The organism is Streptomyces sp. NBC_00483 (assembly GCF_036013745.1).
Classification (GTDB): domain Bacteria; phylum Actinomycetota; class Actinomycetes; order Streptomycetales; family Streptomycetaceae; genus Streptomyces.
The window spans coordinates 3,589,621-3,647,291 of record NZ_CP107880.1; the positions used below are offsets into that span (position 1 = coordinate 3,589,621).

Consider the following 57,671-nt stretch of genomic DNA (forward strand, 5'->3'; position numbering starts at 1 on the left):
AATCCAACGGGGAACCCACAGGGGTTCGAGCCCGTGTTCTGCACCATCGTGCCGCCCCACATCCTCGACAAGGCAGCTCAGGCCGAGGACTCCGCGATCGCCGCCAAGGCCCGCCGCTCCCTCGAGCGCGACGGCTTCGAGCGCACGCGGCGCCGGCTGACGACCGTCATCGGCGCGCCCTCCGTCGCCCCGCCCGCGGGCCTCGAGGGCCAGAAGCCGCACCGCACCATCTACGACGCCCGGCACCACACGGAGCTGCCGGGGCGGAAGGTGCGCGGCGAGGGGGACAAGCCGGGCAAGGACGCGACCGTCAACCGTGCGTACGCGGGGCTCGGCGCGACGTTCGAGCTGTTCCTGGAGAAGTTCTCCCGGCACTCGATCGACGGCAACGGTCTGCCGTTGAACGCGACGGTGCACTACTCCGAGGAGTACAACAACGCGTTCTGGAACGGCGAGCAGATGGTGTTCGGCGACGGTGACGGCGAGATCTTCCTCGACTTCACCATCCCCGTCGACGTCATCGGCCACGAGCTGACCCACGGCGTCACGCAGTACACGGCGAACCTGACGTACTTCGGTCAGCCGGGCGCGCTCAACGAGTCGATGTCCGACGTCTTCGGCTCCCTCATCAAGCAGTACACGCTGGGCCAGTCCGCCTCCGAGGCCGACTGGCTGATCGGCGCCGGCCTGCTGGCTCCGCGCGTCACGGGCGTCGCCCTGCGCTCCATGAAGGCCCCGGGGACCGCCTACGACGACGATGTCCTCGGCAAGGACCCGCAGCCCGCCGACATGGACCACTTCGTGAAGACGGGCCGTGACAACGGCGGCGTGCACATCAACTCCGGCATCCCCAACCACGCGTTCTACATCCTGGCCGAGGCGCTCGGCGGGAACGCGTGGGAGCGGGCGGGCCAGATCTGGTACGACACCCTCACCGGCGGCGAGCTCGCGCAGGACTGCCTCTTCGTCGACTTCGCCAAGGCGACGGTGAAGGCCGCGAAGTCCCGTTACAACGAGGGCGAGGAGTACCAGTCGGTGCTCAAGGCCTGGGAGCAGGTCGGCGTTCCTACCCAGTAGGCGCCAGTAGGAGTAGACAGGGACCCATGCGTATTCACGTCTCACGCACGGGCGGATTCGCCGGCATCGACCGGCACGCCGAGGTGGACACGGCGGGCCGGTCCGATGCCCACGAGTGGCACGCCCTGGCCGAGAAGGCGGTGTCCTCCGGCCGGGCCACGCCCCCCATCGGCGTACCCGACGGCTTCAGCTACACGATCACGGTCGACGACACGACCGTGTACTGCGCCGACCCCCACCTCTCGGAGGAACAACGCAGGCTGATCTCACGGGTGTTGAAGGAGGGCGCTTGAGTTCGGCCGATTAAAGCCCCTGCGGCGATTGAGCAGCGGGGTCCGGGGCAGAGCCCCGAGTCCGCAACCCCGGTCCGGCTAAAGGACACCCGCGTCCCGGGCCGCCCACACCGACGGAAACACCGGCCGATACCCCAGCTCGTGCCGGAGGCGATCCGTGGACATCACCGAGTGCCACGGATCCGGCGCCACCTTCTCGTACGCCTCCGCCGGCACCGGAACTCCACCGATCCCCAGAATGTCGACCGTCGTCACCGGCGCGTCATCCGCGATGTTGTACACCCCGTCCGCCCCGGCCGCGTACAACAACCTCCGCAGCCCCTGCGTCACATCCACGTGATGCCCCATGTGCAGCCTCTGCATCGCCGGCCAGGCAACCGCCCACTCCAGCACATTGTCGAGATGCGGATCCCCGTCCCCGTACACGAAGGGCAGCCGCGCGATCCGCAGGTCGTCGAGCCCGTCGAGGCCCCGCAGCGCCCGCTCCGCCTCCCACTTGGACTCGGGATACGCACCCCACTGGATCCCGCCCGGCACCGTCTCGTCCGACTCCACGAGCGGCCGCCCCCGACCGGCCCCGTACACGAGCCCCGTGCTGACCTGCACGAACCTCCGCACACCCGAGGCCACCGCGGCCCGGCCCAGCTCGATCGCCGCGTCCCGGTTGACCGCCCGCGCCTCCTCGTCCGGCACCCCGCGGAACGCCGCGGCGACGTTGACCACGGAGTCCACCCCGGTCGTCGCCTTGCCCAGCACGCCGGCGTCGCGCAGATCGCCGACCACCACGTCCGCGCCCAGCTCGGCGAACCGCTCCCCGCGAGCCTCGTCCCGTACGAGGACCCGCACCCGGTCCCCCTTCGGCGCGCCCGCCAGCAGTCGGGGCACGAAGCGCCGCCCGACCTGTCCCGTCGCACCCGTCACCAGTGTCAGCATGGCCGCCTCCTCGATAGCGATGTCGTAGCCATGCCTTGAAGCCTCGGAGATCCGGGCGCCCGGCGGGAGAGACGCGTTCATCCAGGGACCGACACTCCCTGGATACGAGCTGGATACGGCGGCCGACCCGCGCGATCCTGAATACGTGAACCGCCCCGAACTCGCCGACTTCCTGCGCCGCTCCCGCACCCGCCTGTCCCCGCCCGACGTAGGGCTGACAGCGGGTCCGCGCCGCCGCACCCCGGGCCTGCGCCGCGAGGAGGTGGCGCAGCTCGCCGGGATGTCCACGGACTACTACACGCGGCTCGAACAGCGCCGGGGCTCGCACCCGTCGCGGCAGATGCTCACCGCCCTGGCCCGCGCGCTGCGCCTGTCCGACGTCGAGCGGGACCATCTGTTCCATCTGGCGGGCGAGGAGCCGCCGCGGCCCGGGGTCTCGTCGGAGCACGTCAGTCCGGGCCTGCTGCTGATCCTGGACCGGCTGTACGACCTGCCGGCGTCGGTGATGAGCGACTGGGGCACGGTGCTCGCGCAGAACCCGATGTCGGTGGCGCTCACCGGGGAGCACGTCGGGGAGAACATGGTGCGCCGCTGGTTCGTGGAGCCGGACTGCCGGGCCCTGTTCCCGCCGGAGGCGCACGAGCCGCACGCCCGCGCCCATGTGGCGGGTCTGCGCGCGGTCACCGCGGCCCGCCCCGACGATCCGGGTCCCGCCGCGCTCGTGACCGAGCTGCGCGCCGGTTCGAGGGAGTTCGAGTCGATGTGGCGCAGGCACGACGTCGTGGTGAACCGGCCGTCACCGAAGCGCTTCGTGCACCCCGTGGTCGGCGTCCTCGACCTCGACTGCGAGGTGCTGACCGGCAACGGCCACGGCCAGCAGCTCGTCGTGCACTCGGCGCGGCCGGGCACGGAGACGTACGAACGCCTGGAACTGCTGCGGGTGATCGGCCTCCAGGACCTGACGCCGAGCGACCCGGCGTAACCGGGCCACTGGCAGGTTCAGAATCCGAGCTTGCGCAGCTGCCGCGGGTCCCGCTGCCAGTCCTTGGCTACCTTGACGTGCAGGTCCAGGTAGACCGGCGTACCGAGGAGCGCCTCGATCTGCTTGCGGGACTTGATGCCGACGTCCTTGAGGCGCTTGCCCTTCGGGCCGATGATGATGCCCTTCTGGCTGGGCCGCTCGATGTAGACGAACGCGTGGATGTCGAGGAGCGGCTTGTCCTTGGGCCGGTCCTCGCGCGGCAGCATCTCCTCCACCACGACGGCGATGGAGTGCGGCAGCTCGTCCCGTACGCCCTCCAGCGCGGCCTCGCGGATCAGCTCCGCGACCATGACCTGCTCGGGCTCGTCCGTGAGGTCGCCCTCGGGGTAGAGCATCGGCCCTTCGGGCAGCATCGGGATCAGCAGGTCGGCGAGCAGGTCCACCTGCGACTCGCCGACGGCCGACACCGGCACGATCTCCGCCCACTCGATGCCCAGCTCCCGGCCCAGCTGGTCGATGGCGATGAGCTGCTCGGCGAGGGTCTTGCTGTCGACGAGGTCCGTCTTGGTGACGATGGCGACCTTCGGCGTCTTCTTGATCGACGCGAGTTCCTTGGCGATGAACTTGTCACCGGGGCCGAGCTTCTGGTCGGCGGGCAGGCAGAAGCCGATCACGTCGACCTCGGCCCACGTGGTGCGCACCACGTCGTTGAGCCGCTCGCCCAGCAACGTACGCGGCTTGTGCAGGCCGGGGGTGTCCACCAGGATCAGCTGCGCGTCCTCGCGGTGCACGATGCCGCGCACGGTGTGCCGCGTGGTCTGCGGCTGGTCGGCGGTGATCGCCACCTTCTTGCCGACCAGAGCGTTCGTGAGGGTGGACTTGCCCGCGTTGGGGCGGCCGACGAAGCAGGCGAAGCCGGCGCGGTGCGCGGGCTCCGAGGAATTCGACGACTGGGACGGCTGGGTACGAGCGCTCATGGCGCCCATTGTCCCCGATGGCGGGGGTGCCGCAGCACAGTGAGGCCCCGGTAACCACCCGGCAACAAGAAACACGGCGGAAACCCGTACGTGCGGTTCCGGAAACGCGGACCCATGACGCTGATCGGCATGCCTGCCTCGACCGTGCCCCTCGCCGCCCCCGCACTCGATACCGGCGACACCGCCTGGCTGCTCGCCGCCACCGCCCTCGTGCTGCTCATGACGCCGGGACTCGCGCTCTTCTACGGCGGCATGGTCCGCACGAAGAGCGTCCTGAACATGCTGATGATGAGCTTTGTGTCGATCGCGCTCGTGACGGTGGTGTGGCTGGTCGCGGGCTACTCGCTCGCCTTCGGCGACGACGCCTTCGCGGGCCTGATCGGCGGCCTGGAGCACGCGGGCATGGTCGGCATCGGACCGTCCGACGTCACCGGCACGGTCCCGACCTTCCTCTTCACGACCTTCCAGCTGACCTTCGCGATCCTCACCACGGCGCTGATCAGCGGGGCGGTCGCGGACCGTACGAAATTCGGGGCGTGGCTGGTCTTCGTACCCGTCTGGGCACTGCTCGTATACGTTCCCGTGGCGCACTGGGTGTGGGGCCCCGGAGGCTGGATCGCGAACCACCTCGGAGCCCTCGATTTCGCGGGCGGACTCGTCGTGGAGATCGCCTCGGGCGCGTCGGGCCTGGCCCTCTGTCTCGTCCTCGGCCCGCGCATCGGCTTCAAGAAGGACGCGATGCGCCCGCACAACCTGCCGATGGTGGTCATGGGCGCGGGCCTGCTGTGGTTCGGCTGGCTGGGCTTCAACGGCGGCTCGGCGCTCGGCGCGAACGGCATCGCCGCGGCCTCCCTCTTCAACACCCTGATCGCGGGCTGCACGGGGCTGCTGGGCTGGCTGTTCGTGGAGCAGCGGCGGGACGGGCACCCGACGACGTTCGGCGCGGCCTCGGGCGCGGTCGCCGGTCTGGTCGCGATCACCCCGGCCTGCGGGGTCGTCGGCGTGCCGGGCGCGGCTGTCGTCGGGCTCGTGGCCGGTGTCGTCTGCTCGTACGCGGTCGCCTGGAAGCTGCGCTTCCACTACGACGACTCCCTCGACGTCGTCGGCGTGCACTTCATCGGCGGTGTGGTGGGCACGCTCCTCATCGGCCTGTTCGCGACATCCGCGATGACGGGCTCGGCGGCGAAGGTGGGTCTGCTGTACGGCGGCGGGTTCGGCCAGCTCGGCAAGCAACTGCTCGCGGTGCTGGTGGTCGCGGCCTACACCTTCCTCGTCACGTACGGGATCGGGAAGGCCATCGACAAGCTGATGGGCTTCCGGGCCGGGGCCGACGAGGAGATGACCGGACTCGACCAGACGGCGCACGCGGAGAGTGCGTACGATCACGGCGTCCTGAGCGCCTCTCCCGTTGCCCGAAAGGTCGCGCCATGAAGTTGATCACCGCGGTCGTGAAGCCCTTCCGCCTCGACGAGGTCAAGACCGCGCTCCAGGAGCTGGGCATCATGGGCCTGACCGTGACCGAGGCGAGCGGCTACGGCCGTCAGCGCGGGCACACGGAGGTGTACCGGGGTGCCGAGTACCAGGTCGACCTGGTCCCGAAGGTACGGGTCGAGGTCGTCGTCGAGGACGCGGACCTCGAACCCGCGATGGACGCGATCGTGCGGGCCGCACGGACCGGGAAGATCGGCGACGGCAAGGTCTGGGCGGTCCCGGTCGAAACGGTCGTCCGCGTCCGCACCGGCGAGCACGGCCCGGACGCGATCTGACGTCCTTTGCCCGACCGGCACATTCAAGCGCGGGCCCGGAAACCTAGCCCCTGCGGCGATTGAGCAGCGGGGTCCGGGGCAGAGCCCCGATCTTTCCAGCCCCTGCGGCGATTGAGCAGCGGGGCCCGGGGCAGAGCCCCGAGACCGCAACGCCGGTACGGCTTAAAGGCCCGCCTTCGCGCCGCAGACCGGCCACGCCCCCGGCCCCTGTTCGGCCAGAACCTTGTTGGCGACAGCCATCTGCTCCGACGGCGTCGCCTGATGCGCAGAGGCGGCGTACTGCGTACCCCCATACGCGGCCCACGTGGACGACGTGAACTGCAGCCCACCCGAGAACCCGTTCCCCGTGTTCGCGGCCCAGTTCCCACTGGCCTCGCACCGGGCAACGGACTGCCACTGGGACGCCGACGCCCCGGTGGCCGCCGAAGCGCTGCCGGTGCCCGCGAGCACCATCACCCCACTGGCCCCGGCCAGAACGGCGGCCGTGCCAAGACGACGAGTACGGGACATACGGGCGGCGGAGGGACGACGAAGCACGGCGGAGAACACGAAGCAGAACCTTTGTTTGGGGACGTGGTAGGCCGCCCGGTGCGGCGGCCGGTCGGTCGGCTGCCGCAGCGGGCGACCACTCCACCGTGAGCCACGCCGAGCCCCCGACCCATGGGCCGCCCGACCCACCGCGCCACCCTTCGGTCCCGCCCCGGGGTCCCGTCCCGCCGGGACCTGCGCCCCGGGTCATTGGTCCCGCCGCCCGCTCCCCGGGCCCCCGCGCCCGCACGCACGACGCCCGCCGCACCGGGCCGTCGGGCCCGGGTGAGCGGCGGGCGTGAGGGTGCTCACAAAGCCGTTGCGCGCAAGGGAGTTCAGCCCGCCCGCAGCGCCTCCTTCACCGCACCGTCGCCCCCGGCGAGGAACACCGGCGTACCGGCCCCGCCCAGGTCACGTACGGCCGCGAGGTCCTCGGCCGGAAGCTCGTCGGACGCGGAGACGACGGCCGCCGCCTCCAGGGACTGCGCTCCGGACGCCACCGCCATGGCGACGGCCGTCTGCAGCGCGCTCAGCTTCAGGGAGTCGAGGGCGACGGTGCCCGCGACGTAGGTGCGCCCCGTCTCGTCACGCACGGCCGCGCCCTCGGGCACACCGTTGCGGGCCCGCGTGGAGCGGGCCAGGGTGACGATCTTGCGGTCCTCGGGGCCGAGGTCGGTGCTCTCAGTCATGAGGTGAGCATAAGGAAGTGGGTCGGGTTCACCCTGCGACGGGGTACATCGCCCCACGCCGCCCCTCCGGCGACGCCAGCCACTCCAGCTTCGCCGCGGTGTCCGCCTCGGCCATCGGAGTGTGCAGCACGACGGTGAGGTCCGGCCGCGCGGGGATCTTCATGGCGGTCGACTCCATGACCAGCAGCCCGGCCACGGGATGCGTGAGCTCCTTGCGGACCTGCCCCTGCGGCTTGATGTCGCGGCGCTCCCACAGCTCCACGAACTCCGGGCTCACCTCCTTGAGTTCGGCGACGACCTCCTGGAAGCCCTCGTCGTCGGGGCACTCGGAGCAGGCGGCACGGAACTGGGCGACGACCGTCGCCGCGTTCTGCTCCCAGCTCTCGCTGCGGGCGCGGTAGAGGGAGTCGGTGAAGAAGTCGATGACGCAGTTCTGCCGGTTCTCCGGGCGCATCGCCAGGACGATCGCCGCCGCGTCGTTGTACATCACGCAGTTGTAGTACGCGTCCATGATGTGCGCCGGGAACGGCATCCAGGCGTCGATGAGCCGCTGCAGCCCGTCGCACATCTGCTGGTCGCCCGGATCCACCTCGTACGCGGGCGGGTTGAGCCCCGCGAGCACATACAGGTGGCGCCGCTCCGCACTCGTCAGCTTCAGGACGCGGGCCACGGCGTCGAGCACCTGCGGCGACACCGAGATGTCCCGGCCCTGCTCCAGCCACTGGTACCAGGAGGCGCCGACCCCGGCGAGCACGGCGACTTCTTCGCGGCGCAGGCCTGGCGTACGGCGCCGGGCACCGCCGTCGGGCAGGCCCGCCTCGGTGGGCGAGACCCGCGCCCGCCGGCTCATCAGGAACTCCCGCAACTCGCTGAGCCGGTGCTTCTTGAGCGCTGCGCTCTCGGCCACGTACGACTCCCCCGGTTGTCTGGTGGTGCGACCACCAGCATAAGTTCCCACTCTCCACGGTTATTCCGGTCGTAGAAAGCTCTTGGCCATGGCGATCGACACCGCAACCTCCACCGAGACCTCCACGGCTCCCCTGTCCCAACGACCCGCCGCGCCCCGCCTGTCGGGCCGCGACAAGCTCGTCCTCTTCGTCCTGTGCGCCGCCCAGTTCATGGTGGCGCTCGACTTCTCCGTGCTGAACGTGGCGCTGCCGGTGCTCGGTCCCGACCTCGGTATGAGCACGTCCGCGCTGCAGTGGGCGGTGACCGCCTTCGCCCTGCCGTCCGGTGGCTTCCTGCTCCTCTTCGGCCGGATCGGCGACCTGTACGGGCGGCGCCGGATCTTCCTGTCAGGGCTCGCCCTGTTCGGCGCGGCCTCGCTGCTCGCGACGTTCGCCTGGGACCCGGCGTCCTTCCTCGCGGGCCGCGCGCTGCAGGGCATGGGCGCGGCGGCGATCGTGCCGACCGGGATGTCGCTGCTGACCACGACGTTCCCTGAGGGCCCGCAGCGCGACAAGGCGCTCGGCATCTCCGGCACGCTGATGTCCCTCGGTTTCACCGTCGGCATGGTGGCCGGCGGAGTCCTCACCGACGCGCTCGGCTGGCGCTCCACGATGGGCCTGCTGACCCTGTTCGCCGTGCTCGTGCTGCCGCTCGCACCCGGACTGCTGCCCGAGTCCCGCACCCCGGACCGCCCGCGCCTGGACATCCCCGGCGCCGTCACGGTCACGGGCGGCCTGCTCGCCCTGATCTACGCGCTGTCCACGGCGGCGGAGGTCGGCTTCGGCCGCGCCGACGTCCTCATCACGCTCGTCGCGGGCCTCGCCCTGCTGACCGCGTTCGTCTCCATCGAGTCCCGCAGCGCCCAGCCGCTGGTGTCGCTGCCGATGCTGCGCCGCCGCACCATCGCATGGGGCAATCTGGGCGGCCTGGTCACCTTCTCGATGATGTCGACGATCGTCTTCGTGCTGACCCTCTACCTCCAGGAGGTCCTGCACCTGTCGGCCTTCGAGACCGGCCTCGTCTTCGGCGTCCAGGGCGTCCTGTCGGTGGTCGCGGGGGCGTACACGCCGAAGGTCGTCGGCCGCTTCGGCGCCCGCCGCACCCTCATCGGCTCGCTCGCCGGACAGGGCGTGCTCATCGCCTCGCTCCTGGGGATCGGCACCGACGGCGCCTCGGTCTGGCTCGCGACCGCCGGAGTCTCGCTGGCCAGCGCCTTCCACCTGGGCGCGATCATCTCGTACGGCCTCACGGTCACCTCGGGCGTGCCGAACGAGGAGCAGGGCCTGGCCACGGGCCTGGTCACCTCGACCCAGCAGATCGGCATCACCGTCGGCATCCCGCTGCTCGGCGTCCTCGCGACGACGTCCACGGACCTGCTGACCGGTGCGCACACGGTGATCACGCTCGCCGCGGCGATCACCCTGGTGGCGGCGGCGCTGGTGGCGCTGGGCCTGCGGCCGAGGAAGGCCTAGGGCCCTCCTGGCGGGTGCTAGGCCCGGTCGAGCCGGAGCCGCTCCGCCTTCGGCAGGCCCGCCACCACCAGGTCGTACGAGTCCTCGATGAGCTCCCGGACCAGCCGGTCCGGGAGCTCGTCGGGGCTTTCGACGGTCACCGTGTTCCAGTGCCGCTTGTTCATGTGCCAGCCGGGCACGATGAGGCCCTCGTACTCACCGCGGAGCCGCACCGCGTCCTCGGGGGCGCACTTGAGGTTCACGGTCAGCGGGCTCGCGTCGAGGAACGACAGGGCGAACATCTTGCCCAGCACCTTGAACACGGAGATCTCCGGACTGAACGGGAAGTCCTCCACCGCCGCGTTGAACGACAGGCAGAACGCGCGCAGCTCCTTCGGGGTCATCCGGCGCCCTCCTCCTGGCCGCCGACCGGCTCCGAGAGCACGGTCACGATCTTGTTCCGGCGGCCCGCCGCGGCCTCCGCGGTCAGCCGCAGCGCCCGCCCGTCGGGCAGGGTGACCAGGGACGAGGCCCCGGCGATCGGGACCCGGCCGAGGGCCTTGGCCAGCAGCCCGCCCACCGTCTCCACGTCCTCGTCGTCGAACTCCTCGATGCCGTACAGCTCGCCGAGGTCGCCGATGTCGAGGCGGGACGTCACCCGGAACCGCTCGTCGCCGAGCTCCTCCACGGAGGACACCTCGCGGTCGTACTCGTCGGTGATCTCGCCGACGATCTCCTCGAGGATGTCCTCGATCGTGACGATGCCGGCCGTGCCGCCGTACTCGTCGATCACGACGGCGACGTGCGTGCGCAGCTGCTGCATCTCGCGCAGCAGATCGCCCGCGTTCTTGGTGTCGGGCACGAAGGTCGCGGGCCGCATGGCGGTCGACACCAGCTCGGCCTCGGCGTCCCGGTTGATGTGCGTCTTGCGCGAAAGGTCCTTCAGGTACACGACACCCACGACGTCGTCCTCGCTCTCGCCGACCACGGGGATCCGCGAGAACCCGGACCGCAGGGCGAGGGTGAGGGCCTGCCGGATGGTCTTGTACCGCTCGATGACGACGAGGTCGGTGCGCGGCACCATGACCTCCCGCACGAGGGTGTCGCCCAGCTCGAAGACGGAGTGCACCATGCGGCGCTCCTCGTCCTCGATGAGGGACTCCTTCTCGGCGAGGTCGACCAGGGCCCGCAGCTCGGCCTCGGAGGCGAAGGGGCCGCGCCGGAAGCCCTTGCCGGGGGTGAGCGCGTTACCGATGAGGATCAGCAGCGGCGGGATCGGACCCATGATCCGAGCCAGCGGCAGCAGCACGTACGCGGCCGCGGTCGCGGTGTTCAGCGGGTGCTGGCGGCCGATGGTGCGCGGCGAGACGCCCACGGCCACGTACGACACCAGCACCATCACGCCGATGGCGACGAGCAGCGCCTGCCACGTCTCCTGGAACTCCTCCAGGCACGCGTACGTGACGAGCGAGGCGGCCGCCATCTCGCAGGCGACGCGCACCAGGAGCGCCACGTTCAGATAGCGCGTCGGGTCGGCGGCCACCTGGGAGAGCTTGGCGCTGCCGCGCCGCCCGGACCGAACGGCCTCCTCGGCACGGAAGCTCGACACCCGCGCGAGGCCGGCCTCGGCGCAGGCGGCGAGCCAGGCGATCACGACCAGCGCGACGGCCCCGGCGATCAGCGAAAAGCTCATGACACGGTCGGCGCCGGCGACGGCCCCGTCAGTCCCTTCTCCGCACGCCAGCCGTCCACGATGCCCGCCTGGAGACCGAACATCTCGGCCTTCTCGTCGGCCTCTTCGTGGTCGTACCCGAGCAGGTGCAGCACCCCGTGCACGGTGAGGAGCTGGAGCTCCTCGTTCATGGAGTGCTGCGTGGGCGCGTCCTCACCCTGCTGCTTGGCGACCTCCGGGCACAGCACGATGTCGCCGAGCAGGCCCTGCGGGGCCTCGTCCTCGTCCTTCATCGGCGGCCGCAGCTCGTCCATCGGGAACGACATGACATCCGTCGGCCCCGGCAGGTCCATCCACTGCACGTGCAGCTGCTCCATGGCGTCGCCGTCGACGACGATCACCGAGAGCTCCGACAGCGGGTGGATCCGCATCCGGGCGAGTGCGTAGCGGGCGATGTCGAGGATCGCCTGCTCGTCGACCTCGGTTCCGGACTCGTTGTTGACGTCGATCGACATGGCGCTGTTGGACTACTTTCCTTGGTTCCCTCTGGGACGGCCCTTGTGAGTGCCGTTCTCCGTACCGTGCTCGGTGTCGTACTTCTCGTACGCGTCGACGATACGGCCGACGAGCTTGTGCCTCACCACGTCCTGGGACGTGAGCCGGGAGAAGTTCACGTCCTCGACGTCCGTCAGGATGTCCTGCACCTGCTTGAGCCCGCTCTTCGTGCCGCCCGGCAGGTCGACCTGCGTCACGTCACCCGTGATCACGATCTTCGAGTCGAAACCGAGCCGGGTCAGGAACATCTTCATCTGCTCGGGCGTCGTGTTCTGCGCCTCGTCGAGGATGATGAAGGCCGAGTTGATGGTGCGGCCGCGCATGTAGGCCAGCGGCGCCACCTCGATCGTCCCCGCCGCCATCAGACGCGGGATCGAGTCCGGGTCGAGCATGTCGTGCAGCGCGTCGTACAGGGGGCGCAGGTACGGGTCGATCTTCTCGTACAGCGTTCCCGGAAGGAATCCGAGCCGCTCGCCCGCCTCCACCGCAGGACGGGTCAGGATGATCCGGTCGACCTGCTTGGCCTGCAGGGCCTGGACGGCCTTGGCCATCGCCAGGTACGTCTTGCCGGTGCCCGCCGGGCCGATGCCGAAGACGATCGTGTTCTTGTCGATCGCGTCGACGTACCGCTTCTGGTTCAGCGTCTTCGGCCGGATCGTGCGGCCCCGCGACGACAGGATGTTCTGCGTGAGCACCTCGGCGGGCGTCTCCTGCCCGTTGCTCCCGCCGGCCTTCAGCATGGCGATGGAACGCTCCACGGCGTCCTCGGTCATCGGTGCCCCTGTCCTCAGTACCAGCATCATCTCGTCGAACAGGCGCTGGATGAGGGCGACTTCCCCCGACTCCCCGGTCGCGCTGATCTCATTGCCCCGGACGTGGATGTCGGCCTCCGGGAAGGCCTTCTCGATCACTCGCAGCAGCGCGTCCCCCGACCCGAGCACCTCGACCATGGGGTGCTTCGGCGGAACGGTGAACTGTGCGCGGGCGCTGGATGGTGTCTGCGTCATGAGCCGGGCCTGTGGCCCTTGCGTCCTCCCCGTACGGGACTTTCTGCGGTGTTGTCCTGCACCGCCAAGGGTACGGCGCGGGTACGACAACGCCGAGCGGGTTTCGGATACGGCCGGGAGCCCGTCGGGCCCCCGGCCGTATTACGTCAGTCCTCCAGGCGGGCGTAGCGGCGGGTGCCGCGCGGGCGGAAGCCGACGCGCTCGTACACGCGGCGTGAGTCGTGCCCGCCGTACTCCAGCCACACCGACGCGGCGCCGCGCTCGTGCAGCAGCACGCGGGCCAGTTCGGCGGTGACGGCGCCGGCGATGCCCCGGCCCCGGTGGGTGGGGCGGGTGCCGACGCCGGCCAGTTCGGCGGTGCCCGCGGCGGGGGCGCTGCACAGGGCGCCACCGGCGACGGTGCCGTCGTCGGCCCGCACGAAGCGGACGGCGCCGCCGTTCTCCTCGGTGCGCCGCAGCCGCGCGGCCCCTTCGGGCGACGAGGCGAACTCCCCGCTGAACGCCTCGGCGAGCGTCGCGTCGAGCGCGAGGTAGTCGCCGTCGTCGGCCGGGGCCTCGACGGTGGGGTGCGCGGGTACGACGAGCGTCTGCGCCGTGCACACCAGGTACGTGTGCTCGGCCTCGGCCGTGAACCCGGCGGCGTCGAGCGCGGCCGCGGCCTCCGGAGCGGCGCCCGGCGCGAACTCCAGGCGCGGGGTGAGGCCCCGCTCCCGGAACGCGGCGATGAGCGCGCGCACATCGGCGGCGGTGGGCTCGGCACCCGGCACCGGCGTCGCGTAATTGACGTACGGGCTGGTGGTGGCCGGATCGAACCCGAGCACGAACCCGGCCGTCTCGACCGGCTCCGGACGGCGGCGCAGGTGGGCGACGGTGAAGCTCTGGACGTCGATGTCCATGGTGATGGTGGTGTCCTCACGTGAAAGAAGCGCACAGCTGACAGGTGACGTGTGTGCGTGGGGCCGCCGTGAGGAGCGAGTCCGCGAACCGGGGTACGGCGCGAACTCAGTACGGACGACGGCCGCTGCGGGTCGCCGAGATCATGGGCTTCAGTCCCTGAGGTCCGAGAAGTGGTGGGCCGCCGGACGGCAGCGGCAGCCAATCTCGCACGCCTGCCACCGCCCCGACAAGACATTTACGCCCGGGTCCTTCCAGGCGTTACGCCGACCGTCCGAAGCCGATGGTCGGGACCGCTCGGCGCAAGGGCCACGACCGGGACGTGTCCGGGAGGAGGGGGGACATGAAGGCGTAGCGGTCCAGGGCGCAGCGGCTCTGGTGGTCGTTGGAGCGGACCTCCTTCCACCAGGCCGCGATCTCCGACCAGCCCGGCGCCGACAGGGAGCCGCCGAACTCCTGGACCGAGAGGGCCGCGGTGAGGCCGGCGAAGGCGAGGCGGTCGGCGAGCGGCCAGCCCGCGAGGGTGCCGGTGACGAAGCCGGCGACGAAGACGTCCCCGGCCCCGGTCGGGTCGAGGGCCTCGACCTCGATGGCCGGGACGGACGCCGTCTCGCCGGTGCGTCCGTCCACCGCGTACGCGCCCTCCGCGCCGAGCGTCACCACGGCCACCGGCACATGCTCGGTCAGCGCGTGCGCCGCTTCCCGCGGACAGGACGTGCAGGTGTAGCGCATCGCCTCCTGCGCGTTCGGCAGGAACGCCTCGCAGTGCCGCAGGCCGGGCAGCGCCGCCAGGTCCCAGCGGCCGGTCTCGTCCCAGCCCACGTCGGCGAAGATCTGCGTACCGGAGCGCGCGGCCGTCGCGACCCACGGCTCCTCGGCGCCGGGGACGAGCGAGGCGACGGCGGCCCTGGCGTGCGGCGGACAGTCCGGCGCAAAAGGAAAGGCGGCCCGGAGGGCCTCGGTTGAGGGCGGTGGTGGGAGACGGGAGGGATCGACGGGCGGCGGCTCGTGCCCGTGGCTCACCATCGTGCGTTCGCCCTCGTACGCCATGGACACGGTGACGGGCGAGTGCCAGCCCGGCACGGTGCGCGCGTAGCTGAGGTCGATGCCCTCGCCGCGTTCGAGGGCGTCCCAGCAGTACTCGCCGTAGTGGTCGTCGCCGAAGGCCGCGGCGAGCGAGGTGCGCAGGCCGAGCCGCGCGAGCGCCGTCGCCATGTTCGCGATCCCGCCGGGGCTCGACCCCATGCCGCGCGCCCACGACTCCGTCCCCCGCACGGGCGCGCTGTCGAGGCCGGTGAAGATGATGTCGAGGAAGACCGTGCCGGTGAGATAGACGTCGTAGGGCGGGTCGGCCGTCGTGCGCAGCGCCGCGAGGGGGTCCGTTCTGGGTCGGTTGGAGGTCACGTCGCGCTCCCTGCATCGGTACGGATTCGGACAGTGTGCACGACCGGTTCGCGTACCACGGGGGACGACATCAACCTGTCACGAAGCGGCCGGATTACGATCGGCGCATGGCAGAGAGCAGGGCCGGGCAGCGGCAGGACACCGGGCCGCAGCGCGGCGTGCGCGAGGTGAAGTCGGCTGCCCGCACCGTCGATCTGCTCGACGTGCTCGCCTCCCGCGGCGACCGGCCCGCCCGCCTCCAGGAGCTCGCCGACGAACTCGCGGTGCCGCGCAGCTCCATGTACGCGCTGCTGCAGACGCTCATCGAGCGCGGCTGGGTGCGCACGGACGTGACGGGCTCGCTGTACGGCATCGGCATCCGCGCCCTGCTGACCGGCACCAGCTACCTGGACACCGATCCGTACGTGCGCTCCGTGCGCCCGTTCCTCGACGAGGCGTCGGAGGCGCTCGGCGAGACGATCCACCTGGGGCGCCTCGACGGCTTCGACGTCGCGTATCTGGCGACCCGCGAGTCGCACGAGTATCTGCGCACGATCAGCCGCGTGGGCCGCCGACTGCCCGCGCACATCGGCGCGCTGGGCAAGGCGCTGCTCGCCGAGCGCCCGGACGACGAGCTGCCGCCGGGCCCGTACGAGCAGTCCACCAGGCGCACGCACGCCACCCGCGAGGCGCTCGCCGCCGATCTCGCCGCGATCCGCGAGCGCGGCCACTCGGTCGACCGCGAGGAGGGCGTCGACGGCATCGTCGGCTTCGGCTTCGCGCTGCGCTATGCGGACCCGGCGCACGACGCCATCAGCTGCTCGGTGCCGGTGGCCCGGCTGACGCCGGAGCACGAGGAGCGGATCGTGGCGGTCATGCGCGAGACCCGCGCGAAGATCGAGGCGACGGCCCACCGGGGGACCTCCGGCGTCCCCGACTGGCGCTGAGCGGCACCACCGCACCGCACAAATCGCCTCTTCTGCCCGGCCGAACCACCCCCAAACCAAATGTGTCACGCGTCACACGGCCCCGGCTTTCGTGCACCCCCCATGGACTTGATACAAATTGGCCGCGCCCCCGTCCCCGGTTCGGTCCCGTTCGCAAAGACGTCGCGCTCCCAACTCCCCTGCCTTAGCACCCCCTTGCCCAAAACAGCGTCCAAGGCAAGAGGCCCGTCCTCAGGAACGCCCGTGTCCCGCCGCCCCGCCCGGCCCGCGCTCATCGCCCTCTTCACGGCCGGCTATCTCGCCGCCTATCTCCTGCCCACCATCGTCGGCAGAGTCGCCGACAGCCTGCGGCTCTCCCCCACCCAGGCCGGTCTCATCGGCAGTGCGCTGCTGCTGAGTTCGGCCGCCGCGGGCCTCACGCTCGCGGCCCGCGTCGAACGGGTCGGCGCCCGCCGCGCCGCCCGGACCGGACTGCTCCTCGCCGTCGTCGGATACGGCACCGCCGCCCTCGCCACCACCACACCGATACTCGTCGCGGGTGCGATGGTCGGCGGCTTCGGCTCGGGTACGGCGACGGCCGTCGCGGCCACCGGGATCGCCGCGCAGAAGGACCCGCACCGCGCCTCCACACTCGGCCTGCTGAGCGTCTCCGCGCTCGCGTGCGCCCTCTACCTGACCATTCCGCGGATCAGCGAGGGCAGCTTCCTGCCGTTCGCGGCGCTCGCCGCCACCGCGCTCGCCGTGTGGCCCGCCACCCGCGGCCTCGCGGACCCTGCCACCCCGGACAACTGCGCGGCCCCTGCCCCCAACTCACCGCTCCCCCACGCCCGTTCGGGCCTGCTGCTCGCGGTGACCCTGGTGTGCTGGTCGATGGCGCAGAACGCGCTCTGGGGTGTCAGCAGCCGCATCGGCACCGAACAGGCGGGCCTGTCCGAGGTCGCGGTCGGCTCGGTCTTCGCGGTGGCGCTCGGCGTCGGGCTGCTCGGCGTGATCGGCGCGGGCGCGGTCGGCGTCCGCCTGGGCCGCGCGCTGCCCATCGGCGCGGGCACGGCGGCGATCGCCTGCTGCGTCCTGCTCAGCGCCCGCGCGGACGGCCTCGCGTCCTTCGCCTCGGGCGAGATCGCCTGGAACACCCTCTACCCGGTGGTCCTGTCGTACGTCCTCGGCCTCGCCGCCTCGCTCGACCCGCGCGGCCGCTGGGCGGTCCTCATCGGCTCGGCGTCCTCGCTCGGCACGGCCCTCGGCCCGCTGGCCGGCAGCCTCCTGGCCCAGTCGGTGGGCTTCCCCGTGATGGGCGCGGCGCTCGCCGTCGCGCTGCTGCTGCTCGCGGTGCCGCTGACCGCGGTGACCCTGCACACCGGTGGCCGCCCGCTGTTCGCGGGAGCGGCAAGGCGCCACAGCGGTGCCCCGGTCGGCGCGATCGTGCCGCCGTCGGGTGTGCTGGAGCAGCCGGTGGTCGAGCTGTTCGACATCGAGGTGCCCACGGTCGAGGCGCCCGCGTTCACGACGTTCACCGCGGTGGGCCCCGACGGCGTGGAGCCGGAGCCCCAGCCGTCGGTGCAGGACCTCCGGCCGTCGGTTCAGCCGGAGATGTCGTCCAGCTCGTACGCCTCGACCTCGGCGATGTAACGCGCCCGACGCGCCTCGTCCTCCGCGCTGCCGTCGAGGAACGACGCCACGAACGAGTTGCGGGCCAGTTCCCGCACTCGGTCGTGGTCGAGGGCGAGCGCCTCGTGGACGGCGTGGAAGGTGTCGCCGACGTAGCCGCCGAAGTAGGACGGGTCGTCGGAGTTGACCGTGCACAGCAGGCCCGCGTCCATCATCTTGGCCAGCGGGTGGTCCTCCAGCATGTCGATGGTGCGCAGCCGCACGTTCGACAGCGGGCACAGCGTGAGCGGGATCCGGTCCCGTACGAGGCGGTTCACCAGTTCCGGGTCCTCCAGGGACCGCAGCCCGTGGTCGACGCGCTCGACGCCGAGGATGTCCAGGGCCTCCCACACGTACGACGGGTCGCCCTCCTCGCCCGCGTGCGCGACCTTGCGCAGGCCGAGTTCGCCCGCGGCCTCGTACACGTCACGGAACTTGGACGCGGGGTTGCCGACCTCCGCGGAGTCGAGCCCGACGCCGACGATGCGGTCCAGGTACGGCTTCGCGGCCTCCAGGGTCTCCATCGCCGACTCGGCGGACTGGTCGCGCAGGAAGCAGAGGATCAGCTTGGTGGAGATCCCGTGCCGCTCCTCGCTGCGCGCGAGCGCCCGGTGCAGCCCCTCGACGACGGTGCCCATCTCCACGCCCCGCGCCGCGTGCGCCTGCGGGTCGAAGAAGATCTCGGCGTGCCGCACGCCCTGCTCGGCGGCGCGCGCGAGATAGGCGTCTGCGAGCGCCTCGAAGTCGCCCTCGGTGACAAGGACGGCCATCAGCGAGTAGTAGAGATCGAGGAAGGACTGCAGGTCGGCGAAGAGATACGCCTTCCGCAGCTCCTCGGTGTCGGCGTACGGCAGCGCGATGCCGTTGCGGGCGGCGAGTTCGAAGGCCAGCTCGGGTTCGAGGGTGCCTTCGATGTGCAGGTGAAGCTCTGCTTTGGGGATGCGTGCGAGTGGTGCGAGGGACATCCGACCATCGTACGCAGGGCCGGATGCCTTGGCTCAGCGACGCTTCGGTACGGGGACGCGGTCCAGGTCGCGGGCGACCGTCAGCTCCCCGTCGAACCCGGTGGCGCGGGCCTGCCGCGCGAACTCCACCGGGTCGGTGTAGCGCTGGCTGAAGTGGGTGAGGACGAGGTGCCGCACACCGGCGTCCCGGGCGACGCGGGCGGCCTGCCCCGCAGTCAAGTGCCCGTGATCGCCGGCGAGTTGATGATCCTCGTCGAGAAAGGTCGACTCGATGACGAGCAGATCGCAGCCCTCGGCGAGCGCCTCCACGCCCTCGCACAGCCGGGTGTCCATCACGAACGCGACGCGCTGCCCGCGCCGCACCTCGCTCACCTCGTCGAGCGTGACGCCCCGCAGGACGCCCTCCTTCTGCAACCGCCCGACGTCGGGCCCCTTGATGCCGTGCGCGGCGAGCCGCTCGGGCAGCATGCGGCGCCCGTCGGGCTCGACGAGGCGGTAGCCGTACGCCTCGACGGGATGCGAAAGGCGACGGGCTTCGAGGCGGTACGCGGGGGTGTCCGCGAGCACCGCGCCCTCCCCGGCCACCGGCTCCTCCGCGATGTCGACGGTCTCCCGGTACGCGGTGGAGTACCGCAGCCGGTCGAAGAACCGCTGCCCGGACGCCGGGTAGTGCGCGGTCACCGGGTGCGGCACCCGGTCGAGGTTGATCCGCTGGATGACGCCCGCGAGGCCGAGGGAGTGGTCGCCGTGGAAGTGCGTGACACAGATCCGATTGAGGTCGTGCGCGGCCACGCCGGCGCGCAGCATCTGCCGCTGGGTGCCCTCGCCGGGATCGAAGAGGATGCCCTCGCTGTCCCAGCGAAGCAGGTAGCCGTTGTGGTTGCGCTGCCGGGTCGGCACCTGGCTGGCGGTGCCGAGCACGACGAATTCCCTTACGGACATGGGGCGTTGGACCCTGCCGCCGCTATCCGGGGGGCCACTGCAGGCCGCGGCCGCCGAGGACGTGGGCGTGCGCGTGGAAGACGGTCTGGCCCGCGCCGCTGCCGGTGTTGAACACGATCCGGTAGCTGTCCAGCTTCTCTTCCTTGGCGACCTCGCCGGCCTCGCGCAGCACGTCCGCGGCGATGGCCGGTTCGGCGGCGGCGAGGGAGGCGGCGTCGGTGTAGTGAAGCCGCGGGATGACCAGGACGTGGGTGGGCGCCTGGGGGTTGATGTCCCGGAACGCGACGGTGGACTCCGTCTCGCGGACCAGTGTGGCGGGGACGTCCCCCGCGACAATCTTGCAGAACAGGCAGTCGTCCATGTGGGTCCCCTCAGCGGTGGTCGTCGGTATGGCCGCATCGTATCGATCAGTCCCACGGGGTGGCGCCCACGGGGCTCCGCCCCGGACCCCGCTGCTCAATCGCCGCAGGGGCTTAAATTGCCCACCCCCGCCGCCTGGGGCGCATCGGGTGGCTGCCGCCCCCGCCTTGGGCAATCTGCCGCCTTGGGCGGCAGGGTGGGCAAGGCGGCCCCCGGTGCCGCGCAACGAGAACCAGGGGCCCCGCCGCTACTCCCCCGAAACCCGCGGCAGCGTGGGCGCGGCCTTCGCCGGGTTCTCGACCAGCGCGGCCAGCGCGATGCGGATCGCCTCGTCCAACTGCGGGTCACGCCCCGCCGCCGCGTCCTGCGGGGCCATCACCACCTCCACGTCAGGGTCCACCCCGTGGTTCTCCAGACCCCACCCGTAACCCTCCATCCACGTCGCATACTTCGGCTGCGTGACCAACGTCCCGTCCACCAACCGGTACCGGCTGTCGATGCCGATGACGCCGCCCCAGGTACGTACACCCACGACGGGCCCGATACCGAGCGCCTTGATCGCCGCGTTGACGATGTCACCGTCCGAGCCGGAGAACTCGTTGGCCACCGCCACGACAGGACCGCGCGGCGCGTCCATCGGATACGTGAAGGGGCGACTGCCCCGCGGCACGTCCCAGCCCACGACGCGCCGCGCCAACTTCTCCACGACGAGCTGCGACGTGTGCCCGCCCCGGTTCTCCCGGACGTCCACGACAAGCCCCTCCCGCGCCACCTCCACGCTCAGGTCCCGGTGGATCTGGGCCCAGCCCGGCGCCTGCATGTCCGGGACGTGGAGGTAGCCGAGCCGCCCACCCGACTGCTCGTGGACGTACGCCCGGCGATCGGCCACCCACGCGTGGTACCGCAGCGGTTCCTCGTCGTCGAGCGGCACGACGATCACGTGCCGCGGATCGCCGCCACCGGCCGGCGAGACCGTCAGCTCGACCGGCTTGTCGGCGGTGCCGACCAGCAGCGGCGCGGGCCCGGTCACCGGATCGACCGGCCGCCCGCCCACCGCCACGATCGCGTCCCCGGCGCGCACCGCGACACCGGGCGCGGTGAGCGGGGAACGGGCGCGCGGGTCGGACGTCTCGGAGGGCAGCACCCGGTCGACGACCCAACTGCCGTCCTCATGACGGGAGATGTCGGCGCCGAGCAGCCCCTGTCGGCGCGCGGAGGTCCACCGCCCGCCCCTCGGGATCACATACGCGTGCGAGGTCCCGAGCTCACCCTGCACCTCCCACAGCAGGTCGACCAGGTCGTCGTGCGTGGCGAGCCGGTCGAGCACCGGCCGGTACCGCTCCAACACCCCGTCCCAGTCCACCCCGTTCATGTCGGCGCGCCAGAAGTTGTCCCGCATGAGGCGCCCGGCCTCGTCGTACATCTGCCGCCACTCGGCCGCCGGGTCGACGATCTGGCTGACCCGGGACAGGTCGACGGTGATGTTCGTGTCGCTGTCGTCGTCGTGCGCGGGCCGCCGGTCGCTGGGGACCACCTTCAGGACCTCGCCGGTCCACAGCAGCACCCGCTTGCCGTCGCCCGTGACCTCGAAGTGGTCGGCGTCGGCGCCGATCTCCTCGATGCGCTGCTGGGCCAGGTCGTAGCGCTCCAGGCGGTTCTTGGGCTCCGGCGCGTCGAGACCGGCCCGGGAGTCGCCGAGCACGCCGCGCACCGGGTGCCGCAGCCACAGCACGCCGTCCTTGGCAGTCCGCAGCCTGGAGTAGCGCGCGGCCTCCACCGGGAACGGCACGATGCGGTCGAGCAGGCCCTCCAGGTCGACCCGGGTCGCGGGCGCGCCCTCGCTGTCGGGCGTCTCGTCCTTGTCGGGAGTGTCGAAGGCCCGGCCGTGCCGCTGCGGCCCGAACGGGGACGGGGTCGTCGCGGCCAGCGTGATCAGGTGCGGCCGCGAGCCGCTGACGAACGCGAGGTCGAAGGCGTGCTCGTCGTAGACCGGGTCGAAGGAGCGCGCCGACAGGAACGCCAGGTGCTTGCCGTCGAGCGTGAACGCGGGCGCGTAGTCCCGGAAGCGCAGCGGGGTCGCCTCGCTGACGGACAGGTCGGTGGCGTTGGCGAGCTTGAGCTGGCGCAGGTCGTGCGGGCCGGGGTGCGACCAGGCGAGCCACGCCGAGTCCGGGGAGAACGCGAGCCCCGTGGCGTTCCCGTCCTCGCTGCGGTCCACCTCCCGTACGTCGCCGCTGTCCCGCTCGACGAGCAGTACCCGGCCGTCGTGCGAGGCGACGGCGACCCGGCCGCCGTCCGGCGCCACCGTCAGGGCGAGCACCCGGCCGAGCCGGCCCGCGCCGAGCCTGCGCGGCGTGGCGCCCGGCGCGGCCCCGGTGGCGGGCGCGAACTCCAGGGCGTCGTCGCCCTCGGCGTCCGTCACCCACACGACGTGTTCCTCGCCGTCCACGCGGAAGGTGTGCGGGAGCCGGGCGCGTACGCCCGGTTCGGCGGCGAGCGCGCGGGCGGGGCCCGCACGGTGGGTCACCCAGTGCACGGCGCCGCGTACGTTCACGGCGCTGCCGCGACCGGTGTGGTCGGGGGACGCGGCGCCGAACCAGTTCGCGGCGTCGACGGGCCGCGGCTGCAGATCGACGCGCTGGCCGCCGAGGCGGATGTCGAGCCGGCGCGCCTCCACGCCCTCGTCGAGCCCCTCGACGGCCCACAGTTCACCGGCGCTCGCGTAGACGACCCGCTCGCCGTCGGTGGCGGCGTGCCGCGCGTAGAAGCCGTCAAGGCCGCTGTGCCGCCGCAGTTCGGTCCCGTCGGAGAGGGAGGAGTAGAGCGCGCCGACGCCCTCGTGGTCGGAGAGGAACGCGACCCGGTCCCCCACCCACATGGGGCACTCGATGTTCCCGTCGAGCTCGGCGTGCAGCCGTACGAAGTCCCCTGCCCCGCCCTCGCCCGCGGCAGCCCGGTCGATCCACAACTTGCCCGCCGTGCCGCCCCGGTACCGCTTCCACCACGCGGCCTCCCGCCCCATCGGCGCGGACAGCAGCAGCACCTGGGTCCCGGGCCCGAACGCGACGCCGCCCACGGGCCCGTACGGCAGGGTCTCGGCGGGTCCGCCGTCCAGCGGCACGGCCCGCGCCCAGCTGCGGCGCAGCGAGGCCTGGCCGTGCGTGGTGGTGGCGAGGACCCGCCCGTCGGGCGTCCAGCCGCGCACGCTGGTCGTCCAACTCCCCCAGTGCGTCAGGCGCTTGGCGGGCCCGCCGGCCACCGGGGCGATGTGCACCTCCGGCGCTCCGTCGCGGCGCGAGGTCCAGGCGACCGTCTCGCCGTCCGGGGAGAGCCGGGGGTTGCCGACGGGCATGTTGTCGGCGCTGACCCGCCAGGCGCGGCCGCCGTCGAGGGGCGCGGCCCACACGTCGTCCTCGGCGGTGAAGACCACCAACTCGCCGTGCAGGTGCGGGAACCGGAGGTACGCAGGAGTCGTCACCCGGCCCAGCCTAAATTTGGCCGCCGCCCACGTCAGCCCGTCTGATCACTTGCCCTGGAAAGTCGGCGGGGGCGCCGTCACGGTGACGGTCTCGGTGATCGTGCCCGTGGCGCCCGGTTGCGGCTCCTGCGGCTTCGGGTCCTCCGAGGGCGCCGGCTGCTGCGAATCCTGCGGTGGCGAAGTACTGTCGCTCGCCGCGCAGTTGCCGAGCACACCGACGCTGAACCACACCTTGTTGTCGATACGCCCGATGATCTTTCCGCGCACGCACTTGCCGGAGACGACCCCGTACACCCACCCCTCCACGGTGATGTCCTTGCCGTCCTTGGTCTTTCCCCGGCACTCGACCTTCACCTCGCCCGACGTGGCGCTACCGGACGGAGAGCTGCTGCTGAACGTGCCGTTGCAGCTGAGCCAGGCGACATTGGCGTTCTGCCGGTTCAGCTCGTCGGTGGCCGTCTGATCGGTGGTGATCGCGACCGTGGACACATTGAGGTCGCCCTCGATCGGCTGGCACGCGACGCCCGTGGCGACGACGGCAGCAACGAGGACAAGCCCGCTGAACCCTCTCGATCCCCGCATGCACGGCAGAATGCCAGTGGACGTACAGCCTCGGTAGTGCGGTTGCAGCCACTGTTGCAGTCACTGTGGACACACCCGTCGGACGGGTACCTGTGACGGGTGCCTACCCCCACCGTCCCGTACGTCCCAGCAGCAACGCCACCGCCGCCGTTCCGGCCGTCGACGTGCGCAGGACGCTCCGCCCGAGCCGCATCGGCCGCGCCCCGGCCTCCTCGAAAACCGTCAACTCCTCGGGCGACACGCCGCCTTCGGGGCCGACGACGAGCACGATCTCGCCGCTGTCCGGGAGTTCGGCCGAAGCCAGCGCCCCGCTCGGGGTGTCCCGGTCCTCGTGCAGCACCGCCGCGAAGTCCGCCCCGGCGAGCAGCGCGGCGACTTCCTTCGTCGTCGCGGCCTCCCCGACGTCCGGAAACCGCACCCGCCGCGACTGCTTCCCGGCCTCCCGCGCGGTGGCCCGCCACTTGCCGAGCGCCTTGAGCCCGCGGTCGCCGCGCCACTGCGTGATGCACCGGGAGGCGGCCCACGGCACGATCGCGTCGACGCCGGTCTCGGTCATGGTCTCCACGGCGAGCTCGCCCCGGTCGCCCTTGGGCAGCGCCTGTACGACGGTGATCCGCGGCCGCTCCTCGGTCTCCACGTGCACGGGGCCCGCGTCGACGAGCAGCCGGTCCTTGCCCTCACTGCCGGTGACGACGGCCTCGCACCACGAGCCGAGCCCGTCGGTGAGCGTCACCGTCTCCCCGGCCCGCAGCCGCTTCACGGAGACGGCGTGGCGCCCCTCGGGCCCGTCGAGCACATACGCGCGGTCGCCGGGGACGGCCCCCTCGACGACGAATACCGGAGCGGTCATCAGGCGGCGCCCCGCTGCGTCAACGCGGCCCTGGCGGCGTCGAGTTCGGCCGCGAGGACCTCCACGAGCTGCCCGGCAGGGAGCTCCCGCGCGAGCCGGTGCCCCTGGCCCGCCCACAGCGCCATGCCCTGCGGGTCACCGGCCTTGGCGGCGGCCTTGCGCAGCGGCGACGTCATGTGGTGGACCTGCGGGTACGCGGCGGGGGCGTACGGGCCGTGCTCACGCATGAACCGGTTGACGAGCCCGCGCGCGGGCCGCCCGGAGAAGGCACGGGTCAGTTCGGTCCGGGTGAACAGCGGGTTGGTCATGGCCTGCTTGTGCGGCTCCGGTGCCCCGGACTCCGGGGTGACCAGGAACGCGGTGCCGAGCTGCGCGAGGTCGGCGCCGGCCGCGAGCACCGCGGCGATCTGCGCGCCGCGCATGATCCCGCCGGCGGCGATGATCGGCAGCTGCACGGCCTCGCGCACCTGCACGATCAGCGAGAGCAGGCCGAACCCGCTCCCGTCGGCCTCGGGGTTGTCCCGGTGCGTGCCCTGATGCCCGCCGGCCTCGACCCCCTGTACGCACACCAGGTCGGCGCCGGCCTCCTGCGCGGCCTGCGCCTCCTCCACCGACGTGACGGTGACCCCGACCTTCGTGCCCACGCGCTGCAGCGCCTGTACGACCGAGCGCCGGGGGCAGCCGAAGGTGAAGGTGACCAGCGGAACGGAGTCGTCGACGAGGATCGCGAGCTTGGCGTCGTAGCCGTCGTCGCTGCAGCTGTCGGTCTCCCCGAGCGGGGTGCGGTACCAGGTGGCCTCGCCCGCGAGCTGGTTGCGGTAGACCTCGACGGTGGCCGGGTCCGCGTGCTCGGTCTGCGGCATGAAGAGGTTGACGCCGAAGGGCCTGGCGGTCAGCGCCCGCGCCTGTTTGATCTCCTCGTACATCCCGTCGGCCGTTTTGTACCCGGCGGCGAGAAACCCGAGCCCGCCCGCCTCGGCCACGGCGGCGACCAGTGCGGGGTGCGAAGCGCCGCCCGCCATGGGGGCCTGCACGATCGGAAGTGGGCAGAGATCGGTCAGTGCGGAGGACATGACCGCATCGTGCCATGTCACCCGCGACCGACCGAATCGACCGGGACGCCACCCCGGCCCCCGCGGGCTCTCGCCCAAGAGCGGAGCTGACTTCGCCGAACCGGCGTCACGGCCACGGGGCTCCGCCCCGGACCCCGCGGGCTCCCGTCCCAGAACGGGGCTGATTGTGCCGAACCGGCGTCACGGCCCGGGGACGCCGTCCCGACCGGACCGACTTCACCGAACCGGGGTTACGGCCTCGGGGCTCCGCCCCGGACCCCGCTGCTCAATCGCCGCAGGGGCTGGAATTGCCCACCCGCCGCGGAGCTTGAATTGCCCCACCCGCCCGCAGGCAATCGCCCGGCTCCCGCCCATCTCCCACCCGCCCGCCCCCTCCGGGGGCGTCGGCCCGACGGGGTACCGCCACCCGCCTTGGCCGATCCGCCGGCAGCCACGGCTCCCCACCCGTCGCGGTCGACACTGCCCCCGCCTTGGGCAACCCGCCGCAAGCACGGCTCCCTACCCGTTGCGGTCGGCCGCACCCGACTTGGGCAATCTGCCGCCTGGGGCGGCAGGGTGGGCAAGGCGGCACCCCGGTGCCGCGCACCCCTTACGGCGGGCCCGGCCCCGGTGCAGCGGCCGGCACCCCGGCGCAGCGCACCCACAACGCAGGGCCCGCCCCCGGCGCAGCGACCGGCACCCCGGTGCCGCACAACGAGAACGACAGGCGCCGACCCCGACACAGGCCCGGAACACCGGCGCCGCGCACCGTGGACACACGTCGGCCCCCGGTGCCACGCACCGGGGGCCGACCTTGCCTACGACGGCTGACTCAACGGCCGTTGAACGCGTCCTTCAGGCGGGAGAAGAGCCCCTGCTGACCCGGCTGGAACTGCCCCGTGGGCCGCTCCTCGCCGCGCAGCTTGGCAAGCTCCCGCAGCACCCGCTCCTGCTCCGGGTCCAACTTCTGCGGCGTCATGACCTCGACGTGCACGATGAGGTCACCACGGCCGCCGCCCCGCAGATGCGTGATACCGCGCCCGTGCAGCGGAACCGATTGGCCGGACTGCGTGCCCGGCCGGATGTCGACCTCCTCCGTGCCGTCGAGCGTCTCCAGCGGCACCTTCGTGCCGAGGGCCGCCGCCGTCATCGGGATGGTCACCGTGCAGTGCAGATCGTCGCCGCGCCGCTGGAAGGTCGGGTGCGGGAGTTCGTGGATCTCCACGTAGAGGTCACCGGCGGGGCCGCCACCGGGGCCGACCTCGCCCTCGCCCGCGAGCTGGATCCGCGTGCCGTTGTCCACACCGGCCGGGATCTTCACGGTCAGGGTCCGACGGGAGCGGATGCGCCCGTCGCCCGCGCACTCCGGGCACGGAGTGGGCACGACCGTGCCGAATCCCTGGCACTGCGGGCACGGCCGCGAGGTCATGACCTGGCCGAGGAAGGACCGCGTCACCTGCGAGACCTCACCGCGCCCGCGACACATGTCGCAGGTCTGCGCCGAGGTACCGGGCGCCGCGCCCTCACCGCTGCAGGTCGTACAGACCACAGCCGTGTCGACCTGAATGTCCTTCGTGGTGCCGAAGGCCGCCTCGTCCAGCTCGATCTCGAGCCGGATCATGGCGTCCTGGCCGCGCCGCGTACGGGACCGGGGCCCGCGCTGCGACGCCGTGCCGAAGAAGGCGTCCATGATGTCCGAGAAGTTCCCGAACCCACCGGCGCCGAAGCCACCGGCCCCGCCTCCACCGGACTGCGACAGGGGGTCGCCCCCGAGGTCGTAGACCTGCTTCTTCTGCGGGTCGGAGAGCACCTCGTAGGCGGCGTTGATCTCCTTGAAGCGCTCCTGAGTCTTCGGGTCCGGATTCACATCCGGGTGAAGCTCACGCGCCAGCCTTCGGAAGGCCTTCTTGATTTCGTCCTGGGAAGCGTCGCGGCGCACGCCTAGTACGGCGTAGTAGTCCGTGGCCACTTACGACTCCGCCAGGATCTGTCCGACGTAACGTGCCACTGCGCGTACTGCTCCCATCGTTCCCGGGTAATCCATGCGGGTCGGGCCGACCACGCCGAGCTTGGCCACTGCCTCGCCGCCCGAACCGTAGCCGACCGACACGACGGACGTGGAGTTGAGTCCCTCATGGGCGTTCTCATGACCGATCCGTACGGCCATGCCCGAATCTCCCAGCTCGCCAAGGAGCTTGAGGAGCACGACCTGCTCCTCCAATGCTTCCAGAACGGGCCGGATGGTGAGGGGAAAATCATGTCCGAAGCGAGTGAGATTGGCGGTTCCGCCGATCATCAGCCGCTCCTCGGTCTCCTCGACGAGTGTCTCCAGAAGGGTGGAGAGCACCGTGGAGACCGTGCCCCGGTCCTCCTGCTCGAAGGCGTCCGGCAGGTCCTGCACCAGCTGCGGCACGTCGGCGAACCTGCGGCCCGCGACGCGGCTGTTCAGCCGGGCCCGCAGGTCCGCCAGGGACGACTCACCGAACGGCGCCGGGCAGTCGATCATCCGCTGCTCCACGCGCCCGGTGTCCGTGATCAGTACGAGCATCAGACGGGCGGGTGCGAGCGCGAGCAGCTCGACATGGCGCACGGTGGACCGGGTCAGGGACGGGTACTGGACGATCGCCACCTGCCGCGTCAGCTGCGCGAGCAGCCGTACGGTGCGTCCGACGACGTCGTCGAGATCGACGGCGCCGTCCAGGAAGTTCTGGATGGCACGCCGCTCGGGCGCGGCCATCGGCTTCACGGCGGTGAGCTTGTCGACGAACAGGCGGTAGCCCTTGTCGGTGGGGATGCGCCCGGCACTGGTGTGCGGCTGGGCGATGAATCCCTCGTCCTCCAGGGCTGCCATGTCGTTGCGCACGGTCGCCGGCGAGACCCCGAGCTTGTGCCGCTCGGTGAGCGCCTTGGAGCCGACGGGCTCCTCGGTGCCGACGTAGTCCTGGACGATGGCGCGCAGCACTTCGAGCCTGCGTTCATTGAGCATCGGCGCACACCTCCAGAAACAGCCGTTGCGGTCATCCTGTCTTTGGCACTCCATGTGGGCGAGTGCCAATCGTCCCCGGGTCAGTGTACGGCCGGTGGGTACGGGCCCGGCAAGGGCGCTAGCGTCGAGGTATGGAGTTCGCGCAGCGTATCGATTGGGCCTCGGTGGGTTGGGAGGGGCTCGCGCCGAATGTGGGGCGGGTGCGGTTGCCGGGCCTGGACTGCACGAGTGGCCTCGTCGTGGGTGAAGAAGCGGCGCTCTTGATCGACACCGGATCCTCACTCCGTGAAGGCGCCCGGCTGCGCGCCGATGCCCGCGCGCTCCTCGGGGCGCACCGGAGAGTGACCCATGTCGCGTTGACGCACCCGCACTTCGACCACGTGCTCGGCACGGCCGCGTTCGCGGGCGTCGAGGTGTACGGGGCGGTGGGCATCGACACCCTCTTCGAGCGCGGCGCCGAGGGGCTGCGCGCCGACGCGGTGCGGCACGGTGTCGACCCGGACGCGGCGACCGAGGCGGTCGACATCCTCGTCACCCCGCCGCACCGGGTGTGCGGCGAGTGGACGCTCGACCTGGGCGGCCTGACGGTGCTGCTCGCGAACATCGGCCCGGCGCACAGCGGCCATGACCTGGCCGTACTGGTTCCGGGGTCCCCGGAGATCGTCTTCTGCGGCGACCTGGTCGAAGAGTCGGGCGAACCTCAGGCGGGCCCGGACGCGGCACCGCGCCACTGGCCCGCGGCGCTCGACCGGCTCCTCGACCTCGGCGGCGAGGACGCGGTGTACGTCCCGGGGCACGGTTCGGCGGTGAATGCGCAGTTCGTCCGCGCGCAACGCGCCACATTGGCGACGCGTTTCGGCGTGTCGTAGCCCTGGCCTGCGCACTTCTCTTATCGTCTGCCGGATGCGCCAGTACTCTGCCGACCTGACTCCCCCCTGGAAGCGGAACAAGCCGGTCCCCGAGGTTCCGGCCGAACCGGACCTCGTCGTCGAGGAGGTCACCACGGGCTTCTGCGGAGCGGTGATCCGGGTCGAGAAGACGGCGCAGGGTCCGACGGTGACCTTGGAGGACCGCTTCGGCAAGCTCCGGGTGTTCCCGATGGAGCCGCGCGGCTTCATGATCGACGGCAAGGTCGTCACCCTCGTACGCCCCTCGGGGCCCGCCCCGACCCGCCCCGCCCGGAGCGCGTCCGGCTCGGTGGCGGTCCCCGGCGCCCGCGCACGGGTGGCCCGGGCGGGCCGCATCTACGTGGAGGGCAAGCACGACGCCGAGCTCATCGAGCGGGTCTGGGGCCACGACCTGCGCATCGAGGGCGTGGCGGTGGAGTTCCTGGAGGGCGTCGACGACCTTCCGTCGATCGTCGACGACTTCGCCCCCGGCCCGGACGCCCGCCTCGGCGTCCTGGTCGACCACCTGGTGCAGGGCTCGAAGGAATGGCGCATCGCCCAGTCGGTGACGAGCGAGCACGCACTGGTCGTCGGCCACCCGTACATCGACATCTGGGAGGCGGTGAAGCCGTCATCGGTGGGCATCGAGGCATGGCCCCGCGTCCCCCGCGGTCAGGACTGGAAGACGGGCGTGTGCCGGGCGCTGGGCTGGCGGGTGGCGAACACGGGCGAGGCGTGGCAGTACATCCTGAGCCGGGTCCACTCCTACAAGGACCTGGAGCCAGAACTCTTGGGCAGAGTGGAAGAGTTGATCGACCACGTAACCGTGACCTGACGCTTTCCAGTGCGTTAAGCACACCGGGTCTGGCCGACTGTGTGCTCTCCGCCTTCGCGGAGGTGTCCCGTCGATCAGTTCGTCCACTCGGCCGAGGAGTTCGTCTTCCCCACCTACGTGGGGGTGCGCCTCAGTCCACCAGGTCCCGCACCACCGCGTCCGCCAGCAACCGGCCGCGCAGCGTCAGCACCGCGCGGCCCGCGGCGAACGGCTCCGCCTCCAGCAGACCGTCCGCCAACGCCTTCCGCGCCGCCGCGAGCCCGTCGGCCCGAAGCAGCTCCAGCGGACATCCGTCACGGAGTCGTAGCTCAAGGAGAATCCGCTCGACCCGGCGGTCCTCCTCCGCGAGGAGTTCCCGACCGGCCCCCGGCGAGCGCCCACCCGCGAGCGCCGCCGCGTACGCGCCCGGGTGCTTGACGTTCCACCACCGCACCCCGCCCACGTGCGAGTGCGCCCCGGGCCCGGCCCCCCACCAGTCGGCCCCGCGCCAGTACAGCTCGTTGTGGAGGCAGCGCCCGGCCTCGGACGTCGCCCAGTTCGACACCTCGTACCAGTCGAACCCGGCCGCCCCAAGCACCTCGTCGGCGATCAGATAGCGGTCCGCGTGCACGTCGTCGTCGGTCATCGGCACCTCGCCGCGCCGGATCCGCCGCGCGAGCTGCGTACCCTCCTCGACGATCAGCGCGTAGGCCGAAACGTGGTCGGGCCCCGCCCCGAGCGCCGCGTCCAGCGTGGCCCGCCAGTCGTCGTCCGTCTCGCCCGGCGTGCCGTAGATGAGGTCGAGGTTCACGTGCTCGAACCCGGCCGCCCGCGCCTCCGCGACACAGGCCTCGGGCCGCCCCGGCGTATGCGTACGGTCGAGGACCTTCAGGACGTGCTGCCGGGCGCTCTGCATCCCGAACGAGATCCGGTTGAAGCCGCCTGCCCGCAGCTCCGCCAGGTACGCCGGGTCCACCGACTCCGGGTTCGCCTCGGTCGTGATCTCCGCGTCGTCCGCGAGCCCGAACTCGTCGCGGACCGCCGCCAGCATCCGTACGAGGTCGGCGGCCGGCAGCAGCGTCGGCGTACCGCCCCCGACGAACACGGTCCGGACCGGGCGCGGGTCGTCGCCGAGCACCTTGCGCGCGAGCCGCACCTCGTCGATCAGCGTCTCCGCGTAGTTGTCACGGGAGGCGAGTACGCCGCCCGTGCCGCGCAGCTCGGTGGCCGTGTACGTGTTGAAGTCGCAGTAGCCGCAGCGCGTGGCGCAGTACGGGACGTGCAGGTAGAAGCCGAGGGGTCGGGACCCGGCCCCGGCGAGGGCGGACGCGGGCAGCGAGCCGTCGTCGGGCACGGGCTCACCGTCGGGAAGTGCGGAAGGCATGGACCCATTGTCCCGCCTCCGCGACCGACCGGATCGCCATGGGCGGCGCCGACCCGTGGGCGACGCCGCCCCCTCACTGCGCCTGGAGCACCAGCAGCGCCAGGTCGTCGTCCGGCGGGCTGTCACCGAAGGCGTGCACGAGCCGCCGGATCCGCTCGACGAGCAGCGGCGCCGTCAGGCCCGCGCACCCGGCGAGCGCCTGCGCGAGCCCGTCCCCGTCGTCGAACTGGAGGGCCCCGCGGCGCCGCTCCGTCACCCCGTCGGTGACGCCCAGGAGCGTGTCCCCGGTGCGCATCACAAACGTTTCGCTTGTGTAGTCCGGATCGTCGACGACGCCGAGCAGCACCTGTGGCGTGGCCGCGGCGACGACCTCCCCGCCGGGCCGCATGAGCAGCGGCAGCGGATGCCCGGCGGAGGCGATGGTGCACAGCACGCCGTCCTCGGTGGGCGTCAGCTCTCCGTAGAGGAGCGACAGGAAGCGGGACGTGGAGCCCTCCGGTGGCACGCCCCTGCCGTCGGCCGCGGCGAGCGCGCGGGCCGCGGCGTCCGAGGCCTCGGTCGCGTCGTCGAGCAGCAGCCGGTTGAGCCGGTCGAGGACCTGCGCGACCTGGTACTCCTCGCGGGCGAGCAGCCGCAGCCAGGGCCGTACGAGCCCGATGACGACGGCGGCCTCCGGGCCCTTTCCCTGGACGTCGCCGAGCGCGAAGCACCAGCGTCCGGCGCCGGCCGGGAACACGTCGTAGAAGTCGCCGCCGGGTCCTCCCGCCTCCTTCGGCTCGTACACGAGGGCGCTCGCCACGCCGGGGATCTCGGCCATGACCGTGGGCAGCAGGCCGCGCTGCAGGATGCGGCTGATGGTGGCCTGCCGGGTGAAGCGGCGGGCCGCGCTGACGGCGAGGGCGACGCGCCGGCTGAAGTCCTCGACGAGCCCGGTGATCTCGTCGGGGAAGCGGTGCAGACCGGCCCGCCCGATCAGCAGGATGCCGAGGGCGCGGCCGCCGGCGGAGAGCCGGTAGGCGAGCGCCGAGCCCGTGTCCTGGGTGACCGGGCTGCTCTGCGCGTCGAAGGGCCAGGGCACGGGGACGGCGCCGGAGAGCCGGTCGGGCAGCCGCGGGGGTTCCTTCTCCAGGAGCCCGCGGAGCTCCTCGGTGCGGTGTTCGTGGGTGTGCCAGACGCGGGCGAGCCGGGGCAGCGGCATCGGGTCGGCGCCGCGCATGTCGTGCTCGACGACGCCCGGCAGGCCGCGCCCCTCCTCCTCGTAGAACCAGACGGCGCACCAGTCGGCGAGCCGCGGCACGAGGAGCTGGCCGACGAGCGCGGCGACCATGTCCTCGTCGAGCTGTCCCGCGAGCAGGTCGGAGGCCTCGGCGAGGAAGGAGAGAGCGCCGCGGTTGATCCAGTCCTGGTCCTGGGGGGCGCGCCGGGACGCGGGCGCCAGGATCTCCGCGGCGCGCAAGCCCCTCTGCAGGCTGCGCACGCCGGCCGGAGTGTCGGGAGTCTCAGCGGCGGGTGTCGGGGCGTCTGCGGGGATGCGGGCCCAGACGGTCTTGGCACCGTGACCGTAGGTGATGCCCCACAACTCGGAGAGGGAGGCGACGAGTTGGAGTCCGCGGCCGTACTCGGGGATTTCCGGCGAGCGGAACGCCCGGTCGTTGCGGACGGCGCGGGCCGGGTGCCGGTCGGTGACCTCGACGACGAGTCCCGCGGTGACGCTCCCGTCGGGGGCGGCGCCCTCCAGGCGGCACAGCAGGTCGACGCCGGTGCCGGCGTGGACGACGGCGTTGGTGACGAGTTCACTGAGTACGACGGTCGCGTCGTCCATGAGCCGCCCGTCGAGGGTCAGGGACTCCGACAGCTCGGGCAGTTCGGTCCAGTCGACGAACGCGGCGCGCAGGAAACGACGGGCGGCCGCGGGCGCGAGCGGGTTTCCGGGCAGCGACGTGCGCGCGGCCACCGGCACCCCGGTCGCCTGGTCAGGCGCGTCCGGGGCGCCGAAGGCGCTCTCCCGCTGGATCGGAATGGAACCCACGTTTCGGCTCCTGGTTAGTTGTGGCAAAGACGCCTCAGGCGACACCGACAGAGTGACAGACTGACCACGCCCATAAGCGTGGAGTTACCTAAGTAGGCCGCTATGAGTGAGAACAGTGGTATGCGTGCACCTCAGAAGGGCTACGGTGACGAAGCCATCCGCCCGAGTGATCTCCGGCCGTTACTGGCCGCGCTGACGGCTGCCCGGGACGGCACGTTCGCGCATGTACCGATCGCGGCGGACGGGATCGTCGGCGAGCTCGGCGCGACATTCAATCAGCTCGCCGACCGCAGCGTGCACTTCAACGCCGAACTGGCGCGGGTGCGGCGGGAGATCACCCGGCACGGCCGGCTCGACGAGCGCCTGGAGGCGAGCCCTGGACAGGGCGCCTGGGTGACCCGGGTCGGCGACGTGAACACCATAATCGACGCGCTCGTCGCGCCGGCCGCGAACGCCACGCGGGTGCTCGAGGCGGTCGCGGGCGGCGACCTCACCCAGCGTGTCGACCTGCACGACGGCACCCGCCAACTCCGGGGCGACCTGCGGCGGTTGGGTCGTTCGGTCAACAAGATGGTGGACCAGCTCTCCCTGTTCACCGGCGAGGTCACCCGGGTGGCACGCGAGGTGGGCACCGAGGGAAGACTCGGCGGGCGCGCCAAGGTGACCGGCCTGTCCGGGAGTTGGCGCGATGTGACCGAGGCGGTCAACACCATGGCCTCGCGGCTCACGGCGCAGGTGCGGGACATCGCGCTCGTGACGACGGCGGTGGCCCAGGGCGATCTGACACGTACGGTCACGATCGAGGCGACGGGCGAGCTGCTCGAACTCAAGCTGACCGTGAACACGATGGTCGACCAGCTCTCCGCGTTCGCCGACGAGGTGACCCGCGTCGCCCGCGAGGTCGGCACCGAGGGCCAGCTCGGCGGCCGCGCCCAGGTCCGCGGCGTCTCCGGCGTCTGGAAGGACCTCACCGACAACGTCAACTTCATGGCGTCGAACCTGACCTCGCAGGTCCGCAACATCGCGCAGGTCACGACGGCCGTGGCGGACGGCGACCTGAGCCAGAAGATCACGGTCGACGCGAAGGGCGAGATCCTTGAGCTGAAGTCGACCATCAACACGATGGTCGACCAGCTCTCCGCGTTCGCCGACGAGGTCACCCGCGTCGCCCGCGAAGTCGGCACCGAAGGCCAGCTCGGCGGCCGCGCCCAGGTCCGCGGCGTCTCCGGCGTCTGGAAGGACCTCACCGACAACGTCAACTTCATGGCCGACAACCTGACGTCGCAGGTGCGCAACATCGCGCTCGTGTCGACGGCGGTGGCGCAGGGCGACCTCGGTAAGAAGATCACCGTCGAGGCGAAGGGCGAGATCCTCGAACTCAAGTCGACCATCAACACGATGGTCGACCAGCTCTCCGCGTTCGCCGACGAGGTCACCCGCGTCGCCCGCGAAGTCGGCACCGAGGGCAACCTCGGCGGTCAGGCCCAGGTCCGCGGCGTCTCCGGGGTCTGGAAGGACCTCACCGACAACGTCAACTTCATGGCGTCGAACCTGACCTCCCAGGTCCGCAACATCGCGCAGGTCACGACGGCCGTGGCCCAGGGCGACCTCGGCAAGAAGATCTCGGTCGACGCGCGCGGCGAGATCCTGGAGCTGAAGGACACCGTCAACACGATGGTGGAGCAGCTGCGCGGCTTCGCCGACGAGGTGACCCGCGTCGCCCGCGAGGTCGGCACGGACGGCCGCCTCGGCGGCCGCGCAACCGTTCACGGCGTGTCGGGCGTCTGGAAGGACCTGACCGACAACGTCAACTACATGGCGGACAACCTGACCTCACAAGTGCGGAACATCGCGCAGGTCGCCACGGCCGTGGCCCAGGGCGACCTCTCCAAGAAGATCGACGTCGACGCGCGCGGCGAGATCCTCGAACTGAAGACGACCATCAACACGATGGTCGACACGCTCTCCTCGTTCTCCTCCGAGGTGACCCGAGTGGCCCGAGAGGTCGGCTCCCAGGGCCAACTCGGCGGGCAGGCACGGGTCGAGGGTGTGTACGGCACGTGGAAGCGCCTGACGACGAACGTGAACGAGCTGGCGCTGAACCTGACCACGCAGGTCCGCGCCATCGCCGAGGTCGCCTCCGCGGTGACCTCGGGCGACATGTCCCGCTCGATCACGGTCGACACGCAGGGCGAGGTCGCCGAGCTCAAGGACAACATCAACCTGATGGTGGCCAACCTCCGCGAGACGACCCGCGCGAAGGACTGGCTGGAGTCGAACCTGGCCCGCCTCGCCGCCCTGATGCAGGGCCATCGCGACCTGATGGAGGTCGCCGACCTGATCCTGCGCGAGCTGACGCCGCTGGTGAACGCCCAGTACGGCGCGTTCTTCCTCGCGGAGGAGGACGACGACGGCTCACAGCAGCCAATGGCCGTACCCACCAAGGGACTTGCGTACATCGCCGGTTACGGTTCGGGCTCCGCCTCGGTCATCAACACGGGCGGGATGCCGGTCCACGGCCTCGTACGGCAGGCGGCGCTGGAGAAGAAGCGGATCCTGGTGGAGGAGGTGCCGACGGACTACATCAACATCAACAGCGGGCTCGGCGAGGCGGCGCCAGCGTCGGTCGTGATCATTCCGATCCTCTTCGAGGACACGCTCCTCGGTGTGATCGAGCTCGCCTCCTTCTCCCGCTTCTCCGACGTCCACCTGGCGTTCTTCGACCAGTTCGTGAACACCATCGGCGTCGCCATCAACACCATCATCGCCAACTCCCGTACGGAGTCGCTGCTCGGCGAGTCCCAGCGGCTCGCCATCCAGCTCCAGGACCGGTCGAACGAAATGCAGCGGCAGCAGGCCGAGTTGCAGCGCTCGAACGCCCAACTGGAGGAGAAAGCCGCCCTGTTGGCGACCTCCTCGCAGTACAAGTCGGAGTTCCTGGCGAACATGTCGCACGAGCTGCGCACCCCGCTCAACTCCCTGCTCATCCTGGCCCGGCTGCTCTCCGACAACCCGGACGGCCATCTCAACGACCAGGAGGTCCAGTTCGCGACGACGATCCACCGCTCCGGCTCGGACCTGCTCCAGCTCATCAACGACATCCTCGACCTGTCGAAGATCGAGGCCGGCCGGATGGACGTACGCCCCAAGAAGCTCCCCCTCATCAAGGTCCTCGACTACGTCCACGCGACCTTCCGGCCCATCACCCTCGACCGCGGACTCGCCTTCGAGGTGTCGGTCGGCGAGGACGTGCCGCGCGAGATGTTCTCCGACGAACAGCGCCTCCAGCAGATCCTGCGCAACCTTCTGTCGAACGCGATCAAGTTCACCGCGCAGGGCCGCGTCGAACTGCGGGTCCGCCTGGTCAAGGCCCCCGAAGGGGCCCAGCTGGTCGACAGCGAGGACCTGCTCGCCTTCGCCGTCACCGACACCGGGATCGGCATCCCGCGCGACAAACTCGCCGTCGTCTTCGAGGCGTTCCAGCAGGCCGACGGCACGACGAACCGCAAGTACGGCGGCACGGGCCTCGGCCTGTCCATCAGCCGGGAGATCTCCGCGCTGCTCGGCGGCCACATCGTCGCGGAGAGCGAGCCCGGCGAGGGCTCCACCTTCACCCTGTACGTCCCCGTGCGCTGCCCCGGGCACGAGCCGCCCGACGGGTACGAACCGTCCACCCTGCCGCAGTCGGCCCTCGTACCGGAGCAGGGCGTCTCCATGGACACGTACGCGTCCCTGCAGCCGCCGGAGCAGGAGGACAACTGGCCGGCGCCGACGAAGCTGGAGCGGTGGAAGACGGGCAGGCCGGGCCTGGTCCTGCCGGGCCGCCGCGTCCTGATCGTCGACGACGACATCCGCAACGTCTTCGCGCTCACCCACGTACTGGGCCGCGTCGGCATGCCTGTCCTGTACGCGGAGAACGGCCGCGAGGGCATCGAGACGCTGGAGAGCCACCCCGATGTCGAACTCGTCCTGATGGACATCATGATGCCCGAGATGGACGGCTACGAGACGATCTCCGTCATCCGCGGTACGCCACGATGGGCCGGTCTTCCCATCGTCGCGCTCACCGCCAAGGCCATGCCCGGCGACCGCGAGAAGTCGATCGCCAAGGGCGCGAACGATTACGTCCCGAAACCGGTGGACGTCGACCAGTTGCTGAATGTCGTGTGCGAGCTGCTGGCCCCCGAGGAGGCGGAACCGTCCGCCCCCCGAGGTCTCCGGCACTCCGGCGACCACTGAGTGAGGCACCGTCAACATGACCACTGCAGAGTCCACTTCGGCGGATCGGGCCAGCATCCTCCTTGTCGACGACATGGAGGACAACCTGACCGCCCTCGAAGCCGTGCTTGGACCGCTCAACGAGCCGCTGGTCAGGGCCCGTTCGGGCGAGGAGGCGATGAAGGCGCTGCTGCGCAGGCAGTTCGCCGTCGTCCTCCTGGACATCCGGATGCCCGGCATGGACGGCTTCGAGACGGCGACGAACATCAAGCGCCTCGACCAGACGAAGGACGTCCCGATCATCTTCCTGACGGGCACGGAGGCCGACACCGGCTACGCCTTCCGCGGCTACGCGACCGGCGCCGCCGACTACCTGACCAAGCCCTTCGACCCGTGGGTGCTGCGCGCGAAGGTGACGGTCTTCCTCGACCTGCACCGCAAGAACCGCCAGCTGCAGCGCCTCTTGGCGCGCGAACACCAGCAGTTGGACAATCTCGCGGCCCGCATGACGACGATGGAGCGCCGCCTGGCCGAGGACGAGAACCCCGATGTGCGGGAACTGCGCCACGACATCGGGGAGATGAAGGAGACGCTGCGGCTGGTGCGCCGGGGTTAGGGCCCTTCTGGCGAACCTTGCAGAAGGACCCTGGGACTCCGAGGCGCTTCGACCGCGGCGTCTCCTCGGGGCGTCAGCCCTCGCGGCTCCCGGAGTACATCTCGTCGAGGAGCGCCTTGTACTCACGCTCGACGACCGGGCGCTTCAGCTTCAGGCTGGGCGTCAGCTCGCCGTGCTCGATGTCGAGGTCGCGCGGCAGGAGCTTGAACTTCTTGATGGTCTGCCAGCGCTGCAGGCCCTCGTTGAGCTCCTTCACGTAGCCCTCGACGAGCTGCACCGTCTGCGGCGCGGCGACGACCTCCGCGTAGGAGGAGCCGCCGAGGCCGTTCTCCTTGGCCCACTCCAGGATCGACGGCTCGTCGAGCGAGATGAGCGCCGTGCAGAAGTTCCGGTCGGCGCCGTGCACCAGGATGTTGGAGACGTACGGGCACACGGCCTTGAACTGGCCCTCGACCTCGGCGGGCGCGATGTACTTGCCGCCGGAGGTCTTGATGAGGTCCTTCTTGCGGTCGGTGATCCGCAGGTAGCCGTCGTTCGACAGCTCGCCGATGTCGCCCGTGTGGAACCAGCCGTCGGACTCCAGGACCTCGGCGGTCTTGTCGGGCAGACCGTGGTAGCCCTCCATGATGCCGGGGCCGCGCAGCAGGATCTCGCCGTCGTCCGCGATCCGCACCTCGGTGCCGGGCAGCGGCTTGCCGACGGTGCCGGTGCGGTAGGCCTCACCGGGGTTCACGAAGGAGGCGGCGCTGGACTCGGTCAGTCCGTAGCCCTCCAGGATGTGCACTCCGGCGCCGGCGAAGAAGTAGCCGATCTCCGGAGCGAGCGCGGCAGAGCCGGACACACACGCCCGCAGCCGCCCGCCGAAGGCCTCCCGCAGCTTGCTGTAGACCAGGCGGTCGGCGGCCTTGTGCTTCGAGGCGAGCTTGAACGGCACCGAGGCGACGCCCGTACGCCGGAAGTTGTCCTGGCTGACCTTCGCGTACTCGCGCGCGACACCGGCAGCCCACTGGAAGATCTTGTACTTGGCGGAGCCGCCGGCCCGCGCCTTCGCGGCGACGCCGTTGTAGACCTTCTCGAAGATGCGCGGCACGGCGGCCATGTACGTCGGCTGCACGATCGGCAGATTCTCGATGATCTTGTCGACGCGGCCGTCGACCGCGGTGACGTGCCCGACCTCGATCTGGCCGGACGTGAGCACCTTGCCGAAGACGTGCGCGAGCGGCAGCCACAGGTACTGCACGTCCTCGCCGCTCACCAGCCCGGTCGACGCGATGGCCTTCGCCATGTACGACCAGTTGTCGTGCGGGAGCCGGACGCCCTTGGGCCGCCCGGTGGTGCCGGAGGTGTAGATGAGCGTGGCGAGCTGGTCCTTCTGGATCGCCCCGACCCGCTCCTTGACGACCTCAGGGTTCTTCTCCAGGTACGCGGCGCCGCGCGCCTCCAGGTCCTCAAGCGTGAGCACCCAGCCGTCGGGGTCGCCCGCGTCGGGCACGACCCCGGTCGCGTCGATCACCACGACGTGCCGCAGCTCGGGCAGCTCGGCGCGACGCGCCCGCGCCTTGGCGAGCTGCGCGGCGTCCTCCGCGACCATCACCTTGGAATCGGAGTCGGACAGGATGAACGCCGACTCCTCCTCGTTGGTCTGCGGGTACACGGTCGTGGTCGCCGCGCCCGCGCACATGATGCCGAGGTCGGCCAGGATCCACTCGACCCGCGTCGAGGAGGCGAGCGCCACCCGCTCCTGCGGGCCCACGCCCAGCTCGACCAGGCCGGCGGCGATGGCGTACACGCGCTGCGCGGCCTGCGCCCAGCTCAGCGACTTCCAGTCGTCGGGGCCCGTGCCGGTGGCCGAGGGCACCGGATAGCGGTAGGCCTCGGCGTCCGGTGTCGCTGTCACGCGCTCCAGGAAGAGGTTCGCCACGGAGGGCGGACGGTTCTCGATCAAGGTCTGTGTGTCGCTCACGACGTCCTCCGGGGCCCGCGACAGTGCGGCTTGTCTCAGACTGCGCGGCTGGTTGATACGAGGCTTGTTTAACTGGCGAGTAACCATGGGGCAGTGATCAGGGTAAGGGTCACCCGCCTGCCGCGTAAGGGGCTCCGGCCACCGACTTCATCGGGCTCACCCCTACGTCCTCACCCCTCACAGGGCCCACACAAAAGCGGTGGGCCCGCCACGCGCGACGCGTGCCGGGCCCACCGCCGAAGGGCAGCTCCGCGGGCTACTTCTTGGTCTTGGAACCGCCGCCGTCGTCGCTGGAGAGCACGGAGATGAAGGCCTCCTGCGGCACCTCGACGGAGCCGACCATCTTCATCCGCTTCTTGCCCTCCTTCTGCTTCTCGAGCAGCTTGCGCTTACGCGAGATGTCACCGCCGTAGCACTTGGCGAGGACGTCCTTGCGGATGGCGCGGATGGTCTCGCGGGAGATGACCCGGGAGCCGATGGCCGCCTGGACGGGGATCTCGAAGGCCTGCCGCGGAATGAGCTCCCGCAGCTTGGCGACCAGGCGCACCCCGTACGCGTACGCGGCGTCCTTGTGCGTGACGGCGGAGAACGCGTCGACGCGGTCGCCGTGCAGCAGGATGTCGACCTTCACAAGATCGGAGGCCTGCTCGCCGGTGGGCTCGTAGTCCAGGGACGCGTAACCGCGGGTCTTGGACTTCAGCTGGTCGAAGAAGTCGAAGACGATCTCGGCGAGGGGCAGGGTGTAGCGGATCTCCACCCGGTCCTCGGAGAGGTAGTCCATGCCGAGGAGGGTGCCGCGGCGGGTCTGGCAGAGCTCCATGATCGCGCCGATGAACTCGCTGGGCGCGAGGAGCGTGGCGCGCACGACGGGCTCGTAGACCTTGTCGATCTTGCCTTCGGGGAACTCGCTCGGGTTGGTGACCGTGTGCTCGGTGCCGTCCTCCATGTCCACGCGGTAGACCACGTTGGGGGCGGTGGCGATGAGGTCGAGCCCGAACTCGCGCTCGAGGCGCTCACGGATCACGTCGAGGTGCAGAAGCCCCAGGAAGCCGACGCGGAAGCCGAATCCGAGCGCGGCCGAGGTCTCCGGCTCGTAGACCAGTGCTGCGTCGTTGAGCTGCAGCTTGTCGAGGGCCTCGCGCAGGTCCGGGTACTCCGAGCCGTCCAGCGGATACAGGCCCGAGAACACCATCGGCTTCGGGTCCTTGTAACCGCCGAGGGGCTCGGTCGCGCCCTTGTGCAGGGAGGTGATCGTGTCACCGACCTTGGACTGACGTACGTCCTTCACGCCGGTGATGATGTAGCCCACCTCGCCGACGCCGATGCCGTCGGCCGGGGTCATCTCGGGGGACGACACACCGATCTCGAGCAGCTCGTGCGTGGCCCCGGTCGACATCATCCGGATCCGCTCGCGCTTGTTGAGCTGGCCGTCGACGACTCGTACGTACGTCACGACGCCCCGGTACGAGTCGTACACCGAGTCGAAGATCATCGCGCGGGCGGGCGCGTCCGCGACACCGACCGGCGGCGGGACCTCGGCGACGACCTTGTCGAGCAGCGCCTCGACGCCCATGCCGGTCTTCGCGGAGACCTTCAGCACGTCGTCGGGGTCGCAGCCGATGAGGTTGGCGAGCTCCTCAGAGAACTTCTCCGGCTGGGCGGCCGGGAGGTCGATCTTGTTGAGCACCGGAACGATCTTGAGGTCGTTCTCCATCGCCAGGTAGAGGTTGGCGAGAGTCTGCGCCTCGATGCCCTGCGCCGCGTCGACGAGGAGGATCGTGCCCTCACAGGCCGCGAGCGAGCGCGAGACCTCGTACGTGAAGTCCACGTGGCCCGGCGTGTCGATCATGTTGAGGATGTGGGTACTGCCCTTGTCGGGCCCCTCGGTCGGGGCCCAGGGCAGCCGCACCGCCTGGGACTTGATCGTGATGCCGCGCTCTCGCTCGATGTCCATCCGGTCGAGATACTGAGCACGCATCTGCCGCTGCTCGACCACACCGGTCAGCTGGAGCATCCGGTCGGCGAGCGTCGACTTGCCGTGGTCGATGTGCGCGATGATGCAGAAGTTGCGAATCAGAGCCGGGTCGGTGCGGCTCGGCTCGGGCACATTTTTAGGGATCGCGGGCACGCAGGGTCCTGTCTCTTGAGGCCTTCTGCCTCAGGTCGGCCTCGGTTGGGATCAATACGTAGCCTCCATGGTCCCATGAGCGGGGCGCTGTGCTCGGTTTGGGCCGCCTGGATGACGGCTGATACCGTGGGCAGCTGTGTCTCTTGCCCTCTAAGCCGAGGCACGCACTCAGTGACAATCACCGGTACGGGACCTTCGCGGATCCGTGCCTGAACCTGAAAAGGCTCATTTCGTGGCGAACATCAAGTCCCAGATCAAGCGGATCAAGACCAACGAGAAGGCTCGGCTGCGCAACAAGGCCGTGAAGTCCTCCCTCAAGACCTCGATCCGCAAGGCCCGCGAGGCCGCTGCCTCCGGTGACGTCCAGAAGGCCGTCGAGGCGCAGCGCGTTGCCGCGCGTCAGCTCGACAAGGCCGTCTCCAAGGGCGTCATCCACAAGAACCAGGCCGCCAACAAGAAGTCGGCGCTTGCTTCGAAGGTCGCGTCCATCCAGGCCTGACCTGAACTGAACTGCCGTCGGTAGGACCCGGGCGGGCCCTCTCTCTCCGCCCCCGACCGACACCCAAGAGCCCGCACGCGATCTGCGTTCGCCACGCGGGTGCGGGCTCGCACAACGCTTGACCCGATGCCCCGCCCTTTCCAAGGGCGGGGCATCGGTGCGTTCCGATCCAGCCCGTCCGGCGTTTGAGGACACGGCCGAAGGCCGACAGGGGTCTGGGGCGCAGCCCCAGGGACGGGACGGGAGGGGAAGGGGCGGCGGGGGCGACTTCCCGCAGTGCCGCGCTGACGCTGACGCGCTACCCGCGCCCCTGCGCCCGGGCGGCCCGAGCCACCGTCACCACAGCCTTCTCCAACGCATACTCCGGATCATCCCCGGCCCCCTTGACCCCCGCATCGGCCTCGGCCACCGCCCGCAACGCGACAGCGACCCCGTCCGGCGTCCACCCCCGCATCTGCTGCCGCACCCGATCGATCTTCCACGGCGGCATCCCCAGCTCCCGCGCAAGATCCGCCGGCCGCCCCCCGCGCGCGGACGACAGCTTCCCGATCGCCCGCACCCCCTGAGCCAACGCACTGGTGATCATCACCGGCGCCACCCCGGTCGAGAGCGACCACCGCAGCGCCTCCAGCGCCTCGGCCACCCGCCCCTCCACGGCCCGGTCGGCGACGGTGAAGCTGGACGCCTCGGCCCGCCCCGTGTAGTACCGCCCGACAACGGCCTCGTCGATGGTCCCCTCGACGTCGGCGGCGAGCTGCGACACCGCGGAAGCCAGCTCCCGCAGATCACTCCCGATGGAGTCGACGAGCGCCTGGGAAGCCTCGGAGGTGGCGGACCGCCCGAGCGCCCGGAACTCGCTCCGTACAAAGGCCAGCCGATCCGAGGCCTTCGTCATCTTGGGACAGGCGACCTCCCTGGCCCCGGCCTTGCGCGCCGCGTCCAGCAGGCCCTTCCCCTTGGCGCCACCGGCGTGCAGCAGCACCAGCGTGATCTCCTCGGCGGGCGCGCCGATGTACGCCTTGACGTCCTTGACCGTGTCCGCGGACAGGTCCTGCGCATTGCGTACGACGACGACCTTGCGCTCGGCGAACAGCGAGGGGCTGGTCAGCTCGGCCAGCGTCCCCGGCTGCAGCTGATCGGAGGTGAGGTCCCGGACGTCGGTGTCCGCGTCCACGGCGCGCGCGGCCGCCACGATCTGCTGCACCGCGCGGTCGAGCAGCAGATCCTCCTGTCCCACCGCGACGGTGAGAGGAGCGAGCGGTTCGTCGTTTGCAGTCTTCCTGGCCATCGCGCCAAGCATCCCACGCGCCACTGACAAGCCCGCCCCTACTGAACGAAGCCGGGGCCGGGCTCACGGGTCCTGGCGCAGGGCTCACTGGTCCTGGCGTGGGGCTCACTGGTCCGGGGCGTAGGGCTCACTGGTCCGGGGCGCAGGGCCGACGAACCCAGCAGCCCTACGGTTCCTCGCGCCAGCCCTCCCACTCGGCCGCGAACCCGTCCAGCTCATCGGCGGACAGCCGCTCCGTCGCGTCCTCCACGACCAGCAGCCACTGCGCGTCCTCGGCGTCGTCCTCACCGGCCAGCGCGTCCCGTACGAGCTGGGGTTCCTCGGCCACCCCGAAGCGCTCCTTGAGCGCCTCCGCGGCCTCCTCTGCGGCGTCCCGGTCGGGCAGCACCAGTACGTGTCTCACATCGCTCACGCCACCATTTTCCGGCACGCCGGCGGCAGCGCCGCACGGGGTCAGCGGGTCACCTCTTGGGCACGACCTGTATGTCGAGGTCGATGCGGACGCTGGAGCCGACGACGGCGATGCCCCGCGCCAGCATGGTCTGCCAACTCACGGTGAAGTCGTCACGGTGCAGCTCCGTGCTCGCGCGACAGGCGGCCCGGGTCTCACCCTCCATGCCGGTGCCCACGCCCAGGTACTCGGCGTCCAGCGTGACCGTCCGGGTCACACCGTGCAGCGAGAGCGCCCCGGTGATCGCCCAGCGGCTGCCGCCCTTGTGCACGAAGCGGTCGCTGTAGAACTCCAGCGTCGGGAAGCGCTCGACGTCGAGGAAGTCCCCGGACCTGAGGTGGTCGTCGCGCATCTTGACGTTCGTGTCGATGGACGAGGCGTCGATGACGACATGCATCGCGGAGTCCTCGACCCGCTCGGCCACCCGCAGCACACCGGCGAACGTGTTGAACCGGCCGTAGACCCGCGCCATCCCGATGTGCCGCGCCGTGAACCCGATCGACGAGTGCGTCGGCTCGAGCTCCCAGTCCCCCGGCTTCGGCAGCGGCGGCGGCGCGGACACCTGGAGCGTCACGTCACCGAGCGCCGCCTGCGCACCCTCGGCCACCGTGGCCCCGCCACGGAACGGCGCGTACCCCTCGGCCGACACCGCGAGCCGGTAGTCCCCCGCGGGCACGGTCGCCACGAACGAGCCGAACGGGTCGACGCCCCCGCTCACCACCTTGCGCCCCATCGCGTCGTTCACCTGGAACTCGGCGCCGCGCACCGGCTCGCTCACGGCATCGATGATCCGGCCGCTGAGCACCCCCGCACCCGGCGGCACCGCCCTCCCCCCGAGGGAACTCGAATCTACTGACCGGTTAGTACGGTTTCTCCATCGGAGGCCGAACATGTCCTACCCACCCCAGAACGCCTGGACAACTACCTGATCTACTGCATTCGACAAGCATTCGATCATCGTGGGTAGTTTCGAGGCAACATGCGCCCACATGACAAGAACACCGCCGTGAGCGGCGCCTGAGCAGCACCTGAGCGGCATCGGCCGTGCTACGGGAACACCCGGAGCTCCCCACCGCCCCCTCCCACGACCGCGACCGCCCCCTCCCGGTCAGTCCTGAGCACGGCCGCACCGCGCGCCCGCAGCGCCGCCAGCGTGCTGGGTGCCGGGTGGCCGTACGGGTTGTCGCGGCCCACCGAGATCAGCGCGACGCGGGGCGCGGCCCTGCGCAACAGCTCCGGATCCTGGTACGCCGAGCCATGATGGGCGACCTTGAGCACGTCGACCGGGGGCAGCCGAGCCCCGGCGGGCGTTCTCAACAAGGCGCGCTGCGCCGGTGGTTCGAGGTCGCCGAGGAGCAGCAGGGTCAGCCCCGCGACGCGGACGAGCAGGGTCACGCTCGCGTCGTTCGGCCCGTCCGGAGTCGGGGCCGGGTCCGGCGGGGGCCACAGCACCTGCCAGTCGAGCGGCCCCGCCCTGCGCCGCTCCCCCGCCACGGCGCGCACCACCGGGACCCCGCGCCGGGCGGCCTCCCTCCGCACGAAGGCCACCTGGTCCGGCGGCTCCTCGAACCCGCTCGTCTCGATCTGCCCGACGGCTCTTCCCCGCAACACCCCCGCGAGCCCGGCCACATGGTCCGCGTGGAAGTGCGTGAGCACCACCGCCGGGACCCGGGTGACGCCGAGTGAGCGCAGGCACCGGTCGACAAGCAGCGGGTCGGGGCCCGCGTCCACCACCACCCCGGTACCCGCCCCCGCCGCGAGCACCAGGGCGTCGCCCTGCCCCACATCGCACATGGCCAGGCGCCAGCCGGACGGCGGCCAACCCGTGACACCCCGCACGAGCGGCGCGGGCCGCGTGATCACCAGCACGAGCAGCAGCGCGCAGACCCCGCAGATCCACGGCGACGCGAGTGCTCTGCGTCCCACGAGCACGAGAACCGCCGTGCCGAGCGCGAGCAGCGCCCCGCCGCGCCAGCCACCCGGCCAGTCCATCCCGCTACCGGGCAGGGCGGCCCCGGTCCTGGCGAGGTCCGCGATCCACCCCGTGGGCCAACCGGCGCACCAGGCAAGGGACTTCGCCACCGGCATCGCGAGCGGCGCCATCGCCAGCGCCGCGAACCCGAGCACGGTCGCGGGCGCGACCGCGAACTCCGCGAGCAGATTGCACGGCACCGCCACCAGGCTCACCCGCGCCGCCAGCACCGCGACGACCGGAGCGCACACCGCCTGCGCGGCAGCGGCGGCCGCCAGACCCTCGGCGAGCCGTGCGGGCACCCCGCGCCCGCGCAGCGCCGCGCTCCACCGCGGCGCCAGCGTCAGCAGCGCACCTGTGGCGAGCACCGACAGCAGGAACCCGTAACTCCGCGCCAGCCACGGGTCGTACAGAACAAGCAGCAGCACCGCCGTGGCCAGGGCGGGGATGAGGGATCTGCGGCGCCCGGTGGCCACGGCGAGCAGCGCGATCAGCCCGCACGACGCCGCCCGCAGCACGCTCGGCTCGGGCCGGCACACCACCACGAAGCCGAGCGTGAGGGCCCCACCGAGCACCGCGGTCGTCCGCAACGGCAGACCGACCCGGGGAGCGAGCCCACGCCGCTCGACCCGTTGCGCCGTGCCGGGCGGGCCGATCAACAGGGCCAGCAGAATCGTGAAGTTGGCCCCGCTGACCGCCATGAGGTGCAACAGATCCGTCTCCTCGAAGGCGGCATGCAGCTCCGGAGTTACACGCGCCGTGTCGCCGACGACGAGCCCGGGCAGCAGTGCGCGCGCGTCCGCGTCGAGCCCGCCGGTGGCCTCGCGCAGCCCCGCCCGCAGCTTCCCGGCCACCCGCTGCGACCGGCTCGGCGCCCCCACGACCCGAGCCCGCTCCCCACTCCCGACCCGCAGCGCCGCCGCGACCCGGTCCCCCGCGACCATCGGCGGCGCGAGACTCCCGCGCACCCGCACCCTGGTACTCGGAAGCACCGACAGCCATGAACTGCCGCGCACCTGCGACGACTTGCCGGGTGCGGGCGGAGACGCGGGCCCACTTTCCCTCCTCTCGCCACTGCCTCCTCCTTCCCTGTCGCCTCTGTCTTCGCTGTCCCCCTTGCCTCCCCCGCCCACCACGACCAGCACCGGCGCCCGCGTCCGCGCCGTACCCCCGTCCGGGCCCGTCACCCGCACCACGTCCGCCTCCACCAGCACCGACGTCGGCGCCGCGTGGTTCCCGCTGATCCTCGGCCGGGTGAGCCGGGGATCGGAGGTCACCTCCAACTCGACGTCCACACGGGCGAATTCGGCCCCGAGCCCGGGCACGGGACCGCGCCGCAGGTCGGCCCCGTGCAGCCCGGCGGAGGCCGCGGCCGCGGCGGTGCACAGGAGCAGCGCCGCCGCCGACGGACCACGCCAGGGCCGCGCCGGGCGCCCGGCCCCACCACGCCCCACGACCAACAGCCCCGCCCCACCGACCGCACACGCCACCGCCACGAGCCCCGCCCACCACGGCGAACCGGTCACCGTCAGCGCCGCCGTGCCCCACGCCGCGAGCGCGGGCGGCACCAACCTCAGGTCCAGCGGCCCCTCTTGGCGAGGATGCGCATCGCCGAGCCGCCCCACCGTGGACAACGCCTCCCGGCCACCCCGCATGACCGGCCGATTCACGACCGGGCGAGGTATGACTGGCCGATTCACGACCTGGCGACTCATGGCCGTACGGCATTCTGCAGATCTTCGAAGCGCCGATCACCGATGCCATTGACCTCACGCAGCTCGTCGACGGAGCGGAAACCGCCGTGCTCCGTGCGGTAGTCGACGATGTGCTGCGCCAGTACGGGGCCGACGCCCGGCAAGGTGTCGAGCTGTTCCAGGGTGGCCGTGTTGAGGCCGATCGGGCCCGCCGGAGCCGACGCCCCAACGGGCGCTCCCGACGGAGCCGCGGCCGCTGCCGCCGCCGGCGCGCCCACCACGACCTGCTCACCGTCCACGAGGAGCCGCGCCCTGTTGAGCCCCTCGGTGTCCGCACCGGGGCGCAGCCCACCGGCCGCCCGCAAGGCGTCCGCGACCCGGGCCCCGGCGGGCAGTCGCTGGATCCCCGGCCTCCGCACCTTTCCGCGGACGTCCACGACGACCCCGGTGGCACCGCTCGCCACGAGCCCCGGTCCCGACCCCGGCCCCTGCCCCACCGCCGCGGGCGAGGCCCCGCCGCCCGGAGGCCCCACGGCTCGCGGCGCCGCCGCCCGCACCGTCTCGGGCGCCCGCACCGGCTGCGTACGCCCCGCCCAGAAGTGCTGCACGGCGAAGAGCCCCACCACGCCGACGAGAACGGCCAGCGCCAGGGCACCGCGCCGCTCGACCCCGCACCGCGTCTGCACCCACAGCGGCAACCGGTCCCGCAGAGCGAACGCCGCCCGCTCGCGCCGCGAGGGCGCAGGGCCCTGATCCTGCGCAAGCGCCGGGCCCTGCGAGGGCGCCAGGTCCCGGTCCTGCGCAAGCCCCGAGGCCTGCCCCTGTGCAGAACCCGAGCCCTGCACCGGCTCCACCAACGCCCCCGGCGGCGCGAACAGCGCCTCCGCCCGCACCCGCGTCCGCTCCGCCTCGACGCGCCTGCGCCGCGCGCGCCGCCGCACCACGTGCCGCTGCCGGGCGCGACTGTCCGAAGCGGGGCCGCGCCCCGGCCCACTGGATGCGTGTGCCGTCCGTGTCCGTGATCGAAGTTCCATGTCACGAGACGGTAGGCACCGCGCCACCGGCACGTGGATCTTGCTCAATTCCCGGGGAAAACCCGGCAGTTGTGGAAAACTCCGTCACCCACGCGACTGACGGATCAGGCAAACACGCGGCCAACGGAACAGGCACGCACGCGACCGCCGGACCGGCCAAACAGCCACCGCCCTACGTCCGCGGCGAGACCACAGCCCCCAGCAACCCCGGCCCGGTGTGCGCCCCGATCACCGCGCCCACCTCACTGACATGCAGCTCGGCCAGACCCGGCACATGCTCGCGCAGCCACTCCGCGAGCGCCTCCGCCCGCTCCGGCGCGGCCAGATGGTGCACGGCCACGTCCACCTGCGCGCTGCCCGCCCGCTCGGCCGCGATCTCCTGCAACCGCGCGATCGCCTTCGACGACGTGCGGACCTTTTCCAGGAGTTCGATGCGGCCGCCGTCGAGCTGGAGCAGCGGCTTGACCGCGAGCGCGGACCCGAACAGCGCCTGCGCGGCGCCGATCCGGCCGCCCCGGCGCAGATAGTCCAGCGTGTCGACGTAGAAGTACGCGGAGGTGCCCGAGGCCCGCTTCTCCGCCGCGTTCACCGCCTCGTCGACGGTGCCCCCGGCGTCGGCCGTCTCCGCCGCCGCGAGCGCGCAGAAGCCGAGGGCCATGGCCACCATTCCGGTGTCCACGACGCGCACCGGGACCGGGGCCTCGCGCGCGGCCAGTACCGCGGCGTCGTACGTCCCGGAGATCTCGGCGGACAGGTGCAGCGAGACGATGGCGGTGGCGCCGGACTCGGCCACCTTGCGGTAGGTCTCGGCGAACTGCTCCGGGCTGGGTCTCGACGTCGTCACCGACCGGCGCTTCTGCAGCGCCTCCGCGACCGAGCGGGCGGAGATCTCCGTACCCTCTTCGAGCGCCCGGTCACCCAGGACCACGGTCAACGGCACCGCCGTGATGCCGTGGCGCTCCATCGTCCGCTGCGGCAGGTAGGCCGTTGAATCGGTGACGATCGCGACATGGCGGGACATGCACCGGAGATTACCTGCCACGGTCTCCCGGCGGCAGCCCGGCCCCTGCCTCCCGGCCATCGGACGACGCGCGTCGGCGGGCGATCAAGTCGTGCTCTCCGGACGGGGTTTCTTCTCCCACGGGTACACGGGGCGTACACCTGGCGGAGTGATCGCGGCCCGGTTCTGCTCCCGATCGCGCCCCTGCCTGCGGTCCGTCCCCGGCGCCTGCCAGGCGGGCTCGGGCTCGGGTGCTGCCGCGGATCCTGCTCCGGAGCCCGGCTCGGTCGTCCAGTGCCGCAGCGCGCCGGCCTCCAGGTCGATCTGCGAACTCAGCGCGTCCAGGTCGTCGCTCGCGAACCGGCCGGCCCGGTCGCGGGCCGCGTGCCGCAGCGCGTCGGCCGACCGCGTGATCTGCTCCGTGCGCGTCCTGAGCTCCGGCAGCACCCGCGCCACCTGCCCCTTGTCGGGCTCGCTCTCCAGGCGCTTCAGCTCGGCGTCCACCTCGTGCCCGTGCGCACTCAGGCGCTCGAAGAGGCCGAGGGACTCCTTGAGCGAGGCATCCTCCGCCACGCGCGCGTGCAGCGCGTCCTGCGTGGCCCGCATGGAGGTGCGCAGATGCAGCCGCAGCTGCGCCAACTCGGCCGCCGCGCCGGGCTGCACATAGCTCTTGGCGCGCAGCGTGGTGTCCTCCACCGCCCGCCGCGCCTGCTCGACCTTGCGGTCCACCCCGCGCTTGGCGGCGCCGACCGCCTTCACCGTCATGTACCCGCCGAACGCCAAAAACGCGACGAAGATCAGCGCAATGATCAATAGCACGGCTTCCATAGCGCGCTCTCCTCAAGGTCGCCCCGCCCAACCGGTCTCTCCACCGTAAACGGAGCGGGCAGGCCGAGGGTTCCAGCGGAACCCCCAACCTGCCCGTAGGGAACAACCCTGAGCGCCTTACGCAGGCACGATGTGCCGATCACACAGGCACGATGTGCCCGATCACGCAGGCACGATGTTCACCAGCTTCGGCGCCCGCACGATGACCTTGCGGATGCCGGCGCCGTCCAGCGCGGCGACGACCTTCTCGTCGGCCAGGGCGATCTTCTCCAGCTCCTCGTCGGAGATCGCCGGGGAGACCTCCAGGCGGGCCTTGACCTTGCCCTTGATCTGGACGACGCAGGTCACGGCCTCGTCGACCACGTACTGCGGGTCGGCGACCGGGAAGTCCTGGTGGACGACGGAGTCGCTGTGGCCCAGCTTGCGCCACAGCTCCTCGGCGACGTGCGGGGCCAGCGACGCGACCAGCAGCACCAGGCGCTCGGCCACGGAACGCGGCAGCGAGCCTCCCGCGTACGACTTGACCAGGTGGTTGTTCAGCTCGGTGACCTTGGCGATCGCCGTGTTGAACCGCATGCCCTCCAGGTCGCCGCGCACACCGTCGATCGCCTTGTGCAGGGCGCGCAGCGTGGCCACGTCGATGTCCGCCTCGGGCACGTCGACGACGGTGACCTCGCCGGTCGTCTCGTCGACGACGTTGCGCCACAGGCGCTGCAGCAGCCGGAACTGGCCGACCACCGCGCGCGTGTCCCACGGCCGGGAGACGTCCAGCGGGCCCATCGCCATCTCGTACAGGCGCAGCGTGTCCGCGCCGTACTCGGCGCAGATCTCGTCCGGCGTGACGGCGTTCTTCAGGGACTTGCCCATCTTGCCCAGCAGGCGGCTGACCTTCTCGCCCTGGTAGTAGTACGCGCCGTCGCGCTCCTCCACCTCGGCGGCCGGTACGGCGATCCCGCGCGCGTCCCGGTAGACGTACGCCTGGATCATGCCCTGGTTGTACAGCTTGTGGAACGGCTCGGCCGACGAGATGTGGCCCAGGTCGAACAGCACCTTCGACCAGAAGCGCGCGTACAGCAGGTGCAGCACGGCGTGCTCGGCGCCGCCTACGTACAGGTCGACACCGCCGGTGGGCATGCCCTCGCGGGGGCCCATCCAGTACTGCTCGATCTCCGGGTCGACCAGCTTCTCGCTGTTGTTCGGGTCCAGGTAGCGCAGCTCGTACCAGCACGAACCCGCCCAGTTGGGCATGGTGTTGGTCTCGCGGCGGAACTTGCGCGGCCCACGGCCGTCGCCCAGGTCCAGCGTGACGTTGACCCAGTCCTCGTTGCGCGACAGCGGCGTCTCGGGCTGCGTGTCGGCGTCGTCCGGGTCGAAGGTGCGCGGGCTGTAGTCCTCGACCTCGGGCAGCTCCAGCGGCAGCATCGACTCGGGCAGCGCGTGGGCGATGCCGTCCTCGTCGTAGGCGATCGGGAAGGGCTCGCCCCAGTAGCGCTGACGGCTGAACAGCCAGTCGCGCAGCCGGAAGTTGACCGTGCCCGAGCCGATGCCCTTGCGCTCCAGCCACTCGGTCATGCGGGCCTTGGCGTCGGCGACGCCCAGGCCGTCCAGGTTCACCTCGTCGCCCGCGGAGTTCACCAGCTTCGCGTCGCCCGCGACGAACGCGTCGTCCCACGTCGAGGGGTCGGTGCCGCGGTCGTCGCTCGGCTCGACCACGCAGCGCATGGGCAGCTCGAAGGCGCGCGCGAAGGCGAAGTCACGGCTGTCGTGCGCCGGCACGGCCATGATCGCGCCGGTGCCGTAGCCCATCAGTACGTAGTCGGCGATGAAGACGGGGACCTGCTCGCCGCTGACCGGGTTGGTCGCGAACGCGCCCGTGAAGACGCCGGTCTTGTCCTTGGCCTCGGTCTGGCGCTCGACGTCGGACTTGGCGGCGGCCTGCTTGCGGTAGGCGGCGATGGCGTCGGCAGGGGTCGCGTGACCGCCCGTCCAGACGTCGTGGGTGCCCTCCGGCCAGGCGGCCGGGGTGATCTTCTCGACCAGGTCGTGCTCGGGGGCCAGCACCATGTAGGTGGCGCCGAACAGAGTGTCCTGGCGGGTGGAGAAGACGGTGATCTTCTCCTTGCCGGAGCCATCGGCGTCCGGGACCGCGAAGTCGATACGCGCACCCTCGGAGCGGCCGATCCAGTTGCGCTGCTGCAGCTTGATCGCCTCGGGCCAGTCCAGGCCGTCCAGGTCGTCGATCAGGCGGTCCGCGTAGGCCGTGATGCGCATGTTCCACTGGCGCAGCTTCGACTTGAAGACGGGGAAGTTGCCGCGCTCGGAGCGGCCGTCGGCGGTGACCTCCTCGTTGGCCAGGACGGTGCCCAGGCCCGGCGCCCAGTTCACGGGCGCGTCGGAGGCGTACGCCAGGCGGTAATCGCCCAGGATGTCGGCGCGCTCGCCCTCGTTCAGCCCGCTCCAGGAGCCGCCGCCGGGAACGGCACGCTCACCGGTCTCGAACTGCTTGACCAGGTCGGCGATCGGACGGGCCTTCTGCAGGTCGTCGTCGTACCAGGAGTTGAAGATCTGCAGGAAGATCCACTGCGTCCACTTGTAGTACTCCGGGTCGATCGTGGCGAACGACCGGCGCTTGTCGTGGCCCAGGCCCAGCCGGCGCAGCTGGACCTTCATGTTGACCATATTGGCCTCGGTCGACGCGCGCGGGTGGGTGCCCGTCTGCACGGCGTACTGCTCGGCGGGCAGGCCGAACGCGTCGAAGCCCAGGGTGTGCAGCACGTTGTGGCCCGTCATGCGCTGGAAGCGCGCGAAGACGTCCGTGGCGATGTAGCCCAGCGGGTGGCCGACGTGCAGGCCCGCACCGGAGGGGTACGGGAACATGTCCATGATGAACTTCTTGGGCCGCGACGCGACCTGCGGGTCGCCCGCCAGGTCACCGCTCGGGTTCGGCGCCTCGTACGTGCCCTCGGCGTCCCAGAAGTCCTGCCAGCGTGCCTCGATGTCGGCGGCCATGACCGCCGTGTAGCGGTGCGGCGCGACCGCCGCCTCGGAAGCGGCGGCGGAATTCGTCTCGCTCATGATCCTCAAAGCTCCATCGATTGTGTCTGCCAGCGGCCCGTGCTCAGAAATGAAAAAGCCCCTCGCACAGGAGGGGACGCCGCGCCGATTCCGACCTCACGCCCTGGGGGCGGGTCGGGACTGATCAGCGCGGCTCGCTAAGCAGAAGGCGTACGGCACGCATGGCGTCAGGGTACCGCAGCCCTCGCTCGACCCGCGACGGGCTTCCCCTGTGCCCCACCCCACCCCAGGGATTACTCGGCGTACCGACCCCTATCGGGACAACGCAAAGACCAAACATCTCGTAGATAACAGCGAGATAACTCAAACCTCGTACTGCCCGGTATGCCTCGATCTAGAGTGCGGGCCGTGGGACCACCGTGCCGAACCGTTCGGAGTCACCCCCATGAACCCTCGAACCCCTCACCCCCTGAACTCCCTTCGTACGCCGAGGAGTTCACGCACACCCGGTGCCGGCCGTCGCAGGAGAACAGGGCTGCTCATCGCGGCAGTCGTCCTCCTGTTGCCCGTACTCGTGTCCGTCGGAAGCGACGCTGTGCGGGCGACGCTCGACTTCGGCGCGGGCGTGCTCTGCCTGGTCTCGCTGACCTCGTCCGTCGTCTGGGGCCTGGTCGCCTCCGACCGGGTCTTCCTCACCTCACGGCAGCGGCTGCTCGCGCAGGCCGTGCACCGGATCACCGCGGTCTCCTCGCTCGTCTTCCTGTTGCTGCACATCAGCGTGAAGCTCGCGCTCTCGCACGTGACGCTGCTCGGCGCGCTGATCCCGTTCTCCGGGGGCTTCAACGGCAGCGCGGGCCTGATCGGCCTGGGCGTGACCGCCGGACTCCTCATGATCGCCACAGGCGTCACGGGCGCGCTGCGCAGCTCCATGGCCTCCCCCGCCCGGCTCGCCACCCGCTGGCGCGCGACCCACATGCTCGCCTACCCGGCCTGGTGCTTCGCCCTCATGCACGGCCTGTACTCGGGCCGGCCCGCGAAGGCGTACGTGACCGTCCTGTACTGCCTGGCCCTGGTCGCGGTCGCCGGCGCGATCGCCCTTCGGGCGTCGCCGCAGGCCGTACGGCGCAAGGTGGCGGTGCGCATCCTCGAATTCCTGGACGCCGGACCGCGCGCGGGCGGCACCAGGCGGGCCGGGTCACCCCTCCCGCAGCCCCGCAGCGAGCCCGCACCGGCCGCCCCGCAGTCCCGCCCGGAGCCCGCCCCGCAGCCCACCTTCGAACCCGCTCCCCCGACGCAGGCCGACATCGGCTTCGCGGCCGCCTACCGCGCGGTGTCCGCTCTCCCCCGCGAGGAGCTGCCCACGCAGTCGGTCCCATACCTGCAGCAGTACGCGGACCCCACGGCCGCCATGCCGGCCGCACCCACCGAGCGCTGGCCCGCCCCCTCCCCGCCACCCCCGGCCCCAGCCCCGCCCTCCCAGTACGACCCGACGTACGACACCCCCTACGGAGGCGTGCCCGGCTACCCCGCCTCCTACGGAGACGGCATGAACAGCGGCGCCTACGAAGACGTCTATAAGGAAGCGCCCGGCTACACGGAAGCGCCAGATCCCACCGAACCGCTCCCCGGCCCCTACCAAGCACCCGCTTCCGGCGAGCCCTGGACCATGCCCTACGGAGGCACGCAGTGAACACCGCACTGCCCGACGTCCCGGAAGTCCGGGTCGTCGGACTTCCCCAGCTCACTTCGGGGTTCGACCTCGTGGAGCGGCTCGACCTCGACATGCACCTGAAGGTGCACGGACCACTGGAACCCATGGCGGGCGAACAGCTCGCGCAGCTGGCCCAGGCGATATCCCTGCGCGGCCGCGGCGGCGCGGGCTTCCCCTTCGCCAAGAAGCTCCGCGCGGTCGCGGAGTCGGCGATCCGGCGCGGAGTGCGCCCGGTCGTCGTCGTCAACGGCAGCGAGGACGAGCCCGCCTGCCGCAAGGACACCGTGCTGATCAACCGGGCCCCACACCTGATCCTGGACGGCGCCCTGCTCGTCGCGGAGGCGATCGGCGCGCGCACGCTCGTCATCGGCGTGACCCGTGACAGCACCGAGGCGTCGATGCAGGCGGCCCTCGCCGAGCGCGGCCTGACGAACCGTCGGGGCGCACCACTGCGCGCACGCGTGCAGCGCAATCCGGTGCGCATGGTCACCGGCGAGTCCTCGGCCCTGATCCGCTCGGCGGACGGCGGCCCGCCCATGCCGCCGGGCCGCAAGGTCCGCGCCTCCGACTCCGGCGTCGGCGGCGCCCCCACGCTCCTGTCGAACGCGGAGACCTTCGCCCAGCTCGCCATCGCGACCCGCACGGGGGCCGAGCGCTACTGCCGCACGGGCCTGCACGACGAGCCCGGCACGGTCCTGTTGACGCTCTCCGGGGCGGTCGCCCGCCCGATGGTCCTGGAGGTGCCGTCCGGCGTCCCGCTGCGCTACGTACTCCAACTCGCGGGCGCTCCCCCGCTTCCCCAGGGCGTCCTCACGGGCGGCTATCACGGCAAGTGGCTGGACGGGGTCGGCGCGCAGGACGCCATCGTCTCCCGCGCCTCCCTGGAGGCCTCGGGCGGCGCCCTGGGCGCCGGGGCGATCCTGCCGATCGGCCCTGACACCTGCCCGCTCGGCGAGGCCCTGAAGGTGGCGCAGTGGCTGGCCTCGGAGAGCGCGGGCCAGTGCGGGCCCTGCTACCTGGGGCTGCCCGCGGCGGCGCGCGGCCTCGAGGACGTGCTGAACGGAGGCGGCCCGACCGCCCTGGAGGCGCTGCGCGAGGTCACGCACGCGGTGAAGCGGCGCGGGGCGTGCAAGCACCCGGACGGTTCGGCGGCGTTCATCGAGTCGACGATCTCGG

Annotated in this window: 46 protein-coding genes and 1 pseudogene (2 of these 47 only partly in view); 15 read left to right on the plus strand and 32 right to left on the minus strand. The window is 71.4% G+C overall.

Annotated elements, in window-relative coordinates; all coding sequences use genetic code 11:
* A protein-coding gene (locus tag OHA73_RS15890; protein ID WP_327655364.1) for a M4 family metallopeptidase crosses the window boundary here: on the plus strand, positions 1-1,077 show its 3' portion. It extends 9 nt beyond the left edge of the window; 1,077 of the gene's 1,086 nt are visible here — the last part of the coding sequence; the start codon falls outside the window, past its left edge; it ends in the stop codon at positions 1,075-1,077.
* A gap of 26 nt (positions 1,078-1,103) precedes the next feature.
* A complete protein-coding gene (locus OHA73_RS15895; RefSeq protein ID WP_327655365.1) occupies positions 1,104-1,370 on the plus strand; it encodes a protealysin inhibitor emfourin in 267 nt (88 codons plus the stop codon).
* Positions 1,371-1,448: 78 nt separating this feature from the next.
* Here OHA73_RS15895 and OHA73_RS15900 read toward each other — a convergent pair whose 3' ends face one another.
* Entirely contained in the window at positions 1,449-2,303 is an 855-nt protein-coding gene (locus OHA73_RS15900) for an NAD-dependent epimerase/dehydratase family protein (protein WP_327658469.1), read from the minus strand.
* Between the two features lie 145 nt (positions 2,304-2,448).
* Between OHA73_RS15900 and OHA73_RS15905 the strand changes: the two genes are divergently transcribed.
* Positions 2,449-3,285, plus strand: coding sequence for a helix-turn-helix transcriptional regulator (locus OHA73_RS15905; protein ID WP_266719807.1), 837 nt, complete (start codon positions 2,449-2,451; stop codon positions 3,283-3,285).
* Between the two features lie 17 nt (positions 3,286-3,302).
* Here OHA73_RS15905 and era read toward each other — a convergent pair whose 3' ends face one another.
* The gene (gene era / locus OHA73_RS15910) at positions 3,303-4,271 is read right to left on the minus strand and encodes a GTPase Era (RefSeq protein ID WP_327655366.1); all 969 of its coding nucleotides are present in this window, start codon (positions 4,269-4,271) and stop codon (positions 3,303-3,305) included.
* Between the two features lie 120 nt (positions 4,272-4,391).
* On the opposite strand from era, the gene OHA73_RS15915 reads away from it, so the two are divergent.
* Together OHA73_RS15915 and OHA73_RS15920 are read left to right on the plus strand one after the other, a co-directional pair.
* Positions 4,392-5,693 carry an ammonium transporter gene (locus tag OHA73_RS15915; protein WP_327655367.1) on the plus strand — a complete coding sequence of 434 codons (1,302 nt, stop codon included), beginning with the start codon at positions 4,392-4,394 and terminating at the stop codon, positions 5,691-5,693.
* The gene (locus OHA73_RS15920) at positions 5,690-6,028 is read left to right on the plus strand and encodes a P-II family nitrogen regulator (RefSeq protein ID WP_266719804.1); all 339 of its coding nucleotides are present in this window, start codon (positions 5,690-5,692) and stop codon (positions 6,026-6,028) included. The genes OHA73_RS15915 and OHA73_RS15920 overlap by 4 nt, the downstream gene beginning before the upstream one ends.
* Before the next feature lie 180 nt (positions 6,029-6,208).
* Here OHA73_RS15920 and OHA73_RS15925 read toward each other — a convergent pair.
* The 3 genes and pseudogenes from OHA73_RS15925 to OHA73_RS15935 all read right to left on the minus strand — a co-directional run.
* Positions 6,209-6,538, minus strand: a pseudogene (locus OHA73_RS15925) (transglycosylase family protein); the annotation flags it as partial.
* A gap of 353 nt (positions 6,539-6,891) precedes the next feature.
* Positions 6,892-7,245: a cytidine deaminase gene (locus tag OHA73_RS15930; protein WP_266719803.1), complete on the minus strand. Its 354-nt coding sequence runs from the start codon at positions 7,243-7,245 to the stop codon at positions 6,892-6,894.
* A 28-nt stretch (positions 7,246-7,273) separates the two neighbouring features.
* Complete coding sequence (locus tag OHA73_RS15935; RefSeq protein ID WP_266725483.1) at positions 7,274-8,095, minus strand: helix-turn-helix transcriptional regulator; 822 nt, start codon at positions 8,093-8,095, stop codon at positions 7,274-7,276.
* Positions 8,096-8,240: 145 nt separating this feature from the next.
* Here OHA73_RS15935 and OHA73_RS15940 point away from each other — a divergent pair, with 145 nt between their 5' ends.
* Complete coding sequence (locus OHA73_RS15940; protein WP_327655368.1) at positions 8,241-9,665, plus strand: MFS transporter; 1,425 nt, start codon at positions 8,241-8,243, stop codon at positions 9,663-9,665.
* Positions 9,666-9,682: 17 nt separating this feature from the next.
* On the opposite strand, the gene OHA73_RS15945 is transcribed toward OHA73_RS15940, so the two are convergent.
* The 6 genes from OHA73_RS15945 to OHA73_RS15970 form a co-directional block, all read right to left on the minus strand.
* Positions 9,683-10,048 (minus strand): MmcQ/YjbR family DNA-binding protein, encoded by a 366-nt coding sequence (locus OHA73_RS15945; RefSeq protein ID WP_266719799.1) that lies wholly within the window; start codon positions 10,046-10,048, stop codon positions 9,683-9,685.
* Positions 10,045-11,337 carry a hemolysin family protein gene (locus OHA73_RS15950; protein WP_327655369.1) on the minus strand — a complete coding sequence of 431 codons (1,293 nt, stop codon included), beginning with the start codon at positions 11,335-11,337 and terminating at the stop codon, positions 10,045-10,047. Before OHA73_RS15950 ends, OHA73_RS15945 begins: the two co-directional genes overlap by 4 nt.
* On the minus strand, positions 11,334-11,831 hold the full coding sequence (gene ybeY, locus OHA73_RS15955; RefSeq protein WP_266719795.1) for an rRNA maturation RNase YbeY: 498 nt from the start codon (positions 11,829-11,831) through the stop codon (positions 11,334-11,336). The genes OHA73_RS15950 and ybeY overlap by 4 nt, the downstream gene beginning before the upstream one ends.
* 12 nt (positions 11,832-11,843) lie before the next feature.
* Positions 11,844-12,878: a PhoH family protein gene (locus tag OHA73_RS15960; RefSeq protein ID WP_266719793.1), complete on the minus strand. Its 1,035-nt coding sequence runs from the start codon at positions 12,876-12,878 to the stop codon at positions 11,844-11,846.
* A 146-nt stretch (positions 12,879-13,024) separates the two neighbouring features.
* Positions 13,025-13,774, minus strand: coding sequence for a GNAT family N-acetyltransferase (locus OHA73_RS15965; RefSeq protein ID WP_267070505.1), 750 nt, complete (start codon positions 13,772-13,774; stop codon positions 13,025-13,027).
* A 259-nt stretch (positions 13,775-14,033) separates the two neighbouring features.
* The gene (locus OHA73_RS15970; RefSeq protein WP_266719789.1) at positions 14,034-15,176 is read right to left on the minus strand and encodes a carbohydrate kinase family protein; all 1,143 of its coding nucleotides are present in this window, start codon (positions 15,174-15,176) and stop codon (positions 14,034-14,036) included.
* A gap of 107 nt (positions 15,177-15,283) precedes the next feature.
* Here OHA73_RS15970 and OHA73_RS15975 point away from each other — a divergent pair, with 107 nt between their 5' ends.
* A complete protein-coding gene (locus OHA73_RS15975) occupies positions 15,284-16,102 on the plus strand; it encodes an IclR family transcriptional regulator (protein ID WP_327655370.1) in 819 nt (272 codons plus the stop codon).
* A 243-nt stretch (positions 16,103-16,345) separates the two neighbouring features.
* A complete protein-coding gene (locus tag OHA73_RS15980) occupies positions 16,346-17,731 on the plus strand; it encodes an MFS transporter (protein WP_267070502.1) in 1,386 nt (461 codons plus the stop codon).
* Here OHA73_RS15980 and OHA73_RS15985 read toward each other — a convergent pair.
* The 9 genes from OHA73_RS15985 to hrcA form a co-directional block, all read right to left on the minus strand.
* Entirely contained in the window at positions 17,683-18,714 is a 1,032-nt protein-coding gene (locus OHA73_RS15985) for an adenosine deaminase (protein ID WP_267070501.1), read from the minus strand. The genes OHA73_RS15980 and OHA73_RS15985 overlap by 49 nt on opposite strands.
* A gap of 33 nt (positions 18,715-18,747) precedes the next feature.
* A complete protein-coding gene (locus OHA73_RS15990; protein WP_267070500.1) occupies positions 18,748-19,656 on the minus strand; it encodes a ribonuclease Z in 909 nt (302 codons plus the stop codon).
* Between the two features lie 22 nt (positions 19,657-19,678).
* Positions 19,679-20,017, minus strand: coding sequence for a histidine triad nucleotide-binding protein (locus OHA73_RS15995; RefSeq protein WP_327655371.1), 339 nt, complete (start codon positions 20,015-20,017; stop codon positions 19,679-19,681).
* Positions 20,018-20,263: 246 nt separating this feature from the next.
* Positions 20,264-23,494, minus strand: coding sequence for a S41 family peptidase (locus OHA73_RS16000; protein ID WP_327655372.1), 3,231 nt, complete (start codon positions 23,492-23,494; stop codon positions 20,264-20,266).
* A 45-nt stretch (positions 23,495-23,539) separates the two neighbouring features.
* Positions 23,540-24,076 (minus strand): hypothetical protein, encoded by a 537-nt coding sequence (locus OHA73_RS16005; protein ID WP_327655373.1) that lies wholly within the window; start codon positions 24,074-24,076, stop codon positions 23,540-23,542.
* Positions 24,077-24,179: 103 nt separating this feature from the next.
* On the minus strand, positions 24,180-24,926 hold the full coding sequence (locus tag OHA73_RS16010; RefSeq protein ID WP_327655374.1) for a 16S rRNA (uracil(1498)-N(3))-methyltransferase: 747 nt from the start codon (positions 24,924-24,926) through the stop codon (positions 24,180-24,182).
* Positions 24,926-26,020, minus strand: coding sequence for a nitronate monooxygenase (locus tag OHA73_RS16015; protein WP_327655375.1), 1,095 nt, complete (start codon positions 26,018-26,020; stop codon positions 24,926-24,928). Before OHA73_RS16015 ends, OHA73_RS16010 begins: the two co-directional genes overlap by 1 nt.
* A 790-nt stretch (positions 26,021-26,810) precedes the next feature.
* Positions 26,811-27,947, minus strand: a complete 1,137-nt coding sequence (dnaJ, locus tag OHA73_RS16020; RefSeq protein ID WP_266719771.1) for a molecular chaperone DnaJ — start codon at positions 27,945-27,947, stop codon at positions 26,811-26,813.
* On the minus strand, positions 27,948-28,964 hold the full coding sequence (gene hrcA, locus OHA73_RS16025) for a heat-inducible transcriptional repressor HrcA (RefSeq protein WP_266719769.1): 1,017 nt from the start codon (positions 28,962-28,964) through the stop codon (positions 27,948-27,950). It abuts the gene before it with no gap.
* Positions 28,965-29,095: 131 nt separating this feature from the next.
* Between hrcA and OHA73_RS16030 the strand changes: the two genes are divergently transcribed.
* Together OHA73_RS16030 and OHA73_RS16035 are read left to right on the plus strand one after the other, a co-directional pair.
* Entirely contained in the window at positions 29,096-29,833 is a 738-nt protein-coding gene (locus tag OHA73_RS16030; protein ID WP_327655376.1) for an MBL fold metallo-hydrolase, read from the plus strand.
* A 34-nt stretch (positions 29,834-29,867) separates the two neighbouring features.
* Entirely contained in the window at positions 29,868-30,686 is an 819-nt protein-coding gene (locus OHA73_RS16035) for a DUF3097 domain-containing protein (protein WP_327655377.1), read from the plus strand.
* A 130-nt stretch (positions 30,687-30,816) separates the two neighbouring features.
* On the opposite strand, the gene hemW is transcribed toward OHA73_RS16035, so the two are convergent.
* Positions 30,817-32,049, minus strand: a complete 1,233-nt coding sequence (gene hemW / locus OHA73_RS16040) for a radical SAM family heme chaperone HemW (protein WP_327655378.1) — start codon at positions 32,047-32,049, stop codon at positions 30,817-30,819.
* A gap of 73 nt (positions 32,050-32,122) precedes the next feature.
* Positions 32,123-34,078, minus strand: coding sequence for an ATP-binding SpoIIE family protein phosphatase (locus OHA73_RS16045; RefSeq protein WP_266719761.1), 1,956 nt, complete (start codon positions 34,076-34,078; stop codon positions 32,123-32,125).
* Between the two features lie 102 nt (positions 34,079-34,180).
* Here OHA73_RS16045 and OHA73_RS16050 point away from each other — a divergent pair, with 102 nt between their 5' ends.
* Together OHA73_RS16050 and OHA73_RS16055 are read left to right on the plus strand one after the other, a co-directional pair.
* Positions 34,181-38,317: a HAMP domain-containing protein gene (locus OHA73_RS16050; protein ID WP_327655379.1), complete on the plus strand. Its 4,137-nt coding sequence runs from the start codon at positions 34,181-34,183 to the stop codon at positions 38,315-38,317.
* A 16-nt stretch (positions 38,318-38,333) separates the two neighbouring features.
* Positions 38,334-38,912, plus strand: coding sequence for a response regulator (locus OHA73_RS16055; RefSeq protein WP_267070493.1), 579 nt, complete (start codon positions 38,334-38,336; stop codon positions 38,910-38,912).
* Between the two features lie 73 nt (positions 38,913-38,985).
* Here the strand turns inward: OHA73_RS16055 and OHA73_RS16060 are convergent, their stop codons facing one another.
* Positions 38,986-40,875 carry an AMP-dependent synthetase/ligase gene (locus OHA73_RS16060; protein ID WP_266719755.1) on the minus strand — a complete coding sequence of 630 codons (1,890 nt, stop codon included), beginning with the start codon at positions 40,873-40,875 and terminating at the stop codon, positions 38,986-38,988.
* Between the two features lie 256 nt (positions 40,876-41,131).
* Complete coding sequence (lepA, locus tag OHA73_RS16065; protein ID WP_267070492.1) at positions 41,132-43,003, minus strand: translation elongation factor 4; 1,872 nt, start codon at positions 43,001-43,003, stop codon at positions 41,132-41,134.
* A gap of 232 nt (positions 43,004-43,235) precedes the next feature.
* On the opposite strand from lepA, the gene rpsT reads away from it, so the two are divergent.
* Complete coding sequence (gene rpsT, locus OHA73_RS16070; protein ID WP_266719751.1) at positions 43,236-43,502, plus strand: 30S ribosomal protein S20; 267 nt, start codon at positions 43,236-43,238, stop codon at positions 43,500-43,502.
* Between the two features lie 298 nt (positions 43,503-43,800).
* Here the strand turns inward: rpsT and holA are convergent, their stop codons facing one another.
* From holA to leuS, 8 genes are all read right to left on the minus strand, one after another.
* The gene (gene holA, locus OHA73_RS16075; RefSeq protein ID WP_327655380.1) at positions 43,801-44,790 is read right to left on the minus strand and encodes a DNA polymerase III subunit delta; all 990 of its coding nucleotides are present in this window, start codon (positions 44,788-44,790) and stop codon (positions 43,801-43,803) included.
* A gap of 166 nt (positions 44,791-44,956) precedes the next feature.
* The gene (locus OHA73_RS16080) at positions 44,957-45,202 is read right to left on the minus strand and encodes a hypothetical protein (RefSeq protein WP_266719747.1); all 246 of its coding nucleotides are present in this window, start codon (positions 45,200-45,202) and stop codon (positions 44,957-44,959) included.
* Positions 45,203-45,251: 49 nt separating this feature from the next.
* Entirely contained in the window at positions 45,252-46,133 is an 882-nt protein-coding gene (locus OHA73_RS16085; RefSeq protein ID WP_327655381.1) for a YceI family protein, read from the minus strand.
* A 155-nt stretch (positions 46,134-46,288) separates the two neighbouring features.
* Complete coding sequence (locus OHA73_RS16090; RefSeq protein ID WP_327658470.1) at positions 46,289-48,868, minus strand: ComEC/Rec2 family competence protein; 2,580 nt, start codon at positions 48,866-48,868, stop codon at positions 46,289-46,291.
* A 56-nt stretch (positions 48,869-48,924) separates the two neighbouring features.
* Complete coding sequence (locus tag OHA73_RS16095) at positions 48,925-49,941, minus strand: ComEA family DNA-binding protein (protein WP_327655382.1); 1,017 nt, start codon at positions 49,939-49,941, stop codon at positions 48,925-48,927.
* Between the two features lie 172 nt (positions 49,942-50,113).
* Positions 50,114-50,962 carry a DegV family protein gene (locus tag OHA73_RS16100; protein WP_266719739.1) on the minus strand — a complete coding sequence of 283 codons (849 nt, stop codon included), beginning with the start codon at positions 50,960-50,962 and terminating at the stop codon, positions 50,114-50,116.
* Between the two features lie 84 nt (positions 50,963-51,046).
* Positions 51,047-51,769, minus strand: a complete 723-nt coding sequence (locus OHA73_RS16105) for a hypothetical protein (protein WP_327655383.1) — start codon at positions 51,767-51,769, stop codon at positions 51,047-51,049.
* A gap of 162 nt (positions 51,770-51,931) precedes the next feature.
* The gene (gene leuS, locus OHA73_RS16110) at positions 51,932-54,844 is read right to left on the minus strand and encodes a leucine--tRNA ligase (protein WP_327655384.1); all 2,913 of its coding nucleotides are present in this window, start codon (positions 54,842-54,844) and stop codon (positions 51,932-51,934) included.
* Between the two features lie 514 nt (positions 54,845-55,358).
* Here leuS and OHA73_RS16115 point away from each other — a divergent pair.
* On the plus strand, positions 55,359-56,474 hold the full coding sequence (locus tag OHA73_RS16115; RefSeq protein WP_266719733.1) for a cytochrome b/b6 domain-containing protein: 1,116 nt from the start codon (positions 55,359-55,361) through the stop codon (positions 56,472-56,474).
* On the plus strand, positions 56,471-57,671 hold the 5' portion of the coding sequence (locus OHA73_RS16120; protein WP_266719731.1) for an NADH-quinone oxidoreductase subunit NuoF family protein. 377 nt of this gene lie beyond the right edge of the window; only the first 1,201 of its 1,578 coding nucleotides appear in the window; it begins with the start codon at positions 56,471-56,473; its stop codon lies beyond the right edge, outside the window. Before OHA73_RS16115 ends, OHA73_RS16120 begins: the two co-directional genes overlap by 4 nt.

Excerpts from the sequence above, each read along its gene's own strand:
- OHA73_RS16055 (WP_267070493.1), top strand. The coding sequence starts at position 38,334 with ATGACCACTGCAGAGTCCACTTCGGCGGATCGGGCCAGCATCCTCCTT.
- OHA73_RS16010 (WP_327655374.1), bottom strand. The coding sequence starts at position 24,926 with ATGACCGCTCCGGTATTCGTCGTCGAGGGGGCCGTCCCCGGCGACCGC.
- era (WP_327655366.1), bottom strand. The coding sequence starts at position 4,271 with ATGGGCGCCATGAGCGCTCGTACCCAGCCGTCCCAGTCGTCGAATTCC.
- OHA73_RS15995 (WP_327655371.1), bottom strand. The coding sequence starts at position 20,017 with ATGGACGACTGCCTGTTCTGCAAGATTGTCGCGGGGGACGTCCCCGCC.
- OHA73_RS15945 (WP_266719799.1), bottom strand. The coding sequence starts at position 10,048 with ATGACCCCGAAGGAGCTGCGCGCGTTCTGCCTGTCGTTCAACGCGGCG.
- OHA73_RS16085 (WP_327655381.1), bottom strand. The coding sequence starts at position 46,133 with ATGTTCGGCCTCCGATGGAGAAACCGTACTAACCGGTCAGTAGATTCG.
- OHA73_RS16005 (WP_327655373.1), bottom strand. The coding sequence starts at position 24,076 with ATGCGGGGATCGAGAGGGTTCAGCGGGCTTGTCCTCGTTGCTGCCGTC.
- OHA73_RS15895 (WP_327655365.1), top strand. The coding sequence starts at position 1,104 with ATGCGTATTCACGTCTCACGCACGGGCGGATTCGCCGGCATCGACCGG.
- OHA73_RS15930 (WP_266719803.1), bottom strand. The coding sequence starts at position 7,245 with ATGACTGAGAGCACCGACCTCGGCCCCGAGGACCGCAAGATCGTCACC.
- OHA73_RS15975 (WP_327655370.1), top strand. The coding sequence starts at position 15,284 with ATGGCAGAGAGCAGGGCCGGGCAGCGGCAGGACACCGGGCCGCAGCGC.
- OHA73_RS15900 (WP_327658469.1), bottom strand. The coding sequence starts at position 2,303 with ATGCTGACACTGGTGACGGGTGCGACGGGACAGGTCGGGCGGCGCTTC.
- OHA73_RS15950 (WP_327655369.1), bottom strand. The coding sequence starts at position 11,337 with ATGAGCTTTTCGCTGATCGCCGGGGCCGTCGCGCTGGTCGTGATCGCC.
- OHA73_RS16035 (WP_327655377.1), top strand. The coding sequence starts at position 29,868 with ATGCGCCAGTACTCTGCCGACCTGACTCCCCCCTGGAAGCGGAACAAG.
- OHA73_RS16030 (WP_327655376.1), top strand. The coding sequence starts at position 29,096 with ATGGAGTTCGCGCAGCGTATCGATTGGGCCTCGGTGGGTTGGGAGGGG.
- OHA73_RS15985 (WP_267070501.1), bottom strand. The coding sequence starts at position 18,714 with ATGTCCCTCGCACCACTCGCACGCATCCCCAAAGCAGAGCTTCACCTG.
- OHA73_RS15935 (WP_266725483.1), bottom strand. The coding sequence starts at position 8,095 with ATGAGCCGGCGGGCGCGGGTCTCGCCCACCGAGGCGGGCCTGCCCGAC.
- OHA73_RS16095 (WP_327655382.1), bottom strand. The coding sequence starts at position 49,941 with ATGGAACTTCGATCACGGACACGGACGGCACACGCATCCAGTGGGCCG.
- hemW (WP_327655378.1), bottom strand. The coding sequence starts at position 32,049 with ATGCCTTCCGCACTTCCCGACGGTGAGCCCGTGCCCGACGACGGCTCG.
- OHA73_RS16100 (WP_266719739.1), bottom strand. The coding sequence starts at position 50,962 with ATGTCCCGCCATGTCGCGATCGTCACCGATTCAACGGCCTACCTGCCG.
- OHA73_RS15990 (WP_267070500.1), bottom strand. The coding sequence starts at position 19,656 with ATGTCCGTAAGGGAATTCGTCGTGCTCGGCACCGCCAGCCAGGTGCCG.
- OHA73_RS15915 (WP_327655367.1), top strand. The coding sequence starts at position 4,392 with ATGCCTGCCTCGACCGTGCCCCTCGCCGCCCCCGCACTCGATACCGGC.
- holA (WP_327655380.1), bottom strand. The coding sequence starts at position 44,790 with ATGGCCAGGAAGACTGCAAACGACGAACCGCTCGCTCCTCTCACCGTC.
- OHA73_RS16105 (WP_327655383.1), bottom strand. The coding sequence starts at position 51,769 with ATGGAAGCCGTGCTATTGATCATTGCGCTGATCTTCGTCGCGTTTTTG.
- OHA73_RS16050 (WP_327655379.1), top strand. The coding sequence starts at position 34,181 with ATGAGTGAGAACAGTGGTATGCGTGCACCTCAGAAGGGCTACGGTGAC.
- OHA73_RS15920 (WP_266719804.1), top strand. The coding sequence starts at position 5,690 with ATGAAGTTGATCACCGCGGTCGTGAAGCCCTTCCGCCTCGACGAGGTC.
- OHA73_RS16090 (WP_327658470.1), bottom strand. The coding sequence starts at position 48,868 with ATGCGGGGTGGCCGGGAGGCGTTGTCCACGGTGGGGCGGCTCGGCGAT.
- OHA73_RS15960 (WP_266719793.1), bottom strand. The coding sequence starts at position 12,878 with ATGACGCAGACACCATCCAGCGCCCGCGCACAGTTCACCGTTCCGCCG.
- leuS (WP_327655384.1), bottom strand. The coding sequence starts at position 54,844 with ATGAGCGAGACGAATTCCGCCGCCGCTTCCGAGGCGGCGGTCGCGCCG.
- ybeY (WP_266719795.1), bottom strand. The coding sequence starts at position 11,831 with ATGTCGATCGACGTCAACAACGAGTCCGGAACCGAGGTCGACGAGCAG.
- OHA73_RS15965 (WP_267070505.1), bottom strand. The coding sequence starts at position 13,774 with ATGGACATCGACGTCCAGAGCTTCACCGTCGCCCACCTGCGCCGCCGT.
- hrcA (WP_266719769.1), bottom strand. The coding sequence starts at position 28,964 with ATGCTCAATGAACGCAGGCTCGAAGTGCTGCGCGCCATCGTCCAGGAC.
- OHA73_RS15940 (WP_327655368.1), top strand. The coding sequence starts at position 8,241 with ATGGCGATCGACACCGCAACCTCCACCGAGACCTCCACGGCTCCCCTG.